Here is a 57671-nt window from a genome sequence, read left to right as displayed (position 1 = left end):
ATCCCCAGTTCCATGATGAGCACGCGTTCCTCGGGTATGCCCATTTCCTCGGCGAGGTCCTTGTACAGCACCAGATGACGGTAGTCGCCGTGGATCGGCACAGCATACTGCGGGTGCGTCAGGCTCAGCATCAGCCGCAGTTCCTCGCGGTTGCCGTGACCGGAGACGTGAACCCCTTCGTCGCGACCGTAGATCACGTGCGCGCCATTGCGGAACAGGTTGTCGATGTTGCGCAGGATCATGCTCTCGTTGCCGGGAATCGCGCTGGCCGAGATGATGACCGTGTCGCCCTCGCCGGCCTCAATCCAACGATGCTCGCCAACCGCCATGCGCGCAAGAGCCGAGAAGGGTTCGCCCTGGCTACCGGCAGCGATAATCGTTACCTGCTCGGGTGGCATCTCCGAGGCGACCTCCAGCGGCACCTCGGTGCCCTCGGGCACCGACAGATACCCCAGTTCGCGAGCCACGCGAGCATTCCGCACCATGCTGCGCCCAGCGATGGCGACCTTGCGGCCAACCTTCTCTGAGTACTTGAAGACCTGCTCGATCCGGGCGATGTGCGAAGCAAAGCAGGTAACGATGATACGACCTTTGGCCTGGGCGAATAGTTCCTCGAACCTCTGCCCCACCTCCAACTCCGAACCGGCGAAGCCCGGTCTCTCCACGTTGGTGCAGTCGGACAACAGCGCCAGGGGCTCCTCGAGGCCGAACTGTGCCAGTGCCTGGAAGTCGGTGTGTATCCCGTCGACCGGGGTCTGGTCGAACTTGAAGTCACCGGTGTGGACCACGAGGCCCTGGTCGGTGTGGATGCCCAGACCAACGCCGTCGCGCACCGAGTGGTTGACCCGGAAGAAGTCGACCGTGAAGCTCCCGACCTGCACGGTGTCGCCGGCCGAGACGGGAATCAGTTCAGTGCCGGCTGACGGCTCGAACTCAGAGAGCCGGTTCTCCAGCAGGCCCAGCGTCAGCGGAGTCCCCCACACCAGGGCAGGCATCTGCTCCAGCAGGAAGGGCAGGCCGCCGATGTGGTCTTCATGCCCGTGGGTCAGCACGACCCCGGCAACTCGCTCGGCGTTGTCGAGCACATAGGTCAGGTCGGGAATCACAAGGTCTACCCCGGGGGTATCCTCGTTGGGGAACATGAGGCCGCAGTCGACGATCAGTAGCTCGCCGCGCTGTTCGAGGACCATCATGTTCTTGCCCATCACCCCAACTCCGCCCAAGGGAATGACGCGCAACGACGACGGTGCATCTGGTAGGTTACTCATAGTGGTATTCACAGCAGAGGTGATACGCCGGGCCTTGGTCCAGTATCCACCAGCCCGGGGCCTGATCCGTCAGGCCTGGCCCAGCGCTTGCTCAAGAATCGTTTTCAGCTTCAGCATGTCGGCTTCCAACTGAGGTCCTAGATCCTGCCGGTGCAGCGCGGCGGCAGGATGGTACAGGGGCACGCAGAGGATCCCGTCAACCCTCCGGGGCTTGCCGTGCTCGCGGGTGATCGAGGCGGTCGCATCGACCAAAGTGTGCATGGCAGGACGGCCCAGGGTGCAGATGACTTTCGGGTTGACGAGCGCAATCTGACCGTTGAGGAAGTCGCGGCACTGGGCCACCTCCTCCGGCAGGGGCTCCCGGTTGTTCGGTGGCCGACACTTCACGATGTTGGTGATGAACACCTGCTCGCGACGCAACCCGGCAAGTCCCAGCAGCCGATTGAGCAACTCACCGGCAGGCCCCACAAAGGGCCGGCCCTGCTGATCCTCCTGGAACCCGGGGCCCTCGCCAATCAGCATGATTCGAGCGTCCAGTGGCCCCTCACCGGGAACCGCAAGGGTACGGCCCTGCGCGAGAGGACACTTCGCGCAGGACTGCACCTCCTGTGCAATCTCAGCCAGCAGGTTGGCACAAGACTGTCGGTTCATGGCCCCGTCGTCGGCCGTCGACTACGCAGGCGACGGCCTGGGTGGGCTATCCTTCAGAGGAGCCCGAGGTCTTCGCAGACTTGTTTGATCCGAGCGCTGTCCTTTTCGCTGGGCGGGACAATCGGCAGCCTGCAGCCGCCAACAGGGAAGCCCAGAACCTCCAGCCCGTACTTTACACAGGCGGGGTTCCCCGACGGCAGGAAGCAGGCCTCGAACATGTCCAGCAGCCTGTGGTGCAGTCGCCAGGCCGTCTCCGTGTCCTTCGTGTGGAAGGCCTGGAGCATCCTGGCCATATCCGGGCCGACCAGATGCGAGACCACGCTGATGACGCCGACCGAGCCGACCGCCAGCATGGGAAGCGTAAACTCATCGGCACCGGAGTAGACGTCGAAGCCGTCAGGTGCTCCGGCACAGATACGGCTCACCTGCACCAGATCGCCCGAGGCTTCCTTGACCGCAACGATATTCGGAACCTCGTGCGCCAGCCGCAGGACCGTAGCCGCCTCGATGTTCTTGCCCGTGCGCCCCGGCACGTTGTACAGGATCACAGGCAGGTCGGTAGCTGCAGCGCAGGCCTTGAAGTGCTGGTAGAAGCCCTCCTGCGGAGGCTTGTTGTAGTACGGTCCCACCAGCATTACGGCGTCGAGGATACCCAGTTCCGTAGCAGCACGTGTAAGCTCGATGGAGGCAGCGGTATCGTTCCCGCCTGTCCCCGCAGCGACGATCACGTCGCTGCCAACTGCCTCCCGCACCACGCGGCACATCTGCAGCTTTTCGTCCTTCGACAGGGTCGGTGACTCGCCTGTCGTTCCTCCAACTACCAGCCCGTCAGAGCCTTCGTCGACAAGCCTGCAGGACAATGCGGCCAATCGGTCGTAGTCGACCTTCAGGTCACTATCAAAGGGGGTCACCATCGCGGTAAGCAGGTAACCGAGTCTGGGCATGACGTCCTCCGAGATGCGCACACGATCAGACTGCGCGCGCGACCATTCAGTGTATCACCGCTCGCCGACCCCGTTCTGCACCCCCCGGTATTTCCCCGTACCGCCGCTGATCCCTGCCCGCCTTTGTGTGGGCAAAAGGGGGCCTGCCTGATGTTCTCAGTCAGACCCCCGGCTTAGTAGCTACCAGCTAGTCGCGCTTCTTCTCGCGGAAGTAGGACTTGCCGCGTCCGGCATCGAACTCGCCGCCCTCTCCGCCAGCATGGGGGCTTCCGCCACGCGAACCGCCGCTGTGGGACCCGCCACGTCCACCACGGGAGGGGCCGCCACCGCCACGAGGTCGGCTGCCGCCGCCACTGCTCTCAGGGATGCCGGCCGGTCGGGGAAGCAGTTCCTTGCGGCTGGCGCGGATCTTGCCCTCGTCGTCGACCTCGATGACCTTGACTTCCATGGTATCGCCGACCTTGGCGATGTCCTCGGTCTTTGCGATGTGTTCCCAGGCCAGGTGCGAGATGTGCACCAGCGCCTCGCGACCGGGCATGAGCTCAACGAAGGCACCGAAGGCCGTCGTGCCGGTCACACGACCCTTGAACACTTCGCCAACGGCGATCTCGCGGGTCATGTCGGCAATGATCTGACGTGCGGCATTGGCCTTCTCGCCATCCATACCGAAGATGAACACGGTGCCGGTATCGTCGATGTCGATCTGGACCTCGTTCTCGTCCTGGATCTTGCGCACGTTCTTGCCGCCAGGGCCAATCACCATACCGATCTTGTCGGTCGGGATGGTCACCGAGTACATGCGCGGCGCATAGGGCGAAAGCTCGGTGCGCGGATACGGGATGGTCTCCGCCATGATGTCCAGGATGCCCAACCGGGCCTCGCGGGCCAGGTCGAGAGCATCGAAGCAGACCTGCAGCGGCAGGTGGGTGAGCTTGGTGTCTACCTGGATCGCGTTGACGCCCTCGCGGGTGCCTGCCACCTTGAAGTCCATGTGGCCGAGGAAGTCCTCGATGGCCTGCATGTCTGCGAAGACCCGGTAGTTCTCGGAATCTCGCAGGACCAGGCCGATGGAGATCCCGGCCACCGGGGCCTTAATCGGCACGCCGGCGTCCATCAGCGACAGACAGGACGCGCAGACGCTGGCCATGGAGGTCGAGGCGTCGCCGCCCATGACCTCGGAGACCAGACGCACGGTGTAGGGGAAGTCCGCATCCTCAGGGATGACGTACTCAACGGACTTCCCGGCAAGAGCGCCGTGGCCGACCTCGCGCCGACCAGGGGACCGCATACCGCGGACCTCGCCGGTGCAGAAGGGCGGGAAGTTGTAGTGGTGGATGAAGTGGGTGTACTCCTCTTCGTCGAGGGAGCGCACGAGCTTCTGGTCGCGGAAGGCGCCGAGGGTCGTCGCCGTCATGACCTGCGTGTCGCCACGGGTGAACAGGCCGGAGCCGTGCACACGAGGCAGGAAGCCAACTTCGCAGGTGATCGGCCGTACCTGGTTGAAGGTGCGACCGTCGACGCGGCGCCCCTCGTCCAGGACCATCTCCTGAAGCCGCTTCTTCTGCAGCTTCTCGACGGTATACTCGACGTCGAACTCCTTGCCCGCCAGTTCCTCGGGCAGTGCAGCGACGACGTCCTTGACGACCGCTGCCGTGTCCGCATTGCGGCTCGCCTTGTCCGGAGCGTCGAGGCAGGCACGGACACGGTCGGCGAACTGCGAGGTGACGAGGTCGACGATAGCCGGGTCCGGCGCCCACAGCGGGAAGTCAGCCTTGGGCTTGCCGCAGACCTGACGGAGCTCTTCGATGGCGTCGATGACCGGCTGCGAGGCCGCGTGGGCCATCTCGAGGGCCTCGCGCAGGGTGGCCTCGGAGACCTGGTCGCCTTCCATTTCGAGCTCAACAATCCCGTCGCGGGTGCAGGCGGCAAGCACGTTCAGCTTGCCCTCGCGCAGGGCCTCGAAGGTTGGGTTCACAGCGAGTTCGCCATCCACGCGGCCGATCTGCGCGGCTCCGAAGGGGCCGTCGAAGGGGACCCGCGAGATGTGCATCGCGGCGCTACCGGCGATCATGGCAACGAGACTGACCGAGGAGTCCGACTCAACCGACAGGGGGTTGATGACCACTTGGACGTCGTTGCGCAGACCGTCGGGGAGCAGCGGGCGAATCGGGCGGTCGATGGACCGACCCATGATGACGGTTTCGTCGGAGGGCCTGCCCTCACGCTTGAAGAAGCCGCCCGGGATGCGACCCACGGCGTACATCTTCTCTTCGAAGTCGACCCGCAGCGGCACGAAGTTGGCCTGAATCGGCTCATCGGTCACGTTCGCGGTGGCGAGGACTACGGTGTCCCCGTAGGTGACCACAACAGCGGCGTCGGATTGTAGTGCGAGCTTGCCGACCTCAAAAGTCAGCTCTCGTCCAGCAAAATCACAGCTTACCTTATGGACCATTCTGTCCTCCTGGGACTGGTCGGAGCGGGCGAGAGACGGTGCGAGGAAGCAGGGAAAACAGGGGGTAGGAGCGCTGCGCATGCGGAGCAGTCTCGCTGACGTACCCGTGAGGAGTGCGCGTGCCGCCGAGGCAAAGACCCGTCTGCTTTGGGCCTGCTGCACCCGTGAGGGTGTCTCAACTCAACCCCTGCTTTCCCTGATTCCCCGTCGTCTCCCTCGCCCTTCCTGACCCTTGGTAGATGCCTGCAGGCAAGCAAAGGCCTGCAGACGTAACATATCGCGGAGGCGAAAAGATCGCCTCCGCGACTTGTTTCAACACTTAGCGGCGGATGCCGAGATCGGCGATGAGCGCCCGGTACTTCTCGATGTTGGTGTTGCGCAGATAGTTGAGGAGCCTTCTGCGCTGCCCGACCATCTTGAGCAGCCCACGGCGGGAGTGGTGGTCTTTGCGGTGTTCCTGCAGGTGCTTGGTGAGGTACTCGATGCGCCCGGTGAGGAGAGCAATCTGCACCTCCGCCGACCCCGTGTCCGACTCGTGCGCCCTGTACTTCTCAATGATCGCGGCCTTATCGTCCTTGGCCAACGACATGCAACCACCTCGCTTCCTTTACAGCCGCCTGGGGGGTGGTAGTCCCTGCGACTGCCGACACAGCGACGTCATATCATCGCGCCTCTGACCGAGCAACTCGCCGGAAGGTCGGGAAGCCCAGTGAGAGGACCTGTGTCGATGGCTGCATGATACCACAGCCGCAGAGGTCGTGTAAAGCGCGACGGAGAAGGACCCCCTGCCCGGTACCTGAGCAGGTCTGACGGCCTGCCTACAGACGGAGGTGTCGTGATGCATCCCCTTGTGACCCCAGTTCTCGCCCTTGCAGGCTGCCTTCTGCTTTCGCTTCCCCTCACCGCCCAAGAGCTCTCCGAGCCCTTCCGACAAGCCTACACCGGGGACGATGCGACCGGCAAGCATGTCCGCGCTCTGTGGCAGTTCGACGGCGATACACCGGGCAAGGACATGTCCGGTAAGGGCAATGACCTGACCTTGCGCGGCGCTCAGTTCGTTCCCGGAGGGCTCCTCGGCGGCGGCCTCGAGTCCTTCTGCGGTTGGCCGGTTGAAGACAAGCCTCACTACGCCTCGGCCCGTAACAACCCGGCGCTCTGCCCCACCGGGGCCTTCTCTGTCGAGCTCTGGGTCAAGCCCAAGGCCGAGATCAAGGGCTATCCCGAGGCCTTCCTGCTCGACAAGAAGTACGTCGACAACACGGACTACCAGCTCACCCTCGGGCCGGATGACGGGGCCGGGTCTCGGACCATCATCATGCGTCTGGGCTTCGGCACCGACACGGGGACCTGCGCCTCTCTCCCCGTCAAGTTCCCGCCGGACCAGTGGCGGCATATCGCCTTCACCTATGACGGCAACGGGACAGGCTGCTTCTATGTCGATGGCGGCGCAGCCGGCAGCACCTACCTCCCCGGTCGCAAGGGCATCGCGCCCGGCAAGAAGGACCTGGTCCTCGGCGACCGTATCGGTAGCTACTTCCACGGCTTCCCCGGCATCCTCGACCAGGTGCGCCTCTGCGACGGTGTGCTGGAGTTCCGTCCGCTGGCCCTTTCCCTAACCTCCCTGCGGAAGACCTTCGTGAGGATGGAGCCGGGTGCCGACCTGGCCTTCGCGGTGAAGAACCTGCAGCGCCTGCCGGTGAAGGACGCTTCGGTCACGCTGACGCTGGGCAACTTCGCGCCGCAGAAGATGACACTGGCCGAGATCGCACCCGGTGCCGTGCAGACGGTGTCCTACGCTCTGGACACGTCGCTGCGACCGGACACCTACAAGCTTGCAGCCGAGGTGGACGTCCCCGGAGACACGCCACTGCACAGCCGCGACGAGTTCACCCTTACCCTTGTGCCTCGCCCGATGCCGCACACGATGCCCGTCGTCATGTGGGGCGCAGGCCTGGGCGAGGTCGACCGCCTCAAGGATATCGGCTTCACCCATGCCATCGGTGTTCCCATCGACCTCGCGGCCGTCTGGGAGGCAGGCAAGCCGATTGTCTCCGGCAAGCCCGAGGACCGCGCAAGGGTCTACGCCGATCTCGACCGAGCCCTTGCTGCAGGCGTCGGCGCTGTGGCGAGTCTTTCGCCGGGGAGCTGGGCGCGTAGCAAGACCGAGGTGCAGCGCGTTGACCGAACCGGCAAAGCCCTGGACCGTCCCGATGTATGCGCTAGCCTGCCCCAGGTCCGCGACTTCTGCTACAACGTCGGCGCCTCGATGGCTCAGACCTACGGCAGCCATCCCGACCTGACGACGGCGCTCATCCACACTGAGGTCCGCAGCGACTCCGCTCCCTGCTTCCATGAGAGCGACCGCGAGGCCTTCCGCAAGTTCGCCGGGTATGACATCCCGGCGGAGGCGGGCAACCGCTGGGGCGTCAAGTACACCGACCTCAAGGACTTCCCGGCGGACCGCGTCATCCCCGACGACTACCCGCTCTACGTCTACTACAAGTGGCTGTGGAAGCAGGGAGACGGATGGAACGACCTGCACACGGCCGTTGATGCCGGGCTCAAGTCGACCGGCCGCAAGGACCTGTGGACCTTCCACGACCCCGCCGTGAGGGTCCAGTCCGTCTACGGGAGCGGCGGCAACGTCGATGTGCTGTCCCACTGGACGTACTCCTATCCCGACCCGATCCGCATCGGTCTGTGCACCGACGAGCTGTTCTGCATGGCCCAGGGCGCCTCGCGGCCCGACCAGCAGGTCATGAAGATGACCCAGATCATCTGGTACCGCGCGCAGACCGCACCGGAACCGGGCGAGCAGGCACAGGCGCAGACCGCCACCTTCAACGACCAGGACACGAGGCCGACGGGGACGGGACGAGTGGATGCCCAGGGACGTTACCAGGCCTCCTGGGAGCGCGAGATCCCGGACGCCCGGTTCATCACGATCGCGCCGATGCACCTGCGCGAGGCCTTCTGGACCAAGATGGCACGACCAATCCAGGGCATCATGTACCACGGGTGGCAGTCCCTGGTGCCGGTCGAGGGCAGCACCAGCTCGTACTGCTACACCCATCCAGAGACCAAGAACGAGCTGCGGCGGCTGGTTAGGTCGGTCGTCGAGCCCCTCGGTCCGGCGCTGATGCAGGTCCCCGATCGCCCCAGCGATGTCGCCTTCCTGGAGAGCTTCGCCTCCCAGAACTTCGCCCAGCGTGGCACCTATGGCTGGAATGGCGGCTGGGCCGGTGACGCCTACCTGATCCTCATGTACGCCCAACTGCAACCGAAGATCGTCTACGACGAGACCGTGCAGAAGGAAGGCCTGGACGGCTACAAGGTCCTCGTGGCAGTGGACTGCGATGTCCTGACCCGCTCAGTGGTCGACAAGATCAAGGCCTTCCAGGCTCGCGGCGGCCTCCTCCTCGGCGACGAGAACCTGTGCCCGGCGCTGAAGCCCGACCTCCTGCTGCCGCGTCACGACCGCCCGAAGGAGGCCGACAAGGGTCGTGGCCTCAACCTGCAAGCGGCCGCCGATCTGCGCAAGGCTCTCGACGCACGCTACAGCCGCCATGCCGATTCCTCGGCCCCGGACGTCATCACTCGCGTCCGGCAGTACGGCGCGACGGACTACCTGTTCGCAGTGAACGACCTGCGTGAGTTCGGCGACTACGTGGGCCACCACGGTCTCGTGATGGAGAACGGTCTGCCGACTTCGAGCACGCTGACCCTGGCTCGGGGCGGCCATGTGTACGACCTGCTGGCCCGACGCGAAATCACGGCGCGCCTCGCAGAGGGGAACCTGACCATCGCCGCTGACTTCGGTCCTTGTGAGGGCCGCGTGTACATGGTCACCTCGCAGGCGCTGTCGGCAGTCAGCGTCGAGGCACCTGCAGAGGCCAAGCCCGGCGACGAGGTCACCTTCAAGGCAGCGGTTCTCGGCGAGGACGGCAAGCCCCTCGACGCCGTGGTGCCGGTCAGACTCGACATCCTCGACCCGCACGGCAGGGCAGCGGAATTCAGCGGTTACTACGGGGCGAAGGACGGTCAGGTGCAGGTGACCGCCAGGCTCGCCCCCAACGATGTGCCCGGCCTGTGGCGGATACACGTCGAAGAGCTCGCCTCCGGCCTTACCAGGGACGCTTACATGAGGGTGAGCCGGTAGCCTTCGGCTCGTGGCACTGTCGCCCTCCGTGTCCAGGAGGATGGCCCACAAGAAGGGAGCTGCGACCATGCGCGATTGGCCTGTTTGCCTGTCGCTGGCGTTGCTTGTCATCTGTGTTCTGCCGTGCCGGGCCGCGCTAAAGGTCCTCGACCGTCCGCTATGGGTGTTTCCGGGGCAGACTTTCCGAGTCGCGCTGGAGCAGCCGCCACAGTCCGGCGAACTGAAGGTCGTCGTTCCCGCTGAGCTGGATCTGTTCGACCGCTGGCCCAAGGACACCGTGCAGAGGTTCTACTTCCGCGCGCTCAAGCCCGGGGAACTGACACTGCACTTCGAGGGTGCAGGAGGGCAGCTCGACCTCCCGGTGTCGGTGCTTCCCTGGAGTTCGGTCTACGAGACGCGTGACTGGGAGGGCATCAAACTCCCGCGCCTGTGGCCCGTGGGTGATGCTGGCTACAGCGAGCTGAAGCAGCGTCGCACGCTGCACACCGAAGCCCAAATGCAGCGTCTCCGGGACTCGAAGGCGCCTGCCTCGGGACGAGCATCCGCCTGGCTGGCGATGAGCGATGACGAGGTGTTCAACGTCATCCCGGGGCCCTGTGTGCCTCGCACGTGCCTCATGGTTCTGAGTTCCGGTGAGGCCCCGCGCGGGAAGGGCTGCCCCGTCTGCGGCACCAAGATCTACGAGGGGCGCAGTGGGTTCTACCCCTGGATCTTTGACGCCAAGAACCACCCCTGGAAGGTCGGCTGCCCGAGCTGTGGCAACTGGTTCCCCTCCAACGACTTCCAGAAGGGCGACATGCACTCCGGCGATTTCCCCGACGACGGCTTCGGGTGCGAGCCGGTGAGCCCGGTCATCTCCCCTACCGGCGTCCCCTGGCGCTATCCCTTCGTGGCTTACTACCACGAGTGGGAAGCCTACATGCGCACCTTCACACCCGCCGTGGTCGACTGTGCTCAGGCCGCCGTCACAACCGGCGACAAGCGCTACGCCCACAAGGCCGCGATTGCGCTGTTCCGCTTCGCCGAGAGCCAGCTCGACATGGCGCTTAACCTCAACCACCGCAAGATGGCGGTGCGTGACGCGATCCTCCGAGGGCCCGTGGGGGCGCCGGAGACCGTGCGCATGAAGGGGCTCTCAGGCTCCTTCCTCTACATCCAGCCCAACTGGGACACGCCGCGGATGGAAGAGGCTGCGCAGGCCTGGGACCTCATCTTCGACTTGCTCGACGGTGACGCGGAACTGGTGCGGTTCTGCCAGACGCACTATCACCCCGAGATCAAATCCCTTGAGGACTTCCGCCGCTTCATCGAGGCCGGCGTTCATCGGGTGACGGCACAGGCCTGTCTGGACAACGCCGTCTCCCGCAACTGGCCGATGCAGGAAACCACTCTCGCGACCGTGGCGCTCGGCATGGGCACACCTCGGGGTCTGGACTTGATCGACTGGCTCCTGAACACCAACGGGATACGCTATGCCCTCACCAACGAGTACTTCAAGGATGGCGCCGGGCATGAGTCGGAGGGCTACAACGGCATCCAGATCGGTGACATGACCCGGCTGATCCTGTTGCTCGACCGGGTCGCACAGGTGTACCCGGACCTGTACAAGGCACCGCGCTTCGTGTCCCTGGCGCGCGATCCCAAGTTCCGCCGGCTCTACGACTTCCCGCTCGATGACAGCCTGATCGGTCGCACCTATCCCAGCGCAGGCGACACCGGCGGTGCAGGCAGACCCAGCATCCCGGCGCCGCAACAGGGCTATCCGCTGGTGCCCGGGAGCTTCGCCGAGATCTTCAGCCTCACTCGCGACCCCAAGTTCGCCCAGGCCCTGTGGGGCCCCAAGGGCGAGGTGCCTTCGCAGGTACAGGACCCAGCCCTCAGAGCGGAAGTAGAGAAGGTCGGCAAGGAACGCGGATGGCAGGTTCAGCAGACCAGCGATATCCTCGACGGCTTCGGCCACGCGATCCTCCGGTCAGGCACAGGTGACCGCCAGCGTGCCCTCTGGATGCGGTACGGCCGGACGCTGCAGCACGCGCACCCGGACATGCTGACGATGGGCTTCGAAGCGATGCAACGAAAGCTGCTGCCGGAACTGGGCTACCCCGTCGGCTGGACCTACGCCGGTTCGTGGGAGACCAACTGGGGCACCCACTACGTCACCCACGTGGACAAGTACAGCACCCGGGACTTCGGTCGCGGCAAGCTCACCAGCTTCGCCGATTCCGCACCGGCTCGTGTGGCCATCGCCGAATCCCAGCTCATGGGCGAGGCAACACCGCGCCCCAAGCGCGAGCGACTGATTGCCCTGGTGGACATCGACGACCGCGACTGCTACGGCGTGACCCTGGAGCGCGTCTTCGGCGGCGAGACGCAGTACTGGAGCTTCCACGGACCGGATGGGGAGGCAACACTCCAGGGCGTCTCGATGACGCCGCAGGCCACGGGGACTCTGGCCGGCCCCGACAGCAAGTACGGGGACGACACCGAGATCCGCAAGGTCCACCCGGACCTGTCCTGCTTCGCCTTCCTGTACGATGTGGCGCGAGGAACGCCGACCGGCCCCTGGAGTCTCGACTATGCTCTCCGCGACCAGACAGACCTGGGCCTGCGACTAACCTGTGTGTCGCCCTCGGGCGGGAAGCTCGCCACGGCGAAAGGCAAGGCACCCGGCGGCAAGTCCAACTACGAGATCACCTGGGCGGTCTGGCAGCAGCAGGGCAAGGCTCCTCTCGCGAGCCAGTTCCTCTCCGTCCTGGAGCCCTACGAGAAGCAAAGCCGTCTCGGACGTGTTGTGCCGGTTCGGGTGACCGGAACGCCCGTTGACGGCTTCGAGCCCCTGGCGATACGTGTCGAAGGCACGGGCTTCACGGACACCTTTGTGTTCCAGCGCACCGGCGGAGGCCTGTGTCGGACTGAGGACGGGCTCGAGACGGATGCCCTCTACGCCTTCTGGCGCGAGCGCAACGGGAAGCCCGAGACCGCAGTCCTTCTGGGCGGCACCTTCCTGCGCAAGGCGGGCATGGCGCTGCGGCAAGCCACAGGCGAGTGCACCGGGAAGATCGAGAGCTGCGACTGGGGCCACTCGACGCTGCGGGTGAGGTTCGCCGGGCTTGCCCCCGCACCGGAAGCCCTCGTCGGACGCCAGGTGCGTCTGCGCAACGACGACGGCAGCGATGCCTCTTACCTGGTGAAGGCAGCGCGCGCTGACGGTCCGCTCGTTGAGATCAAGCTGGGCCTGGACCCGAGGATTGGAGAGGGAAGCGTTGCCGGGGTCGACGACGGAGCGGTCACCAGTGCCATCAGCCTGCGGATGGCGCCCTGGCAGTACTATGCCGGGAAGACCCTCGCGAACGAAGACGGCAGCGCCCTGTACCGGCTCAAGGACGTGACCGGGAGCACGAAGTGCGTGCTCGTCGAGGCGACAGAGAAGGCGAAGCTGGCCGAGGCCTTCAGCGACCGCGACGGCGATGGCCTGGTACGGTTCGTCATCTACGACTATGGCCCCGGCGACGAGGTCAGGGTCCCCTGCTGGACCGCCGGCGCACCTTCGGCCCAGTAACATAGGACCCCTTCGGAGGCAGCAAAGAGGGCGGCAGGTCATGGCCTGCCGCCCTTCTGGTTCTCTGTGCTCTCGGGATTCGGTTGCCCGTGACGGGACGCCTGCTACCCCAGACCGCCACCACCACTGCGAATGCCGCGTTCGCTCTCGATCTTCTGCTGGTACCCGCTCTCGCGGTAGGCCTTGAGCGGCTCGGTCGGCACACCCATCTCCTCGCGGACGACATGCACCAGCGGCCGCACGTCCAGGAAGAAGGCCTGCTGCATGACGTTCTCTGCCCCGACGATGTCGCCATTCCGCTGAGCCTCGGCAAGGGCCTTGCGGTCGATGCAGAGGGCCTTGGCGTAGGTGAACTGGATGCTCTCGACCGTCTGGATCATGGCCTCGATCTTGGGCTTCACGTTATGGCTCTGGTCGATCATGTAGGCGATGTGCAGGTTGGGGTCCTTCGCCTCGGCCTTCACCAGCTCGTTGTAGATCAGGAAGCCCTCGTAGGGATTGACCGACCCGAAGGTCAGGTCGTCGTCCGCGTAGCGGGCGTTGTTGAAGTGGAAGCCTGCGAGGCGTCCCTCATCGATCAGGAAGGCGACGATGTGCTCGATGTTGGTGGCCCGGGCGTGGTGCCCCAGGTCCACGAGCACCTTGGCGTTCGGTCCGCACTTCTCGCCGAACTTGCAGGCCATTCCCCAGTCGGCGATATCCGTGTGGTAGAAGGCGGGCTCGAACATCTTGTACTCGATGCCCATGACCATGTTCGCGGGCATCGCCTTGTACACGGTCTGCAGGGCCTCCTCCATCCGGTGCTTGCGCTCCAGGAAGTCGTCCATGCCGGGGTAGTTGGTCCCGTCGCCGAACCACAGGCTCAGGAAGTCGGACCCGACCTGCTTGCCGATCTCCACGGAGTCGAGCATGTGCTGGATGGTCTTCTGCCGCACCTTCGGGCACGGGTGGCAGGCCGACCCCAGCTTGTACTCGTCCTGCTCGAACAGCGTCGGGTTGATCGCACCGATCTTGACGCCCAGGGACTCGGCGTAGGCCTTGGCCTCCAGCGGATCAGCATCGACGAAGTCCCATAGCACATGCACGGCCACCCGCGGGCATACGCCGGTGAGCTTGTGCACTTCGGCGGCATCCTGCAGCTTCTCCTGGATGGAGACGGCAGCTCCGGCCTGCTTGAAGACCTTGAACCGCGTCCCGCCGTCAGCGTAGGCCCAACTCGGCGTCTCGATCACCTGGGCCTTGAGGCATGCCTTCACAGCCTCCACATCGACCTTGCGGTCGGCGAGCTGGTCACACAGCAGTCTGTAGGCGTCTTTGAGGTTGTAGGACATATCAGGGTCTCCTTCTGAGCGTACGAGGGAAAGCCGGTGTGGCGACGACGGCAGCCGCCGGCCCTGTTCCGATCTTGGGATAGTCTACACGCCCCACAGGGCGCTCACAAGTAGTGGATCCGGTCGCGATTCTCTTCCAGCAGCCGGGCGTTGTGCTCGTCCCCGCCGTCGAGGTTGGCGCTGATGAACACCGGCGGCGTCTCCCCACGATCCAGCAGATTCTGGATCACCTGGCAGATCAGGGCATTCACCACCGTGCAGCCCAGGACCGTCGACAGGGGTCCCGACTTCTGAGCGAAACCCTCGAACTCGACGGCAGCGTCCCCCTTGGGGCTGCAGGTGTCGATCACCACGTCCACCAGCTCGAACAGCCGCTTGCCGCTCGGGTGCCGACTCGCGACCTCCCGCGAGTAGTCCAGGGCGGTGATGCCGATCGTCGTCACTCCCATCTCGCGGGCCGCGAGGGCCATGTCCAGGATCACATGATTGCGCCCGGAGGTCGAAGACAGGATCAGCACGTCCTTCGCCTTCACCGGCGAGTTGCGCAGCAGCAGCGCCCCGTAGTCTGGAAGACGCTCGATCTGCGAAGTCATCGTCAGCGGACGCACCATCAGGTTCATCCCCTGCGGGTAGATGGGGTTCACCAGCATCAGGCCGCCGGTGCGGTAGACCATCTCTTCCGTAAGGATGAACGAGTGCGAGGCGCCAAAAGAGAAGACCTGCCGACGATCGACGATGGCCTCCGTGATGACCTCGGCAGCCTCTCGCATCGGCTCCTGCTGAGTCTCGGCAAGCTGCCGCAGCCCACCTTGTACGGCTTCGATGTAGCGATCAATTGCCATGGGGTATCTCGTCACCTGGGCTCGAGTGCTTCGTCCTGGCGGCCCGAGCGGGAATCAGTAACCGATCACGTCGACGACTTCGCGGTCGAGGTGGCTGTTGCGGTCGCCGCCGCCATCGATGTTGGCGCTCTTCCAGACCTGCGGCTGCTTGCCGGCGGCGGTCATCTTCTCAATGACGCCCGCCACGACCATCCACATGATCATGGCTGCGTTGATCCCCGACAGCGGGAACACCGGCACGTCGTAGCCTTCCACTTCCATGTGGCCGTCGCCCAGCGGGGCCTGGTTGTCGATGAAAATGTCGGCGCACTCATACAGGCGCTTCCCCGACGGGTGGCGGGACTCGACCTGCGAGGAGTAGTTCTCCGAGGAGATCACGATCACCGTGCAGCCGATGCGCTTGCACTCCAGGGCCAGCTCGATCTGCGGCAGTGACCGGCCGCTCACGGAGCCGATGGTGATGACGTCGCCCTTGCGGATACCCGAGGCCGCCACCGCCAGGCGAACGGTCTCCATCGCCACGTTGTAATCGGGGTCGACTGGTGGGCGCTCGCGTCGGCACTTCGGAAGCGGATCGTTGACCGAGAACTGCCACGAGAAGGGCCGGATGAACATGAGGCCGCCGCCACGATGGATGAGCTCGCGGTCGATGATGTGTCCGGTATCATGGACGTGCCAGGCGCCGCCGTTCATCACCGAGTTGGCAACAACCTCGGCGGCCTGGTCGATACGATCGAGTTGCTCTTTTTCGAGCTTGTCGAACTGCTCACGGAAGCTATTGAGAAGCTTGAGGGCAAGCATGGCCCGCTCCTTGGGTTTGGGGTTTCTGTCTGCACTATCTCGCGACGCAGGACCCCGGGACTAACCGCCGGAATCCTGCGCTCGGTGACGGGGAACGCCCGTCTGCGTTTGCTCAATCCGCGCCGGCAGCTCAGGTGTCCACTCGACCCCAAGGTCACGCAGGGCCAGGAGGCAGGCACCCATCACCGGCTTGATCTTGGGCTGAACCGGGCGTAGTCGTGGAGCCACTTCGTGGGCGATGCGGCAGAGGCGATTCCAGAAGATGCTGGAGCCCTGGGCCACACTTCCCGTCGCTACCAGATACTCGTCGGTATCCTCGAAGCCGATGCCACGGATGACCTCTACGAGGAGCTCGCCGAGCTCGTCCGCGGCCTGCTCAAGGACCCGGATCGCGACACGATCGCCCTTCATGGCCTCTTCGTCGACCGTCTTGGCGGCCGCCGCGATCTGCGCTCGCCCAATCCGATCCACGTACAGCAGGTTGAACACGTCCCGCAGCTTCTCGACACCGTAGGCCCGCGGGATCGCCTCGGCCAGGGAGGTGTGCCGCGCTTCAGACCAATGTGAGCGAAAGGCGGCCCGGATGCCCAGGATGCCGATGTGATGGGCGCTGCCCTCGTCGGCAATGATCGGCCCCTGTCCGCCCTCATGCACTGATCGGCCGTCGGCCGAGCGAGCATTCACGAAACTGCCGGTTCCCGAAAGCACCAGGACGCCATGGGTCGCAAGCGCCATGGCCAAACCCATGGTGACCTCGGAGACCGGCACGAAGTGCTCACGGGGCACCGACTGATCCAGCCATTCCTCCATGGCCGCCCAGCGCGCTGCCCCGGCGACTCGGTCGATCTGGGGCTTGAAGTCGGCGACCGCCCCCAGGACGGCGTCATGCACCGACCGGTAGGCGGCCTCTTCACCGACATACAGACCGTGCGTCGAACCTCCCCGTCCCCAGCCTACCACCCTTCCCTCTTCATCCATCAGGACGGCATCGCACTTCGTGCCGCCACCGTCAAGTCCGAGTACGTATCGCATGAAAGTACCGTAGCCCTACACGACCCCGGTCGAGGGCTTCTCCTTCTCGTGCTTCTTCTGACGTCGCTCCTTGAGCTCTTTCTGCGTCTTCTTTGCCGGCTTTGCCGGAGCCCTGCGATCTCTGTCCTTCATCCCACACTCATCTCCTCGAAGACCTGACGGCCGGGGTCCGTCGCTGCTCCTAGCCCGCCGTCGGCCCCGCAAATCTGCAACGCCTGCTCCAGCCGTCGGCCAACCAGCCGACGTGCCGTCAGGCCAGGCCCTCGGTCTCGCCCAAACCACGTGGCGCTCCCCGAGACCCACGGTCCTGCAGACAGGGTATTCCACAGACGCCCCGCAGACTCCTTCCCCAAAAAGCGAAAGGCGGAGGCCGCCTTCCTTGAGGCTGCCTCCGCCCTGATACACTGCTTTGCTCTTGCCGGACCCTCTAGCCAATCACGAGCGGCTCGCGTCGCACCAGTACGGCCTCGGTTGCTGCGGAGAGTTGGTACATCGCCTTGTCCACATGGGCCGAACTGGCGCCCTTCCCAAAGCTGATGACCTCACCGGGCTGTGCCTTCGGTCGCGGCTTTTTAACTCCCGCCGAGGCCGGCCCCAGATTCGGCTCCATCACAAAAGTCTCTCGTGCGCGCACATCGTTTGTCAGCGAGTCGTCGATCCAAAAACTCGTGGACTGCGAGTAGTAGCCGGCCTTCGACACGACGACCTCTACCTTGACGCGGTCATTGTAGTCATACAGGGCCACCGTGAAACCGGCCTTGACCCAGTTCGTCTGGAACCCCTGCCAATCGATCGGGTACCCGTTGCCAAGGGTCACGTAGTCCCAGGAGGTCAGCTCCGCCTGCGCGATCCCGTCTACCCAGACTGTCACGCCACCCAGAGCGCGAGCCGACGCGTCGGAGACGTTCAGAAGGATCGTCAGTCGCTTGTAGTGCGGGAACTCGTCATAGGGCGGGTAGTAGTACTCATCGTCCCCCCCACAGCCCGCCAGGATCACCGCGATGACCACACAGACCCCCAGCCCGAGAAGGAGACGCCCTGGTGTGCAATCTGCTTGACGTTGTCTGCGGAACATGGCTGTTGCCTCCCTTGGTGCGAAGACCACCCGAGTTGCTACTACAGATTATAGTAGTAGACGCTCACTGTCAAGCAGTTGTTCCGCATAGCACCCCAGAATCTCGATCCAACCCAACCAACCTACACCCAGAAGGCGTAGGTATTGATCTGCAGGATGATCCCAATCAGGGTCCAGATGCTCCCCACCACGAACTCGCCCAGAACCAGCCCCAGCGCAATAGGGATCGCGCCCTGGAACATCTTGTAGCCACCGTAGCGCAGTATGGTGGCCTTGATGACCCAGGCGATCAGGATCGGCAGCCACAGGCAGTTCATCGACCAACTCGACGAGATGGCGTACCCCACCGGATGGAAGGGCCACCACACGAAGTTCACGCGTAGGAACATCAGGATCAGCGTGAACATAAAGCCCGTCCCGTAAGCCCCGATGCGAGGCCAGCGTGTTGGGAAGGGCGTCACCAGCCACGACTGCAGCCGTTGAAAGGGCTCGCGCCCGAAGATCTGGGCAACCTCATGCATCTTGGCGGCGATCCCGTAGGTGTAGTACTGGTGGATCTGCGCCCAGAAGGCGGAGTAGGAGCCAACTACAACCGCCAGTGCCAGGGCCACGGCCATGCCCCGCAGGGGTATGCCCGCCGCCTCTGCGATCTTGAAGGCCTCGAGCTGGATTGGCATGGGATGCGCCCGGTACGCGCGGTTGAACCAGAAACACATGGACAGGTTCGTGAGCTGCTTGGCGTCAAGAATGCCCGGGGCAGTACCAAACAGATTCGTCAGGATCAGATCAGGCCCACCACCGTGGAGGTCATGCGCCGGCGGTCCGAGCTCAGCCCGGACGCGCGTCACCGTCAGTGATATCATGAAGTAGATGATGAACACCAACGCCGCCAGCCAGATCCACATGCCCATCCGTGCCGCGAAGATAGTCAGGTAGACGGTGCCGCCGAGGAGAACCCACAGGGCTGTGTTGTAGCTCGTCGGCTCGCCCTCATCGCGATAGTGGCCGCCCTTCATCAGCCCGTGCCAGATCTCACCCAGTTGGTCGCGAGCCATCCACAGGGAGAAGGCGCACAGACCCAGATAGGCCGCCGAGGACTGCTCGGGGACATAGGGGAAGCCGGGAATCCGGTTCAGGCCCACCAGCGCAGAGAGCAGCGACTGGCACTTCCAGAAAAGGTAGAAGAACCAACAGGAGAAGGCAAGATCGAGCGGCAGCAGCATCCCCATACCGATGGCGAAGGGGTAGAAGGAGATCCGCGTGCCGCCCAGTGCGCCCCAGGGATAGCCGCGAAAAAGCGTGGACATGTAGGCGTCGTAGTGGACCACGCGCACCTTGATCAGCGGCATGCTGGGGTATAGCTCGTGCAAGCCATTGACGATATCAACGGTGGCCGCCAGAGCGAAGCCGATCCACATCAGCTTGTTGCGCAGGAGCGGCGCGCCGGGTCGCGTGAGCTCGAGCGGCATGTGGGTGATCGGGTAGGTCAGCTTCTCCCGGTCGATCCAGCGCTTGCGCAGCAGCGTGTTCATCGCCAGCATCATCAGCGACAGAACCGCCAGGAAGGTGGCCCAGTTGCCGGCCGGACCCAGCCACGCCAGGATCCGCTCCTTCGTGTAGAAGGTCGTACCGCCGTCGAAGGCAGGGCGCCAAATCTTCGGATCGCTGATGGTCAGATGCTTGGGGATGTACTGGAAGAAGAGGTCTTCCCACTTGTTCTCAGGCGTCGCCAGCCAGTAGGGCATGATGATCTGGGGCGTAACGACCTGCGCCAGGTCGTGCCCGGTGAGGACCGAGCCAATGCACTGCATGCAGTAGATGACCAGCAGCTCATTGCGGTGGAAGGCCAACCGCGGGGAGATCCGCTGGAGTGCCGCGCTGAGAACCACGAGGAGGAGAAGGGTAAAGACTGCGTTGTAGAGCAGTGAGACGGTGGTCGGATGCCCCTGATACCGGGTCGTCTCCATCTGGGTGACCCAGTAGGCGTTCAGGGGCAAGAGCAGGCAACCGAAGATGAGAGCACGCGGCGTCACACCGCGCGAACCGCGAGGTTCCTTGGGTTTCATCTGCATCCTTCGGACGGCAGGCAACGTCCTCTGCCCGGTGTTCAGACTTTCTGGATGGGCGCATACGCAACCATCAACTGCTTGACGCCTTGTCGGGGGAAGGCGACGGTGACGATCGCCTCTTTCCCCTTGCCCGATACGGCCACGACGGTGCCACCACCAAAGCTGGGGTGTTGCACATGATCGCCCGGCTGGAACTCCACCACGGGGCCTGTCTGTTCCGCTTGCGGCGTTGGGGACGTGTTATTCCTCTTGCGTCGCGGTTTCTCCTCCTGCACCACAGACTCTGTCTCCGCCCCCTTCGCCGGAGGTACAGGACGAGAGCGCTCCTTCGCCTTCTTGGCTTCGTCCTCTGTCCGCTGCTTGGCCTTCTCACCATTGCGCCTGATGCGTGACATGATATCCGTCAGGTCGATCTTGTGGCCGCCGTAGTCCTTCTCGCCCAGTTCCTCCTCATCTCCCAGCAGCGACGCCTGCATCTGGTCCGTAAGCTGTGCCTGACGGTCGACAAGGTCTTCCGGCAGGTCGTCGAGGAACCGCGACGCCTTCTGGTACTGGGGCTGACCATAGATCGTCCGCCGGAAGGCGTGGGTCATGTAGAGCACCTGCTGCGCGCGGGTGATCCCCACATAGCACACACGCCGCTCTTCCTCCAGCTCGTGCTCGTTACCCATGCTGCGCTGGTGCGGAAAGATGCCTTCCTCCATGCCGACCATGAACACAATCGGGAATTCAAGGCCCTTGGCGGCATGCAGGGTCATCAGTGCGACCTTGCTGCCGAAGTCCTGCGCCTGATCAAGGTCGGAGATCAGCGCGAGATGCTCGAGGAACCGCCCGAGAGTGGGGTCGTCCGCTGTCTCCTGGAAACGCTGGGCCAGGGACACGAACTCGCGCACGTTCTCAGCCTTGGCCGCGTCGTCGGCATTCCCGGACTCCTCCAGCGATCGCAGGTAGCCGCTGTCCTCCGCCACTGCGCGGCAGAGGTCGGTCAGCGGCAGCGTCGCCGCCTTGCGTTGCAGGCTCTCCATCAGGTCATAGAACCCCGCTACGGCATGGCGCGCACGGTCCGAGAGGTTCACATCAACGGCACAGTAGCGCACCGCCTCGTACATGGAGCAGCTATTGTTGTCCGCCATGATGTGGATGGCGGCGACGGTCTTGTCGCCGATCCCCCGGGTGGGAACGTTGATGATGCGTTGCATCGCCACGGCATCTGCCGGGTTGTAGACCGCTCGCAGGTAGGCGATGAAGTCCTTGATGACCGCGCGTTCGTAGAAGCGGATGCCGCCGACGATCTCATAGGGGATCTGCAGCCGCATGAAGGCTTCTTCGAAGACCCGGGACATGGCGTTGGTGCGATACAGGATCGCGTAGTCGCCTGGCTGTGCAAGCCCACAGGAGACCTGGGTCTTGATGGCCTCCGCAACCCACTCCGCCTCTTCCTCCGCACTGACCGCCTGGTAAAGGAGGAGGTTGTCGCCCGGTCGGTTGGTGGTCCACAGCTTCTTCGCCTGGCGGCCCTTGTTGTGCTTGATGACCTCGTAGGCGCACTCGAGGATCTTCTGCGTCGAGCGGTAGTTCTGCTCCAGCTTCACAGTTCGGGCCGTGGGGTAGTCCTTCTCGAAGGCCAGGATCAGCCCTACATTGGCCCCGCGCCAGCCGTAGATCGCCTGATCGTCGTCGCCGACCACGCAGATGTTCTGCCGCCGGGCAGCCAGGAGATTCACGAACTTATACTGCGCGATGTTGATGTCCTGGTACTCATCTACGAGGATGTAGTGGAACCGCTCCTGGTACTTCTCAAGCACCTTGGGGTGGTCCTGGAGCAGTTGCACCGTCCGCATCAGAAGGTCGTCGAAGTCCAGTGCGTTGTTGTCCCGCAGCAGGGCCTGGTAGCGGCCATAGACCCGGCGCACGACATCGTCGAAGGGGCCCTTGCTCGTGCGGGAGTACTGCTGTGGTCCCATCAGCTCATTCTTGGCAGCACTGATGGCGTAGAGGATGTCGACGGGCTTGTACTGCTTGGAGTCGATGTCCAGGACCGCAAGGACCTGCTTGACGACAGCCCGCTGGTCCGCCTCATCGTAGATGACGTAGTTCTCAGGGATGCCGATTGCCGCGCCGTTTTCGCGGAGGATGCGGGCACAAGTCGAGTGGAAGGTGCCGGCCCAGATGCCGCGGGCACTGGACCCGATCAGCTTCCGGATGCGCTCCTTCATCTCCCCGGCAGCCTTGTTGGTGAAGGTGACGGCGAGGATCGTCCCCGGTGGAATCTTGCAGTCGCGGACCATGTGCGCAATACGGTAGGTGAGCGCACGCGTTTTTCCGCTCCCTGCACCCGCGAAGATGAGTACAGGACCTTCCACGGCCTCAGCGGCCTCGCGCTGCTGTGGGTTTAGTTCATCAAGCAAAGACAAAGGAGATCACCGGCTGACCAAAGTGAGCGGAGGAGACACCCGCTGCCCCGGGGATGCGGCGGCAGTTACTATACACGACAGAACGACCAAGGAGAAGGGTCTGAAGGACGCCCCCAGGGGGAGGCGGCGGACACCCTGGCCCTCACAAACAGGAGGGGCGACAGAGCCGCGTGTCCGACTCTGTCGCCCGAGACTCGCAGCAACCAGTTGAGTCTTACGCCCGGCTGTTCTTGCGTCGCAGGGCCGCCTCGACGACACCCCGGAACAAGGGGTGTGCGCGATTCGGCCGCGACTTGAACTCCGGGTGGAACTGCGAGGCGATGAAGAACGGGTGGTCGGGGATCTCCACCATTTCGACCAGGTCACCCTCCGGGGAAGTGCCCGAGAAGACCATCCCACACTGCTCCAGCCGCTCGCGGTAGGCGTTGTTGACTTCCAGGCGATGCCGATGGCGCTCGGAGATGTCCAGGGAGTCATACAGGCGGTTCGCCAGCGTCCCCGGCTTGATCTTGCAGGGGTAGGCCCCCAGACGCATCGTGCCGCCCAGTTCCGTGATGTACTCCTGCTCCTTGAGGTAGATGATGACCGGGTGCGGCGTCTCGCTGTCGAACTCCCGACTGTGCGCACCCTCAAGCCCGCAGACGTTCCGTGCGAACTCGATGACAGCGGTCTGCAGCCCCAGGCAGAGCCCCAGGTACGGGATCTGGTTGCGCCGGGCATAGCCGATGGCCGCGATCTTGCCCTCGATCCCGCGGTCGCCGAAGCCGCCGGGAACGATGATGCCGTCTACATCGGAGAGGTGTGCCTCCGGCCCGTCCGCCTCGATGTTTTTCTCGGAGTCCACATACTTGATCTCGACGGCGCAGTCGTTGGCGATACCACCGTGGCGAATGGATTCCGTAACGGACAGGTAGGCATCACGCAGGTCCATGTACTTGCCGACCATCGCCACCGTCACTCGGTCGGAGGGCTTGTTGACGTGGTCGATCATCCCCTGCCACTCGGCGAGGTCCGCCTTGCGGCTTTCGAGCCCAAGCTCGTCGGTCACCAGGTCGGCAATGCCCTGCGCTTCCATCAGCAGCGGGATCTCGTACAGACTCCCCGGGAAGTCTATCGACTCGATGATGTTGGCGACCGGCACATCACAGAAGAGCGCGAGTTTCTCGCGGGCCGCACTGTCGAGCTTGGTGGTAGCACGCACCACGATGATATCCGGTGAGATGCCCACGCTGCGGAGCTCACGGACACTGTGCTGCGTCGGCTTGGTCTTGAGTTCCCCGACGGTGCCCATGAAGGGGACCAGCGTCACATGGACGTAGCACACATTCTCAGGGCCCTCGTCGCGACGCATCTGGCGAATGGCCTCGAGGAAGGGCTGGCCTTCGATGTCACCGACCGTGCCGCCGATCTCGACGATACAGATGTCGGCCTCGTGCTTCTTGGCGCACTGGCGGATCCGTGCTTTGATCTCGTCGGTGATGTGCGGGATCATCTGCACGGTGTGGCCCAGGTAGTAGCCGCCTTCGCGTTCCTGGCGGATGACGGTGTCGTAGACCTGGCCCGTGGTCACGTTCGAGACCCGGCTGAGCGGCTCGTCGACAAAGCGTTCGTAGTGGCCGAGGTCGAGGTCGGTCTCTGCGCCGTCGTCGGTGACGAAGACCTCACCGTGCTGGAAGGGGTTCATGAGGCCGGCATCGACATTGATGTACGGGTCCATCTTCATCATAGCAACACGGAAGCCACGGTTCTTGAGCAAGCGCCCCAGCGACGCAGTTGTGATGCCCTTGCCGATCCCCGAGACGACCCCACCGGTAACGAATACGTACTTGGTCATGCAAGTCAGCCCTCTGTGTTTGTCGTGCGTCAGTTGCCTTTGCAGCCCACCACGTGGCCCCGGAGAGGGGGCCACGGTAACTACCGTCAACCGATTGGGTTGCGACCCTAACAGGCAGGTGCTTCGGCGTCCTTGTCCTGCGCAGGGCTCTCGGCGGCAGGTTCCGCCGGCGCGTCCTGTGCACCCGCGGGTTCCTCAGGGGCGGCCGCAGTCTCCTCAGCTTCAGCCGCCGTGTCCACCTCGACCACGGTCGCTTCGGCTTCAGCCTGTGCCGGGCCCTCGAGTGGCGTGTCGTCCTTGATCTCGACGACCAGCGTTGCCTCTGCCCCACCGTGCCGGACCGACTCGATCTGGCTGCGGAGCCGGGAGATCCCCTCGGTAACCTCATCGATGCGCTTGCAGTCAGCGAGGATGTCCTGGTTCGCCACGCGGTCACGGGTATACAGCGAGTAGACCTTCTTGCCGATCGCGCTGACGCGCTCCTCGCGCTCCTGGTTCAGTGCGCGGATCTGCGTCGCCAGCCGTCGGATCTCCGCCTGTTGGTCGATCGTCTCGGCGACGGCGTCTACGCCCTTGCGACCTCGCGACAGGAGATCGTCGCTGAGGCGCTTGAGATCACGAAGGAATCCGGCCATGGGTAAGCCCTCCCGGAAGGTAGCGCTCACATCCGTGTCGTGGGTCCGACGTCACGTTTGGTCGTCCCAGAGCCTGCGCAGCGGGTTGCTCGCAGGCCGCCGGAACGGTCAGAGCTTGTCAAGGCGGTGCAAACCGGCCTCACGGGCTGCACGCACGGCGGCCTCGTACTCCTCTGCCGTGATCCGCCGGGCAATCCGTGGGTGTTCGTGTGCCCGATAGCAGGGGTGATACTGGGCCATCACGTTCACATACATCTCGCGGTCCAGACCGGCAAGAAACTGCATGATTCGCGCCGTCCCGGCCAGCCCCTCAGGAAGGACCAGATGCCTGACGAGCAGTCCCCGTACGGCGATCCCACGCTCATCAAGCTGCAGTGGACCGACCTGCCGGTACATCTCCCCAATAGCCACTCGCGCCCGCTGGGGATAGTCGGCAGCTCCCGAGAGCTCGGCGCTCACCGCCGGGTCCGCATACTTGGCGTCCGGCATGTAGATGTCAAGGATTCCGTCCAGAAGCTGGAGGGCCTCCAGGCTCTCGTAGCCTCCGCAGTTGTATACCACCGGCAGCCGCAGCCCGTTCTGAGCTGCAAGCCCAAGGGCCTCCACCAGGACCGGCACATAGTGCGTCGGAGTGACAAGGTTCACGTTATGGCAGCCGCGCTCCTGAAGCTGGAGCATGATCTCGGCCAGCTCGGCGATGGACACCGTGTGTCCCAGCCCTTCGCGGCTGATGTCGTAGTTCTGGCAGAAGGCACAGCCCAGGTTGCAGTGGGTCAGGAAGATGGTTCCCGAGCCCCCGACCCCAACCAGGGGCGCTTCCTCGCCGAAGTGCGGACCGTAGCTTGAGATCATCGGTTCCGGTCCCGCTCGGCAGAAACCCATCTCCCCGGCGATCCTGTCCACGTGACACCGCCGCGGGCACAGTCGGCAGGGCGCCATCAGGCCTCGGAGAGCCTCAACGCGCTCCGCCAGCTCACCCGACTCCACTAGCGCCAGATAGGCCGGTTCACCCATCGCGCCACCCCCTGGGTCCGACATGACTACCAAGGTGCGTCGCAAGCCGATCTGCCGCAGGCCCAGGCCCGCCCAAGCCTTAGGAGGGCATCCCGGTCAGCAGCCCGGCAACCGTCTCAATCGTCGGATGATCGGTCATGTCGAAGCAGACCGGCGTGACCGAGATCATGTCCCCTCGGCAGGTGCCGATGTCGGTATCTGTCCCGCTGTCCACCTCGGTCACCTCGCCGCTCAGCCAGTAGTAGGGTCGGCCCCGTGGGTCTTCACGTCGCTGGACCACGTTGGCATAGGCCCGCCGGCCGAGGCGGGTAGCGTGGACTCCCTTGATCCCCTCCGGCGGCAGGTTCGGAACGTTCACATTCAGGAACATGCCCGAAGGCAGGTCGGTCTCGATGTACCGCGGGATCAACGCCTTGACGAAGGCCGCAGCAGCCCGGTAATCGCAGTCATGATAGGCGGTGACGGAGACGGCGATACTCCGCAGGCCCTGCAGACAGGCCTCCATCGCCGCAGCGACGGTGCCGGAGTAGAAGACCTCCTCCCCCATGTTGGCGCCCGCGTTGATCCCCGACACCACAACGTCGGGCGGAGCCGGTTCGTTGTCTCGGGCCAGGACCACGCAGTCCGCAGGTGTGCCGCTCACGGCAAAAGCGGCCGCCGACACCCCTTCCACCCGGGCCGGTACCATACGCAAGGGCTTGTGTAGGGTGATGGCGTGCCCGGCGCAACTCTGCTCGCGCTCTGGTGCCAGGATGAGCAACTCGCCAAGCGGCTCGAGTGCCTGTGCAAGCGCCCGCAGACCGGGAGCACGAATGCCGTCATCGTTGGTCAGGAGTATCCGCATAGCTTGCAGTGGCCCCATCTCTGTCGTGGCGGAACCGCGGGCAGGCGGTCCCCCCTCTGTCTGTTCAAAGCAGCTATTCTGCCCGATCTAGCTGAAAGTGACAACCTCTAGTCGCGTGACGCCGTCCAGGGCGAGCACTGCCCGGCGAACCTCCGCCGGCACCGGGTCGTGGAGACGCACTGCCAGAAGACCAAGGCCCTCGATCTCCTCGCGTCCCACCTCGATGCTGGCGATCCCAATGCCCGCCTCGCCCAGCAAGGACCCGATCGCGCCGATGAACCCCGGCACCCGAGGGTTCTGCTTCCACAGGAACATGTACTCGCCTTCGGGCGCCAGGTCAACACTGAAACCGTTGATGCCCAGAATCCGCGGCTGCGAGCCCTCGATGACCGCTCCGAACAGGCGATAGGCGTCCTCGGCGAAGTGGACCTGGACCTCCAGCGACCGCGAGTAGCCTCGGTCATCCCCACTCACAGCGTAGGAGACGCGGATACCCCGTTCGCGGGCGATGAGCAGAGCGCTGACCTCATTCAGACCGCCGTCCGTCTTGCCTTCGAGCAGCCGACTAACGGCCCAACTCGCAATCAGCGGCATGCCCTGATCGGGTGTGGTCGAGGAGGCAACCAGGGAGAACTCCCGCGGCGCTCGGGTAGTCAGCACACCTGCCAGACGCCCCAGGCGTGCGGCAAGGACCAGCATCGGCCTGACCTGCGTCAGAAGCTCAGGCGACAGCGCCGGAACGTTCACCGGCGTCCGCGGCGGCCGTCCAGCCAGGACCTCGACGATCTGCTCAGCCGCGTCGATCGCAACCGCTTCCTGTGCCTCGGTGGTTGAGGCGCCCAGGTGAGGTGTTGCCACCACGTTTGGCAACCCGACCAGCTCCGGGTTGGCCTTCGGCTCGCCCTCAAAGACGTCCAGCGCCGCTCCAGCAAGGCGTCCAGACCGGAGAGCATCAATCAGGGCCGCCTCGTCGATGATCCCACCCCGCGCACAGTTCACCACGATGGCGTTGGGCTTCAGGAGCGCCAGTTCCTCGGCTCCGATCAGACCACGCGTCTCCTCCGTCAGCGGGGTGTGCACGGTGACGAAGTCGGAGGTCCGCAGCAGCTCTTCAAGGCCTCCCAGCCGTGCGCCGAAACCGTCCACCAACTCGGGGGAGGCGTAGGGGTCATGGACCAGGAGCTCCATACCGAGGCCCTTGGCCCGTCGCGCGACCTCGCCCCCGATTTTGCCGAGGCCAACGATACCGAGGGTCTTCCCTGCGACCTGGCGTCCGACAAACCGCTTACGATCGAACTCGCCGGCCTTCATCGAAGCATCCGCCGGAGCGATGTTGCGAGCTGCTGCGAGAAGAAGGGCGATGGTGTGCTCGGCGGCGGCGATAATGTTCCCACCAGGGCTGTTGAGGACCAGAACGCCGTGCCGCGTAGCCGCTTCGACGTCGATGTTATCCACGCCCACTCCGGCACGGGCGATCACCCGCAACCCGGGAGCGTGCTCCAGGACCCGGGCCGTCACCTTCGTCGCGCTGCGCACGATGAGCCCGTCGCAGCCCGCCAGCGCCGCGATCAACTCATCCTCCGACGGAGCCCCGAGTTCGACCACCTCCGCGCTCTTGCGCAGAAGCTCAATCCCGGCCACCGACACCCTGTCACATGCAAGAATGCGAGGCATGACCATCACCTGAGACGGAGTGTGCCTCCAAAGATGGGCAGCTAGCTGCTGAAGACGTCCTGGGCCGCCTGGACTCCCGCTGCCGGGTCGCAGGAATGTCCCAGCTTCACGAGCACCTCACCCACGGCCTGGACCGTCCGCAGGACATCCTCCGGCTGCACAGTCCCCATGTGGCCAAGGCGGAAGATCTTGCCCTTGAGCTCGTCCTGACCGCCGGAGATGACGATGTTGTAGCCTGCCTGCACGCCCTTGACTAGCTGACCCGAATCCAGACCCGCCGGCGAGGTGACCGAGGTCACAACACTGCTTGCGTAGGCGGGGTCGGCGAACAGCGCCAGGTTGAGGGCGGTCATGGCCGCTCGTGCGGCACGCCCTGCCCGTGCGTGGCGTGCATAGACAGCTTCCATGCCCTCTGATAGCATCAGGTCGAGGGCGGCGCCAAGGCCCTGCATCAGGTTGACCGCCGGCGTGTACGGGGTCTGGTCCTTGGCCAGCGACGCCCGAGCCTTGCGCAGATCGAAGTAGTACCTCGGCGTGCGGCAATGCTCCGCGACCTGCCAGGCATGCTCCGACAAGGACACGAAGGCCAGCCCGGGCGGAAGCATGAAGGCCTTCTGTGAGCCCGCCACCACCGCATCCAGTCCCCAGGCATCCGTCTTGACCGGAATCCCGCCCATGCCGCTCACACAGTCGACGATCGTCAGGCAGCGGTAGTCCTGGGCAATCCTCGCCAGCGAGGCCACGTTCTGGCAGACGCCGGTCGAGGTCTCGTTCTGGACGAAAAGCAGAGCCCTGAAGGGCCGATGGGCCAGCATCTCGGCGACTTGCTGCGGCTCAGCGGCCTTCCCGGCAGGCACCTCCAACCAGGTCACCAGCGCCCCGTAGGTCGCAGCGATGTCGCCCATACGCTTGCCGAACTTGCCGCTGTTGATGGCCAAGACTCGGTCGTCGGGGCTAACGAGATTGGCGATGGCCGCCTCATCGCCGCCGGTTCCTGAGCAAGCGAGGATCAGGACGTCTTTCTCGGTCTGAAACACGGTCTTCAGACCGTGGTTGCACCGGTGCAGCAGTTCGGCGAACTCGGGTCCGCGATGGTACATCGACGGGCTCCCGATGGCTCGCTGAACCTCAATCGGGAGGTTCGTCGGCCCCGGAATCATCAGGAGGGCATCGCTATTCATGGGCAGATCACTCCGCCGTTGTGGTTGGCATGCGCGGGAAGTGTGACGTTGTCGGCTATTACGACGTTCTGCAGATTGGCACCTGCCCCCACGGTCACCTGCTCCCACAGGAGGCTGCGGCAGATACTGGCTCCGGCGCCGACCGTGCAGTTGGGGCCGAGTGTAACGTCAGGGCCGATCACCGCATCGGGTCCGACATGCACACCGGGACCGAGGTGCACCGGCCCCACGAGCCTGGCGGAAGCGTCCACAACCGCATCGTCAGCGATCGTCGCAGTCATCCAGGGCACGGCTCCGCCCAGCAGGTCGCACGAGGTCTCTAGATAGGAGTCCAGAGTACCGACATCGGCCCAGTATCCCTGGTGCGCGGGAACATGCCCCAGGAGCGGACGCCCCGCCGCCAGCAGCCCCGGGAACAACTCCAGTTCGTTGGAGTAGGTGGTCGCCACGGGGATGAAGTCAAGGACCTCGGGACTCATCACGTACAGTCCGCTATTGACCGTGTTGCGCCCCGTTTCATCCACGGCCCGCTTCTCCAGGAAGGCCTGCACCCGCCCGTCGTCGTCGCAGCGAATCAGCCCGTACCGGCTCACATCGGCAACCCGACGCAGGCAATAGGTGACCGTGGCGCCGAAGTCTGCATGAGCCTTCAGCACGGCACCGAGGTCAACATCGTAGACCAGGTCGCCGTTCATGGCGACGAAATCGCCCCGCAGGAGCTCGCCCACGTTCCTGATGCCGCCGGCGGTACCGAGGGGCTGTGGATCCTCCACGTAGGTCAACCGCACACCCCAACGAGATCCGTCACCGAGCGAGTCTCGAAGCGAATCAGCGCGGTAGCCGACGGCGAGAATGACGTCGGCGATTCCGTAGCGGGCCAGAAGGCGGAACTCGTAGGACAGAAGGGGCTCGTTGAGCAGTGGGACAAGCGCTTTGGGACGACGGTACGTGAGGGGACGCAACCGCGTGCCCTCACCACCCACCAGCAACACAGCCTGACTGATCTCGCTGGCCAATCTCGCGGCTCCAAAGGCTCGAGTCTTGCGCCGAGGCGGAGCACTGGAGCGGCGCGTCGACGTTCCCCGGCCGACGCAGACCGCAGGAGTATCTAGGCCCCGTCGGCTCGGGCTGGGCGAATGGCCTCCAGCCTCAGTTGCAGGCCGCGCGTACCGTTGTACTCATTGATCTCCGGCGTGTGGCAGATATCCAGCAGAGCCCCGCGCTGCAGGTGCTGCAGCTCAGGACCCATGCCGAAGCCGATGCAGTCCACCGGACGCTCGCCCTGGGACACGAACAGCTTGAGGTGGTTCTCGTCACGTCCGACAGCCCGGGCGTCGAGCACGTCCACGCCCCGTGTAATGAACAGCGGGTCCGGGTTTGACTGGCCGTAGGGCTCAAGCGACCGAAGGCCCGCCAGCAACTCCTCGTCAATCTCGTCCAGCAGCAACTCGGCGTCGATGTGAATCCGCGGGCAAATCTGGTCCAGGTCAAGCAACTCGGCAGCAATCTGGTTCAGGCGTGTGCGGAACTCCTGCAGGTCCTCGGTACGCAGGGTCAGACCCGCTGCGAGGGCATGTCCGCCGTAGCGCAGCAGCGTGTCACGGCATTGGTCCAGCGCAGAGGCGATGTCGAACTGCTGGATGCTGCGTGCCGAACCGCGGGCTTCGTCTCCCTGCTCGACCAGCAGAATGGTCGGCCTGCCATGGCGCTCCAGAATCTTCGAGGCCACAATGCCAACCACACCGATATGCCAGTCGGAGGAGGACAGCACCACGACGCGGTCGTTGTCGAGGTCTACCTGCTCGTCGATCAGCCTCAGAGCGTCGCGATAGGTGTTCTCCTGCTCGCGCTGACGCTCCTGGTTGGCACGCTCAAGCTCCAGCGCGAGACGCGTGGCTTCCTCCTCGTCATCCGTGAGCAGAAGCTCCAGCGCATCCGTCGCGTCCCCCATGCGCCCGACGGCATTCATCCGGGGACCAAGGCGGAAGGCCACGTCGGAGGAGCGGACCTGCCCGTTGAGGTTGCAGAGCCGCAGAAGCGCCTGCAGGCCCACCTTGCGAGTCTTGGGCAGCGAGGCGAGGCCGTAGTGGGTCATGATACGGTTCTCGCCCAGCAGCGGCACCACATCAGCGACGGTCCCCAGGGACACGAGATCGAGGAAGGCCCGCTGCAGGGACTCTTGGGGAATGTTCAGGCGCAGGCACACAGCGGAGGCGGTCTTGAAGGCCAGGCCCACGCTCGCCAGTTCGCGTTCCGGGTAGGTCGCATCCGCTCGCTTGGGGTCGACGACGGCATTGGCGTCGGGGAGAGAGTCGCCGGGCTCGTGGTGATCGAGGACGATCACGTCCATGTTGAGCCGTCGGGCCTCTGCGACCGGCTCTGTGGCCGTTACTCCACAGTCAACCGCAACAACCAGTGTGACCCCGAGCCGCGCTGCCTGACGTACGGCATTCACGCTCAGGCCATACTGGTCGATCTGTCGGTGAGGGATGAAGTAGTGGACATCAACGCCCAGCTTCGACAGAAACCGCACCATCAGGGCCGACGCAGTGACGCCGTCCATGTCATAGTCGCCATGGACCATCAGTGTCTCGCGCTTTTCAATCGCCTGGGCGAGACGGTCTACGGCTGCGGTCATGTCGGGGAGGCCAAAGGGGTCGAGGAGCTTGTCCAGACTGGGGTTGAGGAAGTCACGAGCGGCATCGACGGTGGTGATCCCGCGGCCACGCAAAACACTGGCGACCGCCGGGTGGATCCCCAGGGCGCGGGCCATACGTGCCTCGAAGTCGAAATCGCGCGGCCGTACCTCCCAAATGGGTGAACTGCTGGCCATCGCCAAGTGCGAATCGGCCTCCTATCACTGTTTGGCGCAGTATACGGGATAGACAGGTGCAAGTCAAACCGCGCCCACCTCCTGAGAAGTGTACGCATCTGAGCCAGGACAGGGTGTCTGAAGCACCCAGTGGGGCCTCGGTCCCAGGCCTATCAGGACACGTTCTGACGACCACTCCGCCGCTGCGCACGCACCACAAGGATCAGCGTTGGCAGCCAGATGATCCAGCCCACCACGATCACGTATACCAGGGCCGTCAGGAGCGCGCGCAGGATCAGAATGAGGGCTCGGACAGCACTGCGCAGGTGGTACCCGAGGTTGAACTTGCCTGTGGCGGCGACAGCCGCCTCGCCCTTCTCGTAGAAGCTGACTGTGATGGTGCACAGGTCGATCTGATCGGACAGGACCCGCATCTGGCCCTGCATCTGCTCGATTCGCTCGCGCACCGACGACAGCTTCGTCTCGATCTGGATGATGTCGGCCAGCTTGCCGCCGCGATCGAAGAGCTTGGTGATCTCCTGCTCTTCGCGCTGCGCGTTCTTGAACCGGGCCTGGAGGTCGACAAACTCCGCCGTCACATCCTGAACATGGCTCGAGGTGCTCTCGATCTTGCCCAGGCCTCGAACCTTCGCAAGCGCCTCATCATAGCGCGCCACCGGGACCCGAATCGTGGCACTGCCGGCCTTGCCTCCGTCGCTGTGGCGCGAGACAGAGGTGTTACCCACGAAGCCTGCGTACTGCCGAGCGATGTTCTCGCACTCCTGCAGCGTCTTCTCGGCGTCCTCCACCTCAACTTGCACTTCCGCCGTCCGGATCATCTTGCGCTCAGTGGCCGCATGAGCGATGGCGGAGGCCAGAGGGGCTCGCACCTCACCACCGGAGGGCGCTTCGCCGCCGGACGCAGCCTGGTCGGCCTCAATCCCTGGAGCCGACGGCGCTACAGCAACCTCCGCCCTGGGCCCACCCGGCCGGCCCTTCTCACGCGCCCGACCAGCCAGACCCACCACAACCATGGCCAGGAAGGTCAGGCAGACAAGACCCGCAAGGACGAACAGAAGAACACGCAGAGGCTTCATGGCGTATCACCTGTACACGTGAGATAGCGGAGCACACTTCACGTCGCCGGCGGCTCGCTTCCCTGCACCTGTACGACCTCGCGACTTCTCCACTATTGTACAACGGGTTGTCGAACCCGTGGGTTCCAGATAGCCACTGCGGAGTTCGCACTCAGTCTGCCATCTTCCTGTCACGACGACCGAAGACGAGCGAGTTGAGAGCACGTAGGACCGAACTCAGGGCCTCGGAGGCCTGCGTCTGCGCCTCGACATCGCCCTCCAGATACCGAAGGTGCAGCGGGTGAACCTGCTGCAGGAAGGCCTGACGGAAGTCCTGCTGGGTCGTCGGCGTCCCGACGGTCCCGCCAGGTCCCTCAGGCAGCCAGGGGATCCGCAGAGACCTGATCTCGTCGAAGCTGATGTTGGGGGTGCCCACACCATTGGTAATGCGGTGGATCTGAGACCACACCAACTCGGAGCGCAAGCACAGCAGAACGTAAACAGGATCGATTCCGGTCAACTGCAGGCGATCAACGAAGGAACCCACGAGGGCCGGTCCGCGTTGGAGGAATACGGCTACGCGGTTACGCGCGACTGAGCCGACACCCGAGCGCGGAAACACGATGTCACCGCACTGAAGCCGTGCGCGAGGGTGATCCCAGGGGCTTCCCTCAGGTACCCTTCGAGCGCCACGCAGATCGACGCCGCAGTCGCCCACCTGCCCCTGGTCGACTACGGGGATGTCTTCGGCGCCACCAAAGCCAAGATCGAGCTGGCCACCCGCCGAAGCGGAGGGCTCACGACCGGTGACAATCGGCCCATAGGTTATCAGCGTCAGGAACTCGCCAAGGGACACGAGGGGCAGGACGCACTCGTCGAGCACACGCTCGTAATCCGGGTGCCAGAAGTCCGGATCAAGGCGACCTCGCAGCTTCGGATCTGATTGCGGCCGGTGTGTGACCAGCATCAGAGGTTAGTGGGCTCGCCCCAGTGTTCGGAGTAGACGATGTCGGCCAGAGGCAAACGAGGTCTCGGAACAGGCGCTTCCGCCGGACGTCCCAGGGACGTGAAGGCCACGATCCGCGCTCCCTCCGGCACACCAAGAACCCTCCGTGCCGCGGGTTCGTCAAAGGCCTTCATCCAGCAAGTGCCATATCCCAGCTCCGTGGCTTGCAGGATGAGGTGCGTCAGGGCGATGGTCGTATTCAGGGCCATGTAGGCAGCCCGTTCCGGCTCGGGCATGGCATCGAAACGGCTCTTGAGCAGGCGGCCGGTTCGCTTGGCGATGGTCGGTGCAGCAGCCGTCGGGTCAACCGTAGACAACTCGATCGTGCGCTCGGGGATATCACAATGGGCGTCGACGATGGCCAGGCACGCGATGACCACCGGAGCCTGCCGGCAGATCTCCTGATTCTGTTTGAGGTCCATGGCTTCTCCGGCAATCCGCTCGCGAAGCTGCGGGTCGCGGACCACAATGAAGCGCCAGGGCTGAGTGTTGCAGCCTGAGGGTGCCAGCCGGGCGGCGTCCAGAATGATGCGCAGGTGGTCGTCGGGCACGGGGTCGGGAAGATAGCGGCGGATGCTGCGTCGCTGGCTGATGGCTTCCTGTACGGTCATCCTCGGCTCCCTGTCTTGAGGTAAGGTCTGAGCCACGTGTCTTGCGGTAGCACCGCCATATGCTATACTCCGCAAAGGGATTGGGCAAGGCCCGTGGCCTGCAAAGGTGCACGAGGCAAAGCCTTCCCAACGAGGTCGGATTCCAGGAGGTTGCTCCAATGCGTCAATCCTCAGTCATCACGGTTGCAGTCATGCTCCTTGGGCTGTTCTTGCTCGGTGTTGCCTGCGCCCAGGAGGCACCGACAGCTCCGCAGGTAGCTGCTGCTCAGGTCATCAAGTACACGCCGAAACTCGGCGAGAAGCTCCAGTGCACTGCCGTCGGCAAGCTGGCCGACTTGCAGGTCAACGGCATGTCAATGGGCATCAAGGGCCAGGCTTCGGGCAAGGTCGATGCCGAAGTGACGGCAGTCGACAAGGAGACGGGCAACTGGACGCTGCGGGTCTCCTTCTCCGAACTCAAGGCCGAGTTCGCTGGACAGCCACGGCAGCCCAAGCCCGTCGCTCCTGTGTCCATCAAGATCACTCCGTCCGGAGAGATCCTCGAGGTCCTGCGCTCCAACCCGAACGGCACAGCGGCGGCGGCGCCGAACCCAGGAACAGATGTCCTGGCCACCGGCGGCATCCCGCTGGACCTGATCGCCATGCTCGCCTTCACGCCGCGGTTCCCGGACAAGGCCGTGAAGGTCGGCGACGAGTGGGCACAGGACGAGACGCGCGAGCTTCCCATGGTCGGCAAGGCGACCGTGAAGACGACCAACCGCATCACCAAGCTCGATGACAAGGCCGCAGGACTGGCGACGACGATTGGTGCCGCGCTCCCGGCCTTCGAGATGCCGAACCCGCTTATGCAGGGGACGGTCAAGGTCCAGAGCGGGAGAATCGCGGCCGACAAGATCGAGCGCGAACTGGACCGCGAGCGCTCGCTTGTGACCCGCTCCAAGGGCGGCATCAGGATCGAGATGGCCGCCGACATGGGCTTCGGCATGCCGATGCCCCTCGTGATGCTGGCGGACTTCGAAGTCAAGCCCGTTGAGGCCGAGCAGCCCCAGGCACCGGCAGAGCCCGCCAAGGCCGGTGGTCAGGCAGCGGCTCCGTCACTGCAACTGGGACCTCTGGCCGCCGATGGGAAGCTGCGTGAGGGCATCCTTCGTCTTGCCCTCGGCCTGGACTTCTCCAAGGTCAGTATGCCGACCGCTCTCGGGCAGTACCGAGGACTGGCACAGAGCTTTCGTGCCGGTCTCGGAATGGACGCCGGTGTGAGCCAGGCTGAGCGCGGCAAGCTGGCCCTTTCCGGCGAGGCACGGCTGGGCTCCTGGGGTGGCAAGCGTGTGTGTCAGATCGACCTGAGGACCGTTGCGACGCAGGTCGCGGCGATCACAAGCGGACTGCTGCATAGCTGGGAGTAGCCGGCCACACCGTCAACCGCAGTCCCTTACTCGCCGTTGCCCGCGCACGGCCGAAAGGTCTGAAAGCGCTCATGCAAGAGGGCCACAAACCCACGGGCCTCTCCGCGCTTCGAGGTGGAGGGGTCAGCCCGGCGATGGTAGCCGCGATTTTCGCCCTGGCGATCGCAGCGGTCGTCACGGTCTACTCCTTCGACCAACGAGCCGCTCTCCTCGAGAACGAGGACGGAGCTGCTCCCGGCGATGCGGCCTCTGCCGGAGAAGCCAGCAACGACACGCCGGCGCTCCATGAAGAGGAGCCCGAGCTCCAGGAGATCCGTAACCGTGCGCCTGTCCAAAGCCAGGCGCCGAGTGCAGCGGTCCGCTAGCTGCACCCCTGGCACCTATACCGCCTTACGAAGGGGGCCGTCCTCGCAGTCTGCTGCAGGACGGCCCCTCTGTTTCTCTCGGTTGTGCTCTCCTGGGGTACAGACCGGCGACGCCGGACCTCTCCCCCGTTTTCCCGCCTGACTAGGCCAGTTCCGACAGCACCCGCTTCTGGTACTCGTAGGACTCTCGCAGCTTCTCCTCGGTGGTGGTTCCGGTCGGCTTCACGCAGTAGCCGCCACGGAAGTCCTCGAGGTCCACGTAGCCCTCATAGCCCACGTCCTTGAGTGCCTGGAAGACCATCTTGAAGTCGGCCTGCCCGTGTTCGAGGGACATGTCCTTCACGGACCAGCCCTTGTCCTCGGAGTAGAACCAGCCAACGTTCTTGGCATGGACGTGCGCGATCCACGGGGCCAGCATCTGGATGCCCATCCGCCAGTTCTCGCGACCCGAGTAGATCATGTTGCCCGGATCGAAGATGCATCCGACGTACCGTGGGTCGAAGTTCTCCACTACGCGCAGAGTCGCTGCAGCGCTCTCACAAATGCTGTTGTGATGGATCTCAATCAGCGCCCGGACGCCGTAGTCCTCGGCCATCTTCTGGATAGTCTGGTAGTCCTCCACAACCTTGTCGAAGAGCTCGTTGTAGTTGAGCTCGGGCTTGAACCAGGCCGACCCGACGCGGAGGTTGGGCGAGTCCATCACCTGGGCAGCCTTCATCAGGCGCTTGATCTTGTCCCAATCATCAGTCGCGGAGCTGCAGCCCAGCGAAGGGATCTCAAGGCCGTACTCGTCGGCGGCCTCCTTGGCTCGCGGTGCGTCCTCTTCGAGGTTCGTGAGGCTAACGTGCCACTCGGACCCGTCACCGAAGACCTTGTCTGGGTAGCCGATTGTCCACTCAATGCCGGTGTAGCCGATCTCACTGGCGAGCTTGGCGGCATCCTTGCGACGGTAGTCGGGCAAAACGATGGAATAGACGCCGAGTTTCATGGGTGAGGAACTCCTCCCTCGCAGGCCATGCCTGCTGTCGGTGTGCGTCCCGCGGTCTCGGCGAGCCGACCGCGGTTTTGGACGTCGCCAGGATTGTAGCACAACCCGCAACGAAGTGGGGATTCACGACTGTGAGTGCCCTGCTCAAAGAGGCACAAGGTCTCGCGGAGGTGGGAGGCGAACTACCGGAGGGTGCCCTCTTGCGGGTGAGCAAGTTTTTGCAGAAAAGCTATCAGGCAAGAAGGTGTGGGGCGTGGTGGCGCGGAAAGTGACTATTGATTGCGTCACAGCGCAGGATTGTGCTAAGATGGACAAGGGGAGGATGGGGGCCTAGAGCACGACTACTTCGTCGGCACTGCCGGCGGAGTACCTGTGTGCCGTCCGTTCGGCAAGAGGTGTGGTTGACAGGTCTTTGTCCTTACGCCCTGCAGTGAGCCCGCTTTCCAGGGAGGACCGCAGCATGCGCATCAAAGCGCAAGCCAGCCAGACATGGATCACAGCCCTGATCATCGCACTTCTGCTGGTGGCGGTAGTCGGCGGATGCGGCAAGAAGGGTGAGGAAGCGGCCACGGAGGGCGAGAACGCCGTGGCAGCCGCCGGAGAAGGACCTTCCGGCGGAGAGGGCGCACCTGGGGCCGGGCCTTCCAGCGAAGGGCCGGGAGCAGGTGGCCCCGGCGGCGAAGCTCGTGGTGCTGCCGCTGGTCCTGCACCGACCGCGCCCACACAGATCGCGGCCGCCCCGGCACCGACTGCAGAACAGCAGGCCCTCGTAGACGAGGCCGTAGTCATCCTGCGAGGCATGCTGACCCGCAACGTTCCTCCTCCGCCGCCTGGCGAGGAACCTGCCAAGGCTTCTGGCAAGGGCGCACCGGCCGGCGCACCTGCCGGTCCCGCTGGTGGTCCTGGTGGTCCTGCTGCATCGCCTGCGGGATCGCCCTCTGCTTCGATTCGCGACCCCTTCCACGCCACAGACTACCGCTATGCGCAGGCCGGTGGCCCCGGCGGACCCGGCGCTGAAGGTGGCGCACCTGCCGGACCTGGTGGCGAGGGTGCCCCTGCCGCCAAGGCCGCTGCTCCCGCCTCCATGCCGCCTGTTGCGCTGGCCATCACCATCAAGAAGGTCTGCCAGAAGACCCGTGGCGTTGACCTCAACGGCCAGAAGTTCTTCCATGAGTATTGGTACTTCATGGCCAAGAACCTGCTCGAGAAGGACGTCATGGGCAAGTACGCCGACTTCCCGCTCGTGCAGCTCACCTGGGCGGCGCAGACCCGCAGCGACTGGGAAGGCTACCTGTGGCACTGGGCGCTGCGCAAGATGCTTGAGCAGAAGGACTATGCAGGCCTCGAGGAAGTTGGCGCTAACGTCGCCAAGGCACGCACCGCTCTCGCGACCTTGCGCTCCATCTGCAAGTACGGCCTGCTGATGCACGATGTCGACCAGACCAAGATGGGCCGCATCATCTGGCCGACGGTCGAGCACGTTGCGAACTGCGTGCAACTGGCCTTCGGAAACCCCAACTACGACCCCGCCACCATCCAGCGTGATGAGACCAAGCGCAGCCGCCTGATCGTCGAGATCTTCGATGACTATGTGGTCTGGGGACACAACTGGTGCTGGGAGCGCTCCCGCAACTGGAGCTATCTCGCACGTGTCTCCACCAACCTTCCTGCCTACAAGTGCCCGTCCTGTGGCCACAAGCTCACGCGCACCCACGCCATGTGGCGGTGTCCCGAGTGCGGTAAGGGCGTTCAGGCAGACCTGCCGGGCACCGATGTTGTCGAGCCGTACCGCTTCCCCGGCAGTCGCTACGCCGACCGCCAATATCAGAGCTATGCCCTGTATGACCCGGTCACTGGGCGCACAGGAGACGGCAAGTACGTCCTCAAGCGAGGGTGGAACTCGCCGACCTACGCTCGAGTACAGCAGGGGATGCGCAACGCCCAGCGGATTCAGAAGCTCAGCGAGAACATCTTCGCAGGCAGCATCCCGACGCAGGCCGACATGGCCGCGTACCAGTCCTGGAAGAGGGTCACGCCCGTCATCGAGCGGATCCCCGAGCTGCACCAGATGGAACTTGAGGCTCACGAGATGCGGCTGCACAACGCCGCTGTCCCTGGGACCGACCGACGCAACTAGCTCAACGGCAGGTAAGCCCTGCCCACACGGCGAAACGTCCGCCGAGTCTTGGGAGTGCGTGCGAGATGTGGAAGGAGTTCCCGGCGGTTTCGAAGGTCTGGCAGGCTGCCTCACCGACACAGTAGATAAGGGCACAAGCTGCCTGCTGCCACACCCCGGAGGCCATTGATGAGAGCACCCGTCATCGCTCTAGCCATCGCACTGCTCATACCGATGCTCTTGCTCGTGGGGTGCAAGGAGGAGGAAGTGGCCCAGACGCCACCTCCACCGCCGCCGGATCCTGGTTGGCCCACAGCGTCCGCACAGGACGCGGCCGTCCAGTTCGATCTGGAGGAAGCCCATTTCCACATGCGCAAGGCCCGGTACGCTGACCCGGGCAGCTACGGCAGCGAGTATGAGATGCCCTTCGCGGTTGGCTACGCGCAGTGGGCCTACGAGATGCAGCCCGACAACGACGCCGCGGTCCGCACCGTCGACCACTTGGTCCTGGAGAACGGCTCCGAGTTCGACGTCCCGTACGGCTACACCCCGCGCTGCATGTGGTGTCATGCCCCCATGCCGCGCAGCCTCCTGCGATGGCCGACCGAGAACGGCCAGAAGGTCGTCGAATGCCCCAACTGCGGCGCAAAGGACTCCTTCCCGACGGGCCTTGTGCTCCGTTGCCCGTACTGCAGCGACGTCGTCGCCGGGACTGCCGCGGGAGGCCCACGGTGTCCCACTTGTGGACGGGCCTGGAAGGCTCTCCGCCATTCCTGCTCCCGGTGCGGTCTGACGGTTCCGATGGACAGCCGTCAGGGACAGCGCTGCCCGCGCTGCAAGACCCGCTGGGACTTCGACGTTCCCTTCGGCAACTGGCCGACCCGCGCCAAGGCCCCGGTCGTCTTCACCGGTTCAGGCACTGGTCTGCAATGTGAGGCCTACACCGCCTTCACGGGCTGGCGCTGCCCGAACAAGACAACACGCAAGCCGGATGGCAAGGGCAAGGTGTACTGCTGGGTCCACCGCAACCAGGCGGCCCGCGATGAAGTGGCAGCGAAGGGTCCCCAGGGCGGCGGAGCGGCGGCGGCACCTGGTCCCGGCGGACCTTCCGGTGGTGCACCGAGCGGCGCACCCGGTGGCGCTCCTCCAGGGACCACGCCTGGCGCACCGCAGCCGATGGCCGGCGAGGGAGCTGCACCTCCCGACTCCTCCAGCGGAGCTGCACCATCCCCGTCCGATGCAGGAGGAGCTGGCGGAGGTGGCGGCGGCGATGCCGGCGCGAGCGGGGAGTAGCCACGATACGCAGACAGTTTACCAGCCCTTCGTCTCTATGGGGCACAGCGTAGAAGCATGATCACCGAGCCGCTCCCCCACAAGGAGCGGCTCGTAGGTTCGAGGAGCCAGGCATGTTCAAGCTCAGTGTGATCAGTGACGAGATATCCCAGGACTTCCAGCGCGTCGTCGACGTGTGCAGTGACTTCGGCGTAGGCATGGTCGAGCCCCGGTCCATCTGGGACACGCCGGCCCACAAGCTGACCGCCGACCAGATCACCCGCATGAAGGGCATCATGGCGGCGGCCGGTTTCCAGGTTCCCTGCATCGCCTCGCCCTTCCTGAAATGCGACCTCGGCAACGCCGAGCACTACCAGGAGCACCTGGGCATCCTGCGCAACTGCATCGAGCTGGCGCACACTTTCGACTGCAAGATCATCCGCGGCTTCACCTTCTGGCGAACCGGCCCGGCGAAGGACGTCTGGCAGCAGTTGCTCGATGCCTACGCAGAACCCATCCGCATCTGTGAGGCCGAGGACGTCTACATCGGCATTGAGAACGAGGCTTCCACCCACATCGCCACGGCGGCAGAGGCCGAGCAGATGTACAAGGACCTCGCCAGCGATCGCGTACGCGCAATCTGGGATGCTGCTAACGAAGTCTACGCCGAGGACGGCGAGCTTCCCTTCCCCAACGCCTTCGATCGCATGAGACCCTACATGATCCACATGCATATCAAGGACGCCGTGAAGGACCCCACCAACGAGGCCGGTGCCCGCTGCGTCCCGGTCGGCGACGGCGGCTACATCGACTATCCCGCCCAGTTCCAGGCACTCATCGACATGGGGTACGAGGGCGCCTGCAGCCTGGAGACCCACTGGCGCCCGACGAGCCAACTCGACGAGGCGACCATGAACCGGCCCGGTGGCGCAGCCTTCTCAGCCGGCGGCGAGGAGGCCAGCCGCATCTGCTTCGAGAAGATCCAGGCCATGATCGCCAACCTACGCAAGTAGCGAGGCCTTGGCCTGACCAGAGCGATCTACTGACGCCGTCGGGTGATGCCCGGCGGCGTTTCCTTAGGACGTCGGTGTCCCCCACCGCGGGGCAGGGATAGGGTCCCCGAAGGGCGAACCGACTCCTTGCCGCATGCGGAGGGACACCGCTGAGGATGCAGCGACGGAGGGCGGGAGCAAATGCCGGACACCTCGGCTGTCGCAGCAAGGCACGCCTCACAACGGAACCTGCTCCGGTTTCTTGCCGTCGCAGGCGTCCTGTACGTCTGTCTCTACGGCTCAGACATCGCCATCACTGCACGCCCCGACACCTTCCTGGGCTTGCGGCCCCCCGGGGCAACGAGTGATGGCGACCCGGGCCATCCCTGGGCGTATGTGCCTGTCAGCGCCCGCAGTACCCAAAAACGCACTGCCTCCGAGCAGGGAGTGCCCGTCTTCGAAAGTCATCTGAACAACCCAAACCTGGCCGCCAACGACCTCTACCAGCGCCTCCAGGCTGCCCGCAAGAGCCTGCGCATCAGCGCCGAGGGGACGATCAAGGACGGCCGTGCCTGTGTGCCCCTGCGGAAACTCGTGCCCTGGGTAGGCGACGAGATGCAGTGGGACGGCGCCGGCAAGGCGACCATCTTCAGCACAGACGGGATCACCGTCTTCACGCCCGGTCAGACCCGTGCAGAGCGCAACTATAGCCCGGTTGACCTACCGGCTCCGCCCTACGTGGACGGCAAGGAGTTCTGCATCCCGCTGCTCAGCGCAGCGAAAGCCTTCAATATGTCTCTCGAGCGCGAGACGAAGACCGGTATCTACGTGCTCCAGAAGGGAACGACCTCGATCCGTGTGCTGATGCCTGTGCGTGCGCTGCACATCGAGATCGATCGCTCCGATCGTTGGCTGCAGATCTGCTATGCGGGCACTCTCGTCAAGCATTACCAGGCCTGCACCGGCGCGGGTAACAACACACCCGTCGGCGAATTCGAGATTCAGAACAAGGCGGCCTGGCCGGGCTGGCGCGCCTACTGGGGCGAGTACATTCCCGGCGGCAGTCCTCGCAACCCTCTGGGCGCTCGCTGGCTGGGCACGACCGCCCGGGGGCATGCAACCAGTCGTATCATTGGCATTCACGGCACCAACCAGCCTTCGTCCATCGGCCAGCGAATCTCGGGCGGATGTGTGCGACTGCTCAACAAGCACGCTCTTGAGCTGTACGAAGTCATCCCGGTCGGCACCAGAGTGAGCATCCACGAGTAGTCTTCGCGGGTGCCGGGGCCGAAGTGCAACCCGGATGCGGCCGCAACCAGTCACGGAGGAAGCCCGGCATGATCGTCGGCGTCGGCACTGATATCTGTTCAGTACAGAGGATGCAGCGCATGGCCGAGAAGTACGGCGGGCGCTTCCTCGACCGTGTCTTTACACCGGAGGAGCAGGCAAGGGCGACCAAGAAGGCCGGGACGGCTGAGCGTCTCGCCGCGCGGTTCGCTGCCAAGGAAGCGACGATGAAGGCCCTGGGAACCGGCTGGGCCTGCGGCGTCAAGTTCCTGGATATCCACGTGGTCAACGAGTTCGGCGGCCGCCCTTCCGTCGAGCTCGTAGGGGACGCGCTGGAGTGGGCGAAGTCCCTCGGGGTTCAGAAAATACACATATCCCTGTCCCATGAGCGCGACCAGGCTATCGCCTTCGTCGTCCTGGAGGGCCCGTATCCGCGCCACGATTAGCGGCTGAGTGCGGACTGGTCTCTTCTCAATGGCGCGGGTCGGAAGCCTGCGGGCAGAAAGGGCCCGATGACGCCGTATCGCGTCCTATCTCCTATGCGCATCGTCGACCGCTACCTTCTTCGGCTCCTGGTGCTCCCGGTGCTCCTCGGCCTGAGCGTCTTCGTCGTCATCTTGATGAGCGAGGCCGCCATTGACCTTGGGCAGGCGCTTGTCGGCTCCACAGTGCCTGTTTCCCTGATTGCCCAGTACCTCCTCTACAGCTTGCCTCGAGCAGTCTCCTGGTCACTGCCCGTTGGCGTTCTCGTCGGTGTGGCTATGGTCTCGACGGCCATCACTCGCAACGGTGAGGCCACTGCTGTGCGAGCCAGTGGCACGAGCCTGCGACGCCTGTGGGTGCCCTTCATCGCAGTGGGCGTTCTGGGCTCAGTTGCCTCCTTCTGCATCGAGGAGTACGTCGTCCCCGGTGCCAATCAGCGCTCGACACGCGCCTTCCTGCAGATGACCAACTCTCAGCCGGTCCTGCGCCCGCGAAACGACCAGGCCTTCCGCGACAAGGACGGCCGCATCTTCTACGTCGGACACATGGACGAGAAGACGAACCGACTCGACGACGTGTTGGTGATGTCCAACGCAGAGGACGGTCAGCTCCGGACGCTGACGGCGGCCAAGTGGGCCGAGCTGCGGGGCAAGAGCTGGGTCCTCTGCGAGGGCGTGGTCCTGAGCTTCGGACCCGACGGCGCGCCCGTCGGCAAGCCCCGGCGGTTCGCGACGCAGGAGGTCAGCCTCTGGGCGGCGCTGCAGGACTACTACCTCGACCAACGCAGCGAGTTCGAGATGAGCGCTCGTGAACTGGAGCAGGCGTCCGTGGTCCTCGAAACCGGAGGCATTGACGCCCAGCGGCTCAAGGTGCGCATGCAGTTCAAGTACTCGATTCCGCTGGCGTGCCTGATCTTTGTGCTGGTGGCCGCTCCCCTGGGGATGCGCTACGCACACCTGGGCAGCTTCGTGGGGATCGTCCTGTCGATCCTGATCGTGTTCCTCTACAATGGCGTCCGTTCGTGGGGTCTCGCCTTCGGGCTTGTCGGTGACCTGCCGCCCGCCGTTGCCGCCTGGGCTCAGAACGTGATCTTCGGCGGCTGGGGGCTCTATCTGGTCCTTCGCGCCAGATGAGGGCGACTTCATCACCGACCGCGAGGCGCAACCTTGGCTCAAGACCGGGGCGATTCGTGTAGTGCTTCGCCCGTGAATGTACACAAATAGGTTTGCATGCCGCGCCGCGGGGCATTATAATCCAGTACGCATGTCGCAGCTATCATCGCAACCTGGGAGGGCACACTCATGCGCGTCTGGGCGACGCTACTTGTGCTTCTGCTCCTTGTGCCGGTGGTTTGCCAGGCACAGGACCCCGACTGGCCGGAACCGGCCTGGCGGCCGCTGTACACTGAGGCAATGACGAACGAGATGGTGCGCCGGCTCATCGTCGGCTATGAGGACTTCAACGTCCGGCCCGAACAGACCTGCACCCGCTACGAGTGGGCTGCAGTGGTGAGCCGGCTCGTGTGGTTCTTCCACCTTCCGCTACCGGTCGAGGAGCGCCGGCCACCCGACGTGCCCTGGCAACACTGGGCCGAGGACGCGACCCGCGTCCTGGTGGCCAGCGGAATCTACCCCGGCCCGCCGGATACGCGTTTCTGTGGGGACAAGCCGCTGACGCGGGCGCAGTTTGCGTGGATGTTCACTAACCTCTTCCGCGCGGTCAAGGGCGAAGGATACCTGCGCCACCCGATGAGCGATATGGAATACCTCTACACCCAGGCCGCTGAGGTGCTCCGGGCCGAGGACCTGATGATCGGGTACCCGGACGGCAAGATGCATCTCGACAAGCCCATGCCCAGGTGGCAGGTCTGCCTGGCTATGTCACGGCTGCTGGTGTGGTCTGAGCAGCACCTGCCGCAGCAGCATATCGACGAGCCCTAGCAACTGCGGAGCATCGTAAGCTCGTGACGGGTCGAGGAGATGAGTCGGGATGAGGCTACTCCAGGCAAACCTGGCAGGCCTGTGTTTGTGCCTGCTTGTCGCCGGTCACGCATGGGCACAGGACTGGCCCACTCCTGCGGCGGCGAACGCACTTCTGCGCCAGGCCGCGGCCGAGTTGGTCTCCTTTACGCTAAAGCCCGACCTTCCGACTTACACCCAGCAGAACCTCGGGGAGTACATCGACGGCGAGGCCGACCGGCACTTCGCCTACAACTTCCAGTGGGCGGTTGCTTCGGTCTTCACGGACAAGCGCACCGGGACCACCCTGGCGGCCGACTTCTACTGCTACGACACGCCTCTCGACGCCTTCGGTGCCTTCTCCCAGGATCGTGACCCGAACCTGACGCCCGACATCATCCCTCTTCCGGGCCAGACCAGTCTCTCAGTGTTCTGGCGTGCGAACCAGTTGCACCTCTGGCGCGGGACCGTCTACCTGCGAATCGTTCCCGCCACACTCAAGGACACCGCACGACCGGCTGTGCTGGAGCTGGCCCAGGCGATCACGGCGAAGCTGCCCGCAGCCCCTTCCCCACCTTCCAGTTTCAAGCTCCTGCCAACGCGCGACCTGGTAATGGAGTCCATGAAGTTCCAGCGCCGAAACGTCTTGGGGCAGGCGTCCCTTAGCAATGCGCTGCTGGCCAGTTACGGACGCCGGCTCCCAGACCGCAGCCTTGAGGTCAGCATGCAACTGGCCCTCTTCGAAACGGCGGATCAGGCCGCTGCCGCAAGGGTGTACGCTGCCCTGCAGGCCTTCACAGCAACGGCCGGGGCACCCACGGCAGTCGGCGCCCTGGGTGATGCCGCCTTCTCGGTCCGCGACCAGCGTCTGGGGCGGACTTACGTCATGCGCCAGTCCAACTACGTCGCACTGCTGACGCAGGTGCGGGACATGGCGACGGCCGAGGCCCTACTCCGGGAACTGGGCAAAAACGTGAGGGTCGCCGGAAAACCCGGCGCCTGAACAGGGGAACTGCAGAGATCGACAGAGGGCCCGGCGGTCAGTTGCCGCAAAGCCGGCGGGCTCGTTCGCGACACTGCTCGTAGACTTCGCAGGCATCCTGGCCCGGGAACTGCCCATCCCGCATGACGATGCGACCGTTGACGACGGTCATCCTCACGTCCGAGGCCTCAGCCGCATAGACCATGTGCGAAGCCACGTTGTGCACCGGCTGAAGGCGCGGGCTGCTCAGATCCACCAGGCACAGGTCGGCCCGCTTCCCCGCCTCAAGAGTCCCCACCAGGTCATCAATCGCGAGCGCGCGAGCACCGTTCCGGGTCGCCATCGTCAGCGCATCGCCGGCCTTCACCAGCGTGGGGTCGCCTCCGCGGACCTTGTGGACGGTCGCGGCCAGGTACATCTCATTGAACAGGTCAAGCTTGTTGTTCGAGGCCGCGCCGTCTGTGCCCAGACCGACTACGGCTCCCGCCGCGAGCAGTTCCGGCGCCCTGGCGAACCCGCTGGCCAGCTTCATATTACTCGCCGGGCAGTGCGCCACGCCAACCTGACGCTCCACCACAAGGTCAATATCCCGGTCATCAAGCCAAACGCAGTGGGCAGCCACGGTTCGGCACTCCAGCAGCCCGATCCGCTCGAGGTACTGGATCGGCGTGGCCCCGGTGGCGGCCAGCGACTCCTGCACCTCGTGCTGTGTCTCGGCCACATGGATGTGCACCGGGAGGTCATTCTCGCCGGCGGCCTGCGCAACTGCCTGCAGGAGTTCCTTAGGGCAGGTGTAGGGCGCGTGCGGCCCCAGCATCGGGTGGACCGTCGCACCGTGCTCGGCTCGTATGGCCCTGGCGAAGTCAACGGCCTTCGCGACCACGTCGCCATCGTCCCTGAGGAAGCCCAGCAACACGCCGGACGGGCAGGCCCGGATGCCACCGTCGACGGCGGCCTGCGTGGCCTCCGGGTAGTAGTGGTACATGTCGTTGAAGCAGGTGCAGCCACCACGCAGCAACTCCAGTACCCCTAGCCGTGTTCCCCAGTACACATCCTCAGCTACCAGCTTGGCCTCCGTCGGCCAGATCTTCTCCTCCAGCCACGGCTTCAGCGGCATGTCGTCCGCGAAGCCGCGGAAAAGCGTCATCGCCAAATGGGTGTGGGAGTTGATCAGCCCCGGAAGGGCCACGCAGCCGCTGCCGTCGATCACCTCGTCAGCCGGCTCCGCGGGCGCCGTTGAATCGGGCCCCACGTAGGTGAGCGTGCTGTCTGTCCACTGGAGTGTACCGTCGGTGATGGGTGAGGAGCCGGGTGTCATCGGCAGCAAGGTCGCGTGCTCAAGGCGGGTGACGGACATCGGTCGCTTGACCTCTCGGGCAGACGGTTTGTGGACAGACGAAGGATGCGTGATCAGAACTCGCGGTCAACCATGAAGTTCGCCCAGCCTTCCAGCCAGTGCCGGTACGGTGTCTCCGGCAGCAGCCTCAGGCTCTGGTAGGCGCGGTCGATGTGATCTCGGGCCATGTCGGCAACGGCCTCGACAGCCCCGAGCTCGACGATGAGACGTGTGGTGTCGGCCACCTGCTCCGGAGTGGACGTTGCGTGACCGACGACCTGCAGCAGGGCCTGACGCTGCTTCGCGTCGGCACGCTCGAAGGCCGTCAGCAGCACCGGCGTTCGCTTGCCCTCCAGGATGTCACTGCCGACCGGCTTGCCCAGCTTCTTCTCGTCGCCGGTCACACCCAGGACATCGTCCTGCAGTTGGAAGGCTGTGCCGCAGCTTGCACAGAAGGTCCGGGCCGCCTCCACAAGGGGGTGGTCTTCGTCGGTGGTCTTCAGCCCCAGCATCGCCCCTGCCTTGCCCGCGAACTCATATAGCACGCCCGTCTTCAGGTACAGCATTCGCAGGACTTCGCTGAGCTCGACCTCCGGGATGGGGCGCTGTTCGAGTTGCACGTCCAGGGTCTCACCCTCGACCAGCCCCGACACCACCTTCAGCTCCAGGTCGGACACGAGCTTGAGCAGCAGGTCCGCAGGCGTGTCCGTGCAGCGCAGGAACATGTCCACGCACATGCCGTGCTGGACATCCCCGGCGAGGATGGCGAGACTCGCGCCGTAGTCCTCAGCCTGCGGGCGGCCTAGACCCCAGTCTGCAGCGGCCAGTTGAGCACCCAGAACATGGCCGGTCGGGCCGCCCCGGCGCAGGTCATCGTGGTCAATGATATCGTCATGCACCAGCGTCCAGGTGTGGAAGAGCTCCAGCGCCGCCGCTGCGGGAAGAACACTCTTCTCATCGCCACCGACGGCTCCACAGCAGAACAGCAGAACCGCAGGGCGCAGGCGCTTTCCGCCTCGCTCCAGGTACGCGGCGACCAATCGCCGCAGGTGCTCGGGACGGACGCGCTCGAAGCCCTCGGGTGCGAGCAGCAGCTCGTCCACCCAGCCAGTGCGTTCCTTCAGCGCGGCCATGAAATCAGCAGCAAGACCCATAGGGGCGCAGGACCTCCCAGTGGCAAGAAGATGATGGCGGACCCTCAGGATAGCGGCCGACGTGCGGCCTGTCTACTCCTCCCGGGACGCCCCCTTCATCTCCATTTTTCGAACGCGATACAGAGCTTCCTGGACGAGCTTGCGGTTCACGCCGATGAGCTCTGCCAGCAGCCCGAGAACGGCGCTCTGGAAGCCCAGGGTGACAAGCATGCCGGCCACGATCACCGACTGAACGTGGCCTCTACCCTCCCCGAGGCTCACGAACCAGGCATAGCGCGCGCACAACAGCAGACCGGTAAGGGCCAGAACCCCTCCAATGCCTGCGAAAAGCCGGAAAGGCTGGTAGATGGCATAGACGCGCAGAATCGTCACCAGCGACCGCCGCAGGTACTCCGGGATGCTGCGGAATAGCCGCGAGGGTCGTGTGCCGGCGTTCACGCGCACCGGGATTTGCGTCACGGCCATCCCTGACCGGCCGGCCTGGATCAGCGTCTCGTGTGTGTAGGTGAACTCCGAGACCACCGTCAGACGCAGGGCGGCATCGCGGCTGTAGGCACGGAAGCCGCTGGTTACATCGGCCACCTCCGTGGCCGAGCACTTGCGCACTACCCAGCTTCCAAGACGCTGCAGACGCTTCTTGAGCCACGAGAACTCGGGGATCTGGTCAATCGGCCGAACCCCGACCACCAGGTCGGCAGTCCCCTCACAGATCGGACGCACCAGATCCGGGATGCACTTCGCGTCATACTGGTTGTCGGCGTCAGTGTGGACGATGGCATCCGCACCGGCTCGCACCGAGGCCTCGAGTCCGGCAAGGAACGCCGCAGCCAGGCCCTGGTGACGCGGGAGTTGGACGATGTGATCGGCGCCTGCCTGGCGAGCGACCTCGACCGTCCGGTCTGTGCTGCCGTCATCGACAACCAGAACCTCAACGGTATCGAAGCCCGGAACCTGACGAGGAATCGCGGCGATGGCAGCGCCGATTGCCTGCTCTTCGTTGAGACACGGGATCTGGACGATAAGCTTCTTCACGCGATCCACCGTCGGAAGTAGGGTCGGCGGGAAAGTGCCACGTCTACAGCGATAGTGCACGAGTCCGGCGTCAGACCTCCTCCGGCTCGACCGTCGGCTGGCGCGGCTTTTCAGCAGGCGGCACAAACCGGGCCAGTTCCGCTGCGGTCAGCTCTCGTGCCCGGTCCAGCGCAGCCTCGTCGAGGAGGTTCACTTCCTCCCCGAGAGTGGGCACACATACCTTCCGGTTGGGCTCCGCGCTCAGTAACTTCGCGAAGCTCAGCGCCGCTTCCTCCTCCCCATGCGTCACGAAAAAGGTGCGCGTACCGTTGAAGTGTCGCGACCAGTTCATCAGTTCCTTCTGATCGGCATGCGCCGACAGTCCGCGAATAGACACGATGCGTGCTCGAACTCGGTGCGTGCGCCCGAACAGCTTCACCATCTGAGCGCCTTCGACGATGAAGCGCCCGAGCGTGCCCTGAGCCTGGAAGCCGACGAAGAGCACCGTGTCGTTGCCGTGCTCGATGTGGTGGTGCAGATGGTGCCGCACACGGCCCGCATTGCACATCCCGCTGGCCGAGATGATGATGGCAGGACTCTTGAGCTCGTTCAGTGCCTGCGACTCGGCGACGGACTCCGTGAACCGCAGCAACGGGAATCGGATCGGGTTGTCCCCTGAGGCCAGCATGCGCAGGGCATCGGCATCATAGCACTCATGATGCCGCTCAAAGACCTTCGTCGCCCGGCTGGCCAGGGGGCTATCGACGAACACGGGAACCTTCGGAATCTTGCCCGCTTCCAGCAGCCTATCGAGACGGTACAAGAGATCCTGGGTACGTCCAACGGCAAAGGCAGGAACGATGACATGGCCGCCGGCGCGCACGGTGCGGGTGATAGCGTCCGTCAGCTTGCGCTGAACTTCCTCCTCGGGCGGATGCGCGCGGTTGCCATAGGTAGACTCGATGACTACGAAATCCGCGCTGTCGATGAAGGTCGGATCGCGCAGGATTGGTCGTCCGGGTGTGCCCAGATCTCCGGAGAAGGCGATCTTGCGGCGCACGCCGTCCTGACTCACCCACACCTCCAGCGAGGCAGCACCGAGAATGTGCCCCGCATCGACCCAGCGGCAGGAGAGATCGTTGTTCACCTTCACATCGGCGTCGTACTCGACGGGCACGAAGTGCTCCATGACCGCCGCAGCATCCTCCACCGTGTACAGTGGTGCCGGTGGTGGCGTCGCCTGCTGCCCTCTGCGCCACTTGCGCATCTCCCAGACCGCGTCTTCTTCCTGAATCTTCGCGCTGTCTGCGAGCATCACTTCGCACAGGTCCCGGGTGGCCGAGGTGCAGTAGATGCGGCCCCGGAATCCCAGCTTCCACAGCCTCGGCAGAAGCCCGCAGTGGTCGATGTGCGCATGGGTCAGCAGCACGAAGTCAAGCTTTGCGGGATCGAAGGAGAACCGACGAGCGTTCTCGGCCAGCACTGCGTCATGGCCCTGATACATACCGCAGTCAACCAGCGCCGAGAAGCTCGGCAACTGCAGCAGGTACTGTGAACCTGTCACCGTCCGTGCGGCACCCAGAAAGCGAAGGCGCATGCGATTAGCATCTCCAGTGCGGCAGGCTATCGGCTACTTCCAGTCTCTGCGGAACTCGTTGATCGCGTAACCCCGGCCCTCGGCGATCCATTGGTCATGGCAAGCGAAGCAGAGGTCCAGCAACTCCTTCGGATCGTCCGAGTAGAAGATCTGACTTCCCGTGTTCTTGCGGATCAGGGGGATGATCTCATGCATGTGGTCGGCGATGCCACCCGTCCCCCGCAGGACGCCGATGACATTGCCGTCATCGTAGGCGATGGAGAACTCGCCCAGGGTGCCGGAGCGCCCACCGACGATCACAATGATGTCGGCGCTGCGCACCACGTCCACCTCACGACCCATCAGGCCACTGCCGGTGTAGATGATGGCGTCATACTCCTCGTAGGGCGAGGCATACACCGTGCGATGCTGCTCGAGACAGAGCGCAGGCGATATGCCAATGGCCAATGCTCCAAGCTCCTTGGCCCCGAGCACAGCCGCATGGGGCAATCCCGGACAGGCTCCTGTGATGACAATGCAGTCCCTGCGAGCGATCTCACGGCCCAACTCGGTCGCGAGTGCCAGTGCCTCAGCAGAGATCTCGCCACCAGCGGAGCCCACTACACCCACTTTGCGCTTGATGACACAACACCTCCAACACGATACTCAGGGCGAACCCGACCGTATTATACCAACCTCGAACAAGGACACCAGTACACAGGCTTGCAGGCAGGAATTGGTCCTCCGGCAGGGAAGGACCTGCTTCCATCACTCAGGATGAGCCCAACCCGCAGGCGGTGACCCACGATGAAGCCCCAAAGAGCCCTGTGGCTCCCTGTTGCCGGACTCCTCTGGCTACTGAGCACCGGCGTCTGGTCGGCAACGATCTACGTCGACGGCGTCAACGGTAACGACCAGGCCGACGGCACAACCCTTCCCTTCAACACAATTGGCCGGGCACTACGTTCCCTGCGCCCTGGAGACACGCTCTCGCTCGCCAAGATGGACCATCCCTATCGTGAGTGCCTGCGGGTGACGGTCGGTGGCCTGCCCGGTCAGCCGCTGGTCATCGAGGGGAACGGAGCCACCCTCTGTGGCGCAGATCCCGCACCCAAGACCGGCTGGGAAGCAAGAGGCGACGCCTTCGTGCTGCCTCAGGCGTCCGAGGTGAAGTTCGTCTATGGCCCCGAGGTGCGCTACTCGAAGGCAAGCGCGGTAGATAAGCTGCAGCCCGAGCAGTGGTTCTGGGACAAGGGTCTCTTCTACTTCCGCCCGGCGCCGGGGAAGTCAGTCCAGGACTACGATCTGGAGCTGACCGCCACCCGGGACTGCGGCTTCGCAGTAGCTGGGCCGGGGTTCATCGTGGTCCGCAACCTGACCTGCGAGCACTTCTGGAACGACGGGTTCAACATCCACTCCGGCAGCGCTCCCGTATGGTTCGAGAACATCCGGGGCGTCTGGAATGGCGACGAGGGCTTCAGCGCTCACGAGAACTGCGAGTGCTACGTGAGGGGCGCCTACCTCGCACACAACTTCTGGCACGGGATCGCCGACGTCAACCTCTGCCGGACGCACTACGCAGACGTCACCATCGAGAATAACGTCTACCGCGGCATCCTGATCGAGGGCGGTGTTCACTCCTTCACCGACTGCCGAGTGAGCGGCAGCCCCGTCAACATCGCTCTCACCCGGGGTGGACCGCTGGCCGACTTCCCCCAGGCTCAAAGCCATCCGCTGAGCGCTAGTCTCACCAACCTGCGGAACGTCACGGTGCAGTCTCAGGGCGACGAGGTCGGGCTCTCCGTCGGTCGCGACTCCGCACTCGTCATGGAGCATTGCGCTCTCGAGGGTGGCAGCACCGCCCTCACTGTCGCCCCTGCGGGGAAGGCCTTCGTAGTCAACTCAATCCTCTCTGCCGACCGCACGACGGTCTCTTCCGAGGGCAGCTACGTCGCCGACCGGAATGTCTACTTCCCCGGCCGGTTCAGCGTCGCGGGCAAGGCGTTCGAGCCGGAGGCCTTTGCCGCCTACCAACAGGAGACGGGCAACGACCGCAGTTCCTCGGTACAGAAGGTGCAGTACGCGGGGACGCCCCGTCGTCCTGTCGCGGGGTCGGCCGCTCGTAGCACAGCCTTCGCCAAGGGCTATGGTGGGCCGGACATCGGCCTCGAGATCCGAGGCGGTCTGGAGGGCCTGGCGGCAGTGGAGCCCAATGCCAGGTCCATCACCGCGAAGGGCCGCGAGCTGCTCTGCTATGACTTCGAGCGGGCCAACCCCTGGAGCCTCGTCTACCCCGTGCCCGAGACGAACCAGGCGGGCATGCCGGTGCAGGGCGTCTCCGAGCTATCCACCGAGCAGGCCCACCTGGGCAAGTCGGCCGCGAAACTGACCGTGAAGCTTCCGCCCTCTCCCCCGTCGCAGTACATGATCAAGCTCTTCAGCCTGAAGATGCCCTACGGACGGCCGGTGCAGGCGGTTCGGTTCTGGCTGTACGGCGACGGAAGCGGCAGAGCCTACCGGCTCCGAGTACGGGACGCCGGCGGCGAGTGCTTCTACGCTCCGGCCGGGGCAATGACGTGGAGCGGCTGGAAGCAGATCGCCTGGGACCTGGAGGCGACGCCGCCACAGCCCATCTCGCAGGGAGACGGCAACCATGTTCAGGATTGCCCGCCTCTGGAGATCGTACTGGAGGTAGATGTGACAGCCAGCCCGGAGGGCGGCGAGCTGTGCCTCTGGGTGGATGACCTAGAGGTCGAGCTGGCGCCGCCGAAGTGAGCGCTGCCGCCTGTCGGACGCTGCTGCAGCACACCCAAAGCCGGGCCGGGGCTTGCCTCTTTCGTCCTATCGTGGTACTCTAAGGGCGCACCCAATCTCGACACAGAATTGCAGCCTTCCACGCGACCGATACCGCCCAGCGGCGTCAGTCGCGTGTTTCATACCTGCTGGAGGCTGCAGGGACCAAGCTCATGCATCCACGACGTGTGTGCCATTTTGTTACAGGAGTTACCCAGGGTGGCTCTACGCGGCCCGGGCACTAACGGCCCGGGCGGACCGTGTGTAGGAGGCGCCTGGCCCTACCGTGGATGCCACGGACCGGCCTTCCAGAAGGGCGCCGGTGGTGAGCGCAAGTCAACGCCACAGCCGAGGCCGAACGACCTGACCGCTGTGGCAGAGCCCCTTTCTCTACCTGAGTCAAACCATATCCCCTGGGAGGACACTACAAAATGAAGATCGCAAAGCGCATGCAGCGTCTGGGAACAGAGACCGCCTTCTCCGTACTGGCAAGGGCCAAGCAACTCGAGGCACAGGGCAAGCACGTCGTCCACCTCGAGATCGGCGAGCCGGACTTCGACACCCCCAAGCACATCATTGACGCCGCCTGCGACGCTCTCAACTCCGGCTTCACCCACTACGGACCCAGCGCCGGCGACCCGGAGTTCCGCGAGACCGTCGCCTGGCACCTGAACCGTGGCCGCGGCACCAACTACAAGGCCGAGAACATCACCGTCGTCTTCGGCGCGAAGCCGATCATCTACTGGGGAATCACCGCCTGCGTCGATGAGGGCGACGAGGTCATCTACCCGAACCCCGGCTTCCCCATCTACGAGTCCATGATCAACTTCGTGGGCGCGACCCCGGTGCCGTGCCCGCTGCGCGAGAAGAACGACTTCCGCTTCGACGTCGATGAACTGGCTTCCCTGATCACCCCGAAGACGAGCATGATCATCATCAACTCGCCGCAGAACCCCACCGGCGGCGTGCTTGAGATGTCCGACCTGGAGCGCATTGCCCAGCTCGCCATCGACAACGACCTGTGGATCATGAGCGACGAGCCCTACGAGCGCGTCCTCTACGAGGGCACTCACCACAGCATCGCCGCACTGCCCGGCATGCAGGAGCGCACCATCCTTCTGGACTGCTTCTCCAAGATGTTCGCCATGACCGGCTGGCGTCTCGGCTGGGGCGCAACCCCGGTGGCCCTGGCGGAGCAGCTCGCCAAGCTGCAGACCAACTGCACCTCCTGCGTCTCCGCTTTCACCCAGCGGGCCGGGATTGCAGCGCTCAAGGGGCCCTTCGACGAGTCCGAGAAGATGGTTGCGGAGTTCAAGCGCCGCCGCGACGTCATCGTTGACGGCCTGAATGCCATCCCCGGCATCAGTTGCCTCCGACCCAAGGGTGCCTTCTACGTCTTCCCGAACATCACCGGCACCGGGTTCGGCTCCAAGGAACTCGAGACCAAGCTCCTCGACGAAGCGGGCGTGGCCTGCCTCGCCGGGACCTCCTTCGGCAAGTACGGTGACGGGTATCTCCGTCTCAGCTACGCCAACTCCGTCGAGAACATCGAGATGGCCCTGGGACGCATCAAGGACTGGCTCGCAAGCCAGTAGTCCGAGCACCTGAGGGGCCGCTTCCTACGAAGCGGCCCCTTTTTGATTCAGAAGTGCAGCGAACCTGACCGGGCACGTATCATCGGGCCCTGAGCCGCAGGGCCAGCGACGGTGTCGCCAAGTGATCACGGTTCTGTGCGCCAACACGGGGATCGACAAGACCTTCGAGGTCGAGGGCTTCCAGATCGGAGGCTTTCACCATCCCAGGAGAGTCCGCACGGCGCCCGGGGGCAAGGGCGTCAACGTAGCCCGCGTACTCCGGGCCCTCGACGCCGAGGTCATCCTGACGGGCTTCGCAGGTGGGGCTCCGGCGCAGTACATCGCCACCTACCTGCGGCGCGAGGGAATCGTGCCCGACCTGGTGCGGATTGCCGAGGACTCACGCCTCTGCCTCAACATCCTCGACACGGTCCGAGGCACCGGGACCCGTCTCGATGAGGTCGGCCCGCTGGTGACGCCCACGGAGATCGACCAACTCGGCCGCAAGTGGCAGGCCCTGATGCAGCGGTCCAGCCTCGCGGTGATCTCCGGCAGTGCACCCCGCGGCGTACCCTTTGACCTTTACAGTGAGCTCATCCTGCTGGCTCGCGAGGCCCGCGTTCCTGTGATCCTTGACGCCCACGACGAGCTGCTGCGCCAGTCCATCGATGCAGGTCCAACTGTTCTCAAGCCGAATCTTGACGAACTCAGCACGCTCTGCGGTCACGAGTTGTCCGTGCCGGAGGGCGTCCTGAAGGCCTCTCGCGACCTCCTGGCCCGCGGTGTGCGAGTGGTCCTCTGCTCGCTCGGCGCCGATGGTGCGCTAGTCACCACACGCGACCACGGTGAAGGGTGGGCTCGGGCACCCCAGATTGAGGAGGTCAGCGCGGTCGGGAGTGGCGACGCGATGGTCGCAGGTTTTGCTGCCGCCATGCATCAGGGGCGGTCTCTGGAGGATTGCGTGCGTTGGGCCGTGGCCGCCGGAACTGCCTGCGCAGCCACCTTCGGTGCCGGCTTTGCCACCCTCGCTCAAGTCGAGGGCCTGGTGTCAGAGGTCAGTCTCGAGCCGCTGACCCTCTAGCTGCAGCCCTCCG

The 57671-nt window shown here is 64.5% G+C and carries 44 protein-coding genes (1 of these 44 running past the window's edge); 15 read left to right on the top strand and 29 right to left on the bottom strand.

What is annotated here, in order from left to right; all coding sequences use genetic code 11:
* From ABFE16_05795 to rpsO, 5 genes are all read right to left on the bottom strand, one after another.
* Window positions 1–1268: the 5' portion of a ribonuclease J gene (locus ABFE16_05795; GenBank protein ID MEN6344799.1), read on the bottom strand. The gene continues 454 nt to the left of window position 1, outside the view; the window shows 1268 of its 1722 coding nt (coding positions 1–1268); the start codon lies at window positions 1266–1268; its stop codon lies beyond the left edge, outside the window.
* 69 nt (window positions 1269–1337) lie between these two features.
* A complete protein-coding gene (locus ABFE16_05790) occupies window positions 1338–1919 on the bottom strand; it encodes a uracil-DNA glycosylase (GenBank protein ID MEN6344798.1) in 582 nt (193 codons plus the stop codon).
* 53 nt (window positions 1920–1972) lie between these two features.
* Entirely contained in the window at window positions 1973–2863 is an 891-nt protein-coding gene (gene dapA / locus ABFE16_05785) for a 4-hydroxy-tetrahydrodipicolinate synthase (protein MEN6344797.1), read from the bottom strand.
* Window positions 2864–3050: 187 nt separating this feature from the next.
* A complete protein-coding gene (pnp, locus tag ABFE16_05780; protein MEN6344796.1) occupies window positions 3051–5315 on the bottom strand; it encodes a polyribonucleotide nucleotidyltransferase in 2265 nt (754 codons plus the stop codon).
* Window positions 5316–5634: 319 nt separating this feature from the next.
* Entirely contained in the window at window positions 5635–5904 is a 270-nt protein-coding gene (rpsO, locus tag ABFE16_05775; protein MEN6344795.1) for a 30S ribosomal protein S15, read from the bottom strand.
* A gap of 249 nt (window positions 5905–6153) precedes the next feature.
* Here rpsO and ABFE16_05770 point away from each other — a divergent pair, with 249 nt between their 5' ends.
* Together ABFE16_05770 and ABFE16_05765 are read left to right on the top strand one after the other, a co-directional pair.
* Window positions 6154–9474 (top strand): LamG-like jellyroll fold domain-containing protein, encoded by a 3321-nt coding sequence (locus ABFE16_05770; protein ID MEN6344794.1) that lies wholly within the window; start codon window positions 6154–6156, stop codon window positions 9472–9474.
* A gap of 67 nt (window positions 9475–9541) precedes the next feature.
* Window positions 9542–13033 carry a hypothetical protein gene (locus ABFE16_05765; protein ID MEN6344793.1) on the top strand — a complete coding sequence of 1164 codons (3492 nt, stop codon included), beginning with the start codon at window positions 9542–9544 and terminating at the stop codon, window positions 13031–13033.
* A 104-nt stretch (window positions 13034–13137) separates the two neighbouring features.
* Here the strand turns inward: ABFE16_05765 and rhaI are convergent, their stop codons facing one another.
* From rhaI to ABFE16_05675, 18 genes are all read right to left on the bottom strand, one after another.
* A complete protein-coding gene (gene rhaI / locus ABFE16_05760; GenBank protein MEN6344792.1) occupies window positions 13138–14364 on the bottom strand; it encodes an L-rhamnose isomerase in 1227 nt (408 codons plus the stop codon).
* Window positions 14365–14468: 104 nt separating this feature from the next.
* Complete coding sequence (locus ABFE16_05755; protein ID MEN6344791.1) at window positions 14469–15206, bottom strand: SIS domain-containing protein; 738 nt, start codon at window positions 15204–15206, stop codon at window positions 14469–14471.
* Between the two features lie 54 nt (window positions 15207–15260).
* Complete coding sequence (locus ABFE16_05750) at window positions 15261–16007, bottom strand: sugar isomerase domain-containing protein (protein ID MEN6344790.1); 747 nt, start codon at window positions 16005–16007, stop codon at window positions 15261–15263.
* A 60-nt stretch (window positions 16008–16067) separates the two neighbouring features.
* Window positions 16068–17039 carry a BadF/BadG/BcrA/BcrD ATPase family protein gene (locus ABFE16_05745; protein ID MEN6344789.1) on the bottom strand — a complete coding sequence of 324 codons (972 nt, stop codon included), beginning with the start codon at window positions 17037–17039 and terminating at the stop codon, window positions 16068–16070.
* Window positions 17040–17466: 427 nt separating this feature from the next.
* On the bottom strand, window positions 17467–18114 hold the full coding sequence (locus ABFE16_05740) for a hypothetical protein (GenBank protein ID MEN6344788.1): 648 nt from the start codon (window positions 18112–18114) through the stop codon (window positions 17467–17469).
* A gap of 122 nt (window positions 18115–18236) precedes the next feature.
* Window positions 18237–20180, bottom strand: coding sequence for a DUF6785 family protein (locus ABFE16_05735; GenBank protein MEN6344787.1), 1944 nt, complete (start codon window positions 20178–20180; stop codon window positions 18237–18239).
* Between the two features lie 41 nt (window positions 20181–20221).
* The gene (locus tag ABFE16_05730) at window positions 20222–22591 is read right to left on the bottom strand and encodes a UvrD-helicase domain-containing protein (protein MEN6344786.1); all 2370 of its coding nucleotides are present in this window, start codon (window positions 22589–22591) and stop codon (window positions 20222–20224) included.
* 220 nt (window positions 22592–22811) lie between these two features.
* Window positions 22812–24431 carry a CTP synthase gene (locus ABFE16_05725; protein MEN6344785.1) on the bottom strand — a complete coding sequence of 540 codons (1620 nt, stop codon included), beginning with the start codon at window positions 24429–24431 and terminating at the stop codon, window positions 22812–22814.
* A gap of 107 nt (window positions 24432–24538) precedes the next feature.
* Window positions 24539–25066: a hypothetical protein gene (locus ABFE16_05720; GenBank protein MEN6344784.1), complete on the bottom strand. Its 528-nt coding sequence runs from the start codon at window positions 25064–25066 to the stop codon at window positions 24539–24541.
* 108 nt (window positions 25067–25174) lie between these two features.
* Entirely contained in the window at window positions 25175–26080 is a 906-nt protein-coding gene (locus tag ABFE16_05715) for a radical SAM protein (protein MEN6344783.1), read from the bottom strand.
* Between the two features lie 79 nt (window positions 26081–26159).
* A complete protein-coding gene (surE, locus tag ABFE16_05710; protein ID MEN6344782.1) occupies window positions 26160–26924 on the bottom strand; it encodes a 5'/3'-nucleotidase SurE in 765 nt (254 codons plus the stop codon).
* An 87-nt stretch (window positions 26925–27011) separates the two neighbouring features.
* The gene (serA, locus tag ABFE16_05705) at window positions 27012–28598 is read right to left on the bottom strand and encodes a phosphoglycerate dehydrogenase (protein ID MEN6344781.1); all 1587 of its coding nucleotides are present in this window, start codon (window positions 28596–28598) and stop codon (window positions 27012–27014) included.
* 41 nt (window positions 28599–28639) lie between these two features.
* Window positions 28640–29779, bottom strand: a complete 1140-nt coding sequence (locus ABFE16_05700) for an alanine--glyoxylate aminotransferase family protein (GenBank protein MEN6344780.1) — start codon at window positions 29777–29779, stop codon at window positions 28640–28642.
* Window positions 29776–30795, bottom strand: a complete 1020-nt coding sequence (locus ABFE16_05695) for an NDP-sugar synthase (GenBank protein MEN6344779.1) — start codon at window positions 30793–30795, stop codon at window positions 29776–29778. The genes ABFE16_05700 and ABFE16_05695 overlap by 4 nt, the downstream gene beginning before the upstream one ends.
* 92 nt (window positions 30796–30887) lie before the next feature.
* Window positions 30888–32552, bottom strand: a complete 1665-nt coding sequence (gene recJ, locus ABFE16_05690; protein ID MEN6344778.1) for a single-stranded-DNA-specific exonuclease RecJ — start codon at window positions 32550–32552, stop codon at window positions 30888–30890.
* A gap of 212 nt (window positions 32553–32764) precedes the next feature.
* A complete protein-coding gene (locus ABFE16_05685) occupies window positions 32765–33688 on the bottom strand; it encodes a DUF4349 domain-containing protein (GenBank protein MEN6344777.1) in 924 nt (307 codons plus the stop codon).
* Between the two features lie 151 nt (window positions 33689–33839).
* The gene (locus tag ABFE16_05680; protein ID MEN6344776.1) at window positions 33840–34634 is read right to left on the bottom strand and encodes a hypothetical protein; all 795 of its coding nucleotides are present in this window, start codon (window positions 34632–34634) and stop codon (window positions 33840–33842) included.
* Window positions 34634–35284: a nitroreductase family protein gene (locus tag ABFE16_05675; GenBank protein MEN6344775.1), complete on the bottom strand. Its 651-nt coding sequence runs from the start codon at window positions 35282–35284 to the stop codon at window positions 34634–34636. The genes ABFE16_05680 and ABFE16_05675 overlap by 1 nt, the downstream gene beginning before the upstream one ends.
* Window positions 35285–35442: 158 nt before the next feature.
* Here ABFE16_05675 and ABFE16_05670 point away from each other — a divergent pair, with 158 nt between their 5' ends.
* A complete protein-coding gene (locus ABFE16_05670; protein MEN6344774.1) occupies window positions 35443–36690 on the top strand; it encodes a hypothetical protein in 1248 nt (415 codons plus the stop codon).
* 134 nt (window positions 36691–36824) lie between these two features.
* A complete protein-coding gene (locus ABFE16_05665; GenBank protein ID MEN6344773.1) occupies window positions 36825–37055 on the top strand; it encodes a hypothetical protein in 231 nt (76 codons plus the stop codon).
* Window positions 37056–37197: 142 nt separating this feature from the next.
* Here the strand turns inward: ABFE16_05665 and ABFE16_05660 are convergent, their stop codons facing one another.
* Window positions 37198–38043 carry a sugar phosphate isomerase/epimerase family protein gene (locus ABFE16_05660; protein MEN6344772.1) on the bottom strand — a complete coding sequence of 282 codons (846 nt, stop codon included), beginning with the start codon at window positions 38041–38043 and terminating at the stop codon, window positions 37198–37200.
* Window positions 38044–38503: 460 nt separating this feature from the next.
* Here ABFE16_05660 and ABFE16_05655 point away from each other — a divergent pair, with 460 nt between their 5' ends.
* The 8 genes from ABFE16_05655 (at window position 38504) to ABFE16_05620 (ending at window position 47154) form a co-directional block, all read left to right on the top strand.
* Complete coding sequence (locus tag ABFE16_05655; GenBank protein ID MEN6344771.1) at window positions 38504–40180, top strand: hypothetical protein; 1677 nt, start codon at window positions 38504–38506, stop codon at window positions 40178–40180.
* A 168-nt stretch (window positions 40181–40348) separates the two neighbouring features.
* Complete coding sequence (locus tag ABFE16_05650) at window positions 40349–41452, top strand: hypothetical protein (protein MEN6344770.1); 1104 nt, start codon at window positions 40349–40351, stop codon at window positions 41450–41452.
* A 113-nt stretch (window positions 41453–41565) separates the two neighbouring features.
* Window positions 41566–42444 carry a sugar phosphate isomerase/epimerase family protein gene (locus ABFE16_05645; protein ID MEN6344769.1) on the top strand — a complete coding sequence of 293 codons (879 nt, stop codon included), beginning with the start codon at window positions 41566–41568 and terminating at the stop codon, window positions 42442–42444.
* A gap of 180 nt (window positions 42445–42624) precedes the next feature.
* Window positions 42625–43692, top strand: coding sequence for a L,D-transpeptidase family protein (locus ABFE16_05640; protein MEN6344768.1), 1068 nt, complete (start codon window positions 42625–42627; stop codon window positions 43690–43692).
* A 68-nt stretch (window positions 43693–43760) separates the two neighbouring features.
* Window positions 43761–44156, top strand: a complete 396-nt coding sequence (locus ABFE16_05635; protein MEN6344767.1) for a holo-ACP synthase — start codon at window positions 43761–43763, stop codon at window positions 44154–44156.
* 66 nt (window positions 44157–44222) lie between these two features.
* Window positions 44223–45326: an LptF/LptG family permease gene (locus ABFE16_05630; protein MEN6344766.1), complete on the top strand. Its 1104-nt coding sequence runs from the start codon at window positions 44223–44225 to the stop codon at window positions 45324–45326.
* Between the two features lie 168 nt (window positions 45327–45494).
* Window positions 45495–46133 (top strand): S-layer homology domain-containing protein, encoded by a 639-nt coding sequence (locus ABFE16_05625; protein ID MEN6344765.1) that lies wholly within the window; start codon window positions 45495–45497, stop codon window positions 46131–46133.
* Window positions 46134–46182: 49 nt separating this feature from the next.
* On the top strand, window positions 46183–47154 hold the full coding sequence (locus ABFE16_05620; protein MEN6344764.1) for a DUF6599 family protein: 972 nt from the start codon (window positions 46183–46185) through the stop codon (window positions 47152–47154).
* Window positions 47155–47191: 37 nt separating this feature from the next.
* Here the strand turns inward: ABFE16_05620 and ABFE16_05615 are convergent, their stop codons facing one another.
* The 5 genes from ABFE16_05615 to ABFE16_05595 form a co-directional block, all read right to left on the bottom strand.
* Window positions 47192–48490: an amidohydrolase gene (locus ABFE16_05615; GenBank protein ID MEN6344763.1), complete on the bottom strand. Its 1299-nt coding sequence runs from the start codon at window positions 48488–48490 to the stop codon at window positions 47192–47194.
* 53 nt (window positions 48491–48543) lie between these two features.
* Entirely contained in the window at window positions 48544–49623 is a 1080-nt protein-coding gene (locus tag ABFE16_05610) for a polyprenyl synthetase family protein (GenBank protein ID MEN6344762.1), read from the bottom strand.
* 72 nt (window positions 49624–49695) lie between these two features.
* A complete protein-coding gene (locus tag ABFE16_05605; protein MEN6344761.1) occupies window positions 49696–50655 on the bottom strand; it encodes a glycosyltransferase family 2 protein in 960 nt (319 codons plus the stop codon).
* 70 nt (window positions 50656–50725) lie between these two features.
* The gene (locus ABFE16_05600) at window positions 50726–52231 is read right to left on the bottom strand and encodes an MBL fold metallo-hydrolase (protein ID MEN6344760.1); all 1506 of its coding nucleotides are present in this window, start codon (window positions 52229–52231) and stop codon (window positions 50726–50728) included.
* 33 nt (window positions 52232–52264) lie between these two features.
* Window positions 52265–52840: a hypothetical protein gene (locus ABFE16_05595; GenBank protein ID MEN6344759.1), complete on the bottom strand. Its 576-nt coding sequence runs from the start codon at window positions 52838–52840 to the stop codon at window positions 52265–52267.
* Between the two features lie 177 nt (window positions 52841–53017).
* Here ABFE16_05595 and ABFE16_05590 point away from each other — a divergent pair, with 177 nt between their 5' ends.
* From ABFE16_05590 to ABFE16_05580, 3 genes are all read left to right on the top strand, one after another.
* Window positions 53018–54985, top strand: coding sequence for a right-handed parallel beta-helix repeat-containing protein (locus ABFE16_05590; protein ID MEN6344758.1), 1968 nt, complete (start codon window positions 53018–53020; stop codon window positions 54983–54985).
* Window positions 54986–55434: 449 nt separating this feature from the next.
* Window positions 55435–56598, top strand: a complete 1164-nt coding sequence (locus ABFE16_05585) for a pyridoxal phosphate-dependent aminotransferase (GenBank protein ID MEN6344757.1) — start codon at window positions 55435–55437, stop codon at window positions 56596–56598.
* 121 nt (window positions 56599–56719) lie between these two features.
* Entirely contained in the window at window positions 56720–57658 is a 939-nt protein-coding gene (locus ABFE16_05580) for a 1-phosphofructokinase family hexose kinase (protein ID MEN6344756.1), read from the top strand.
* Window positions 57659–57671: the final 13 nt, after the last annotated feature.

It is taken from the genome of Armatimonadia bacterium (assembly GCA_039679385.1).
GTDB lineage: Bacteria > Armatimonadota > Zipacnadia > Zipacnadales > JABUFB01 > JAJFTQ01.
This window is presented reverse-complemented; position numbering and strand designations above follow the sequence as displayed.

Bases quoted from the DNA above. Each gene is read 5' to 3' on its own strand.
- ABFE16_05790 (MEN6344798.1), bottom strand. From the start codon at position 1,919: ATGAACCGACAGTCTTGTGCCAACCTGCTGGCTGAGATTGCACAGGAG.
- dapA (MEN6344797.1), bottom strand. From the start codon at position 2,863: ATGCCCAGACTCGGTTACCTGCTTACCGCGATGGTGACCCCCTTTGAT.
- pnp (MEN6344796.1), bottom strand. From the start codon at position 5,315: ATGGTCCATAAGGTAAGCTGTGATTTTGCTGGACGAGAGCTGACTTTT.
- rpsO (MEN6344795.1), bottom strand. From the start codon at position 5,904: ATGTCGTTGGCCAAGGACGATAAGGCCGCGATCATTGAGAAGTACAGG.
- ABFE16_05770 (MEN6344794.1), top strand. From the start codon at position 6,154: ATGCATCCCCTTGTGACCCCAGTTCTCGCCCTTGCAGGCTGCCTTCTG.
- ABFE16_05765 (MEN6344793.1), top strand. From the start codon at position 9,542: ATGCGCGATTGGCCTGTTTGCCTGTCGCTGGCGTTGCTTGTCATCTGT.
- rhaI (MEN6344792.1), bottom strand. From the start codon at position 14,364: ATGTCCTACAACCTCAAAGACGCCTACAGACTGCTGTGTGACCAGCTC.
- ABFE16_05755 (MEN6344791.1), bottom strand. From the start codon at position 15,206: ATGGCAATTGATCGCTACATCGAAGCCGTACAAGGTGGGCTGCGGCAG.
- ABFE16_05750 (MEN6344790.1), bottom strand. From the start codon at position 16,007: ATGCTTGCCCTCAAGCTTCTCAATAGCTTCCGTGAGCAGTTCGACAAG.
- ABFE16_05745 (MEN6344789.1), bottom strand. From the start codon at position 17,039: ATGCGATACGTACTCGGACTTGACGGTGGCGGCACGAAGTGCGATGCC.
- ABFE16_05740 (MEN6344788.1), bottom strand. From the start codon at position 18,114: ATGTTCCGCAGACAACGTCAAGCAGATTGCACACCAGGGCGTCTCCTT.
- ABFE16_05735 (MEN6344787.1), bottom strand. From the start codon at position 20,180: ATGAAACCCAAGGAACCTCGCGGTTCGCGCGGTGTGACGCCGCGTGCT.
- ABFE16_05725 (MEN6344785.1), bottom strand. From the start codon at position 24,431: ATGACCAAGTACGTATTCGTTACCGGTGGGGTCGTCTCGGGGATCGGC.
- ABFE16_05720 (MEN6344784.1), bottom strand. From the start codon at position 25,066: ATGGCCGGATTCCTTCGTGATCTCAAGCGCCTCAGCGACGATCTCCTG.
- ABFE16_05715 (MEN6344783.1), bottom strand. From the start codon at position 26,080: ATGGGTGAACCGGCCTATCTGGCGCTAGTGGAGTCGGGTGAGCTGGCG.
- surE (MEN6344782.1), bottom strand. From the start codon at position 26,924: ATGCGGATACTCCTGACCAACGATGACGGCATTCGTGCTCCCGGTCTG.
- serA (MEN6344781.1), bottom strand. From the start codon at position 28,598: ATGCCTCGCATTCTTGCATGTGACAGGGTGTCGGTGGCCGGGATTGAG.
- ABFE16_05700 (MEN6344780.1), bottom strand. From the start codon at position 29,779: ATGAATAGCGATGCCCTCCTGATGATTCCGGGGCCGACGAACCTCCCG.
- recJ (MEN6344778.1), bottom strand. From the start codon at position 32,552: ATGGCCCGCGCCCTGGGGATCCACCCGGCGGTCGCCAGTGTTTTGCGT.
- ABFE16_05685 (MEN6344777.1), bottom strand. From the start codon at position 33,688: ATGAAGCCTCTGCGTGTTCTTCTGTTCGTCCTTGCGGGTCTTGTCTGC.
- ABFE16_05680 (MEN6344776.1), bottom strand. From the start codon at position 34,634: ATGCTGGTCACACACCGGCCGCAATCAGATCCGAAGCTGCGAGGTCGC.
- ABFE16_05675 (MEN6344775.1), bottom strand. From the start codon at position 35,284: ATGACCGTACAGGAAGCCATCAGCCAGCGACGCAGCATCCGCCGCTAT.
- ABFE16_05670 (MEN6344774.1), top strand. From the start codon at position 35,443: ATGCGTCAATCCTCAGTCATCACGGTTGCAGTCATGCTCCTTGGGCTG.
- ABFE16_05665 (MEN6344773.1), top strand. From the start codon at position 36,825: ATGGTAGCCGCGATTTTCGCCCTGGCGATCGCAGCGGTCGTCACGGTC.
- ABFE16_05660 (MEN6344772.1), bottom strand. From the start codon at position 38,043: ATGAAACTCGGCGTCTATTCCATCGTTTTGCCCGACTACCGTCGCAAG.
- ABFE16_05655 (MEN6344771.1), top strand. From the start codon at position 38,504: ATGCGCATCAAAGCGCAAGCCAGCCAGACATGGATCACAGCCCTGATC.
- ABFE16_05650 (MEN6344770.1), top strand. From the start codon at position 40,349: ATGAGAGCACCCGTCATCGCTCTAGCCATCGCACTGCTCATACCGATG.
- ABFE16_05645 (MEN6344769.1), top strand. From the start codon at position 41,566: ATGTTCAAGCTCAGTGTGATCAGTGACGAGATATCCCAGGACTTCCAG.
- ABFE16_05640 (MEN6344768.1), top strand. From the start codon at position 42,625: ATGCCGGACACCTCGGCTGTCGCAGCAAGGCACGCCTCACAACGGAAC.
- ABFE16_05635 (MEN6344767.1), top strand. From the start codon at position 43,761: ATGATCGTCGGCGTCGGCACTGATATCTGTTCAGTACAGAGGATGCAG.
- ABFE16_05630 (MEN6344766.1), top strand. From the start codon at position 44,223: ATGACGCCGTATCGCGTCCTATCTCCTATGCGCATCGTCGACCGCTAC.
- ABFE16_05625 (MEN6344765.1), top strand. From the start codon at position 45,495: ATGCGCGTCTGGGCGACGCTACTTGTGCTTCTGCTCCTTGTGCCGGTG.
- ABFE16_05620 (MEN6344764.1), top strand. From the start codon at position 46,183: ATGAGGCTACTCCAGGCAAACCTGGCAGGCCTGTGTTTGTGCCTGCTT.
- ABFE16_05615 (MEN6344763.1), bottom strand. From the start codon at position 48,490: ATGTCCGTCACCCGCCTTGAGCACGCGACCTTGCTGCCGATGACACCC.
- ABFE16_05610 (MEN6344762.1), bottom strand. From the start codon at position 49,623: ATGGGTCTTGCTGCTGATTTCATGGCCGCGCTGAAGGAACGCACTGGC.
- ABFE16_05600 (MEN6344760.1), bottom strand. From the start codon at position 52,231: ATGCGCCTTCGCTTTCTGGGTGCCGCACGGACGGTGACAGGTTCACAG.
- ABFE16_05590 (MEN6344758.1), top strand. From the start codon at position 53,018: ATGAAGCCCCAAAGAGCCCTGTGGCTCCCTGTTGCCGGACTCCTCTGG.
- ABFE16_05585 (MEN6344757.1), top strand. From the start codon at position 55,435: ATGAAGATCGCAAAGCGCATGCAGCGTCTGGGAACAGAGACCGCCTTC.